The 55,084-nt window shown below is 67.0% G+C and carries 59 protein-coding genes, 1 tRNA gene, 1 pseudogene and 1 riboswitch (1 of these 62 running past the window's edge); of the genes and pseudogenes, 35 read left to right on the forward strand and 26 right to left on the reverse strand.

What is annotated here, in order from left to right:
- Positions 1-692, reverse strand: a 692-nt coding sequence (locus tag ACIA8X_RS07035; RefSeq protein WP_399457933.1) for a class E sortase, incomplete at its 3' end; no start/stop codon positions are given.
- Between the two features lie 308 nt (positions 693-1,000).
- On the opposite strand from ACIA8X_RS07035, the gene ACIA8X_RS07040 reads away from it, so the two are divergent.
- The 9 genes from ACIA8X_RS07040 to ACIA8X_RS07080 all read left to right on the forward strand — a co-directional run bounded on the left by ACIA8X_RS07040 (position 1,001) and on the right by ACIA8X_RS07080 (position 11,975).
- A complete protein-coding gene (locus tag ACIA8X_RS07040) occupies positions 1,001-2,473 on the forward strand; it encodes a glycoside hydrolase (protein ID WP_399457934.1) in 1,473 nt (490 codons plus the stop codon).
- A gap of 91 nt (positions 2,474-2,564) precedes the next feature.
- Complete coding sequence (locus ACIA8X_RS07045; RefSeq protein ID WP_393457437.1) at positions 2,565-2,957, forward strand: hypothetical protein; 393 nt, start codon at positions 2,565-2,567, stop codon at positions 2,955-2,957.
- Between the two features lie 100 nt (positions 2,958-3,057).
- Positions 3,058-4,077 (forward strand): SEC-C metal-binding domain-containing protein, encoded by a 1,020-nt coding sequence (locus ACIA8X_RS07050; protein ID WP_393457434.1) that lies wholly within the window; start codon positions 3,058-3,060, stop codon positions 4,075-4,077.
- Between the two features lie 188 nt (positions 4,078-4,265).
- Complete coding sequence (locus tag ACIA8X_RS07055) at positions 4,266-5,639, forward strand: PIN-like domain-containing protein (RefSeq protein WP_393457431.1); 1,374 nt, start codon at positions 4,266-4,268, stop codon at positions 5,637-5,639.
- Positions 5,640-5,720: 81 nt separating this feature from the next.
- Positions 5,721-8,246: an ATP-binding protein gene (locus tag ACIA8X_RS07060; protein WP_393457428.1), complete on the forward strand. Its 2,526-nt coding sequence runs from the start codon at positions 5,721-5,723 to the stop codon at positions 8,244-8,246.
- On the forward strand, positions 8,243-10,012 hold the full coding sequence (locus ACIA8X_RS07065; protein WP_393457425.1) for a DEAD/DEAH box helicase family protein: 1,770 nt from the start codon (positions 8,243-8,245) through the stop codon (positions 10,010-10,012). The genes ACIA8X_RS07060 and ACIA8X_RS07065 overlap by 4 nt, the downstream gene beginning before the upstream one ends.
- A gap of 12 nt (positions 10,013-10,024) precedes the next feature.
- A complete protein-coding gene (locus ACIA8X_RS07070; RefSeq protein ID WP_393457422.1) occupies positions 10,025-10,615 on the forward strand; it encodes a hypothetical protein in 591 nt (196 codons plus the stop codon).
- Positions 10,616-10,752: 137 nt separating this feature from the next.
- Positions 10,753-11,490: an NgoMIV family type II restriction endonuclease gene (locus tag ACIA8X_RS07075; protein ID WP_393457419.1), complete on the forward strand. Its 738-nt coding sequence runs from the start codon at positions 10,753-10,755 to the stop codon at positions 11,488-11,490.
- Positions 11,491-11,498: 8 nt separating this feature from the next.
- A complete protein-coding gene (locus ACIA8X_RS07080) occupies positions 11,499-11,975 on the forward strand; it encodes a very short patch repair endonuclease (protein ID WP_393457416.1) in 477 nt (158 codons plus the stop codon).
- Positions 11,976-11,987: 12 nt separating this feature from the next.
- Here the strand turns inward: ACIA8X_RS07080 and ACIA8X_RS07085 are convergent, their stop codons facing one another.
- A complete protein-coding gene (locus ACIA8X_RS07085; protein WP_393457413.1) occupies positions 11,988-13,043 on the reverse strand; it encodes a DNA cytosine methyltransferase in 1,056 nt (351 codons plus the stop codon).
- 244 nt (positions 13,044-13,287) lie between these two features.
- Complete coding sequence (locus tag ACIA8X_RS07090; protein WP_393457410.1) at positions 13,288-13,920, reverse strand: ATP-binding protein; 633 nt, start codon at positions 13,918-13,920, stop codon at positions 13,288-13,290.
- A 222-nt stretch (positions 13,921-14,142) separates the two neighbouring features.
- Between ACIA8X_RS07090 and ACIA8X_RS07095 the strand changes: the two genes are divergently transcribed.
- From ACIA8X_RS07095 to ACIA8X_RS07155, 13 genes and pseudogenes are all read left to right on the forward strand, one after another.
- Complete coding sequence (locus tag ACIA8X_RS07095; RefSeq protein WP_393457407.1) at positions 14,143-14,988, forward strand: helix-turn-helix domain-containing protein; 846 nt, start codon at positions 14,143-14,145, stop codon at positions 14,986-14,988.
- Complete coding sequence (locus ACIA8X_RS07100) at positions 14,989-15,192, forward strand: DUF397 domain-containing protein (RefSeq protein WP_393457404.1); 204 nt, start codon at positions 14,989-14,991, stop codon at positions 15,190-15,192.
- A gap of 303 nt (positions 15,193-15,495) precedes the next feature.
- Positions 15,496-16,236, forward strand: a pseudogene (locus ACIA8X_RS07105) (DUF6879 family protein).
- Positions 16,233-17,081, forward strand: coding sequence for a helix-turn-helix domain-containing protein (locus tag ACIA8X_RS07110; protein ID WP_393457401.1), 849 nt, complete (start codon positions 16,233-16,235; stop codon positions 17,079-17,081). Before ACIA8X_RS07105 ends, ACIA8X_RS07110 begins: the two are co-directional and overlap by 4 nt.
- Positions 17,082-17,168: 87 nt before the next feature.
- Positions 17,169-17,627 carry a hypothetical protein gene (locus ACIA8X_RS07115; RefSeq protein WP_393457398.1) on the forward strand — a complete coding sequence of 153 codons (459 nt, stop codon included), beginning with the start codon at positions 17,169-17,171 and terminating at the stop codon, positions 17,625-17,627.
- A gap of 113 nt (positions 17,628-17,740) precedes the next feature.
- Complete coding sequence (locus ACIA8X_RS07120; protein ID WP_393457395.1) at positions 17,741-18,031, forward strand: hypothetical protein; 291 nt, start codon at positions 17,741-17,743, stop codon at positions 18,029-18,031.
- A gap of 219 nt (positions 18,032-18,250) precedes the next feature.
- Positions 18,251-18,688 (forward strand): hypothetical protein, encoded by a 438-nt coding sequence (locus tag ACIA8X_RS07125; protein ID WP_399457935.1) that lies wholly within the window; start codon positions 18,251-18,253, stop codon positions 18,686-18,688.
- A 101-nt stretch (positions 18,689-18,789) separates the two neighbouring features.
- Entirely contained in the window at positions 18,790-19,161 is a 372-nt protein-coding gene (locus ACIA8X_RS07130) for a hypothetical protein (RefSeq protein WP_393457389.1), read from the forward strand.
- Positions 19,162-19,281: 120 nt separating this feature from the next.
- Complete coding sequence (locus ACIA8X_RS07135; protein WP_393457386.1) at positions 19,282-19,887, forward strand: DUF5753 domain-containing protein; 606 nt, start codon at positions 19,282-19,284, stop codon at positions 19,885-19,887.
- 197 nt (positions 19,888-20,084) lie between these two features.
- Positions 20,085-20,678, forward strand: a complete 594-nt coding sequence (locus ACIA8X_RS07140) for a DUF5753 domain-containing protein (RefSeq protein WP_399457936.1) — start codon at positions 20,085-20,087, stop codon at positions 20,676-20,678.
- 753 nt (positions 20,679-21,431) lie between these two features.
- The gene (locus ACIA8X_RS07145; RefSeq protein WP_399457937.1) at positions 21,432-21,671 is read left to right on the forward strand and encodes a hypothetical protein; all 240 of its coding nucleotides are present in this window, start codon (positions 21,432-21,434) and stop codon (positions 21,669-21,671) included.
- A gap of 319 nt (positions 21,672-21,990) precedes the next feature.
- Positions 21,991-22,650 carry a hypothetical protein gene (locus tag ACIA8X_RS07150; protein ID WP_399457938.1) on the forward strand — a complete coding sequence of 220 codons (660 nt, stop codon included), beginning with the start codon at positions 21,991-21,993 and terminating at the stop codon, positions 22,648-22,650.
- Positions 22,651-22,973: 323 nt separating this feature from the next.
- Positions 22,974-23,213 (forward strand): hypothetical protein, encoded by a 240-nt coding sequence (locus ACIA8X_RS07155; protein ID WP_399457939.1) that lies wholly within the window; start codon positions 22,974-22,976, stop codon positions 23,211-23,213.
- A gap of 250 nt (positions 23,214-23,463) precedes the next feature.
- Here the strand turns inward: ACIA8X_RS07155 and ACIA8X_RS07160 are convergent, their stop codons facing one another.
- The gene (locus tag ACIA8X_RS07160; RefSeq protein WP_399457940.1) at positions 23,464-25,404 is read right to left on the reverse strand and encodes a sigma-70 family RNA polymerase sigma factor; all 1,941 of its coding nucleotides are present in this window, start codon (positions 25,402-25,404) and stop codon (positions 23,464-23,466) included.
- A 210-nt stretch (positions 25,405-25,614) separates the two neighbouring features.
- Here ACIA8X_RS07160 and ACIA8X_RS07165 point away from each other — a divergent pair, with 210 nt between their 5' ends.
- Positions 25,615-26,043 (forward strand): SsgA family sporulation/cell division regulator, encoded by a 429-nt coding sequence (locus ACIA8X_RS07165; RefSeq protein ID WP_393457365.1) that lies wholly within the window; start codon positions 25,615-25,617, stop codon positions 26,041-26,043.
- A 3-nt stretch (positions 26,044-26,046) separates the two neighbouring features.
- Here the strand turns inward: ACIA8X_RS07165 and ACIA8X_RS07170 are convergent, their stop codons facing one another.
- Positions 26,047-26,520, reverse strand: coding sequence for an Lrp/AsnC family transcriptional regulator (locus tag ACIA8X_RS07170; RefSeq protein WP_393457362.1), 474 nt, complete (start codon positions 26,518-26,520; stop codon positions 26,047-26,049).
- Positions 26,521-26,628: 108 nt separating this feature from the next.
- Between ACIA8X_RS07170 and ACIA8X_RS07175 the strand changes: the two genes are divergently transcribed.
- The 3 genes from ACIA8X_RS07175 (at position 26,629) to ACIA8X_RS07185 (ending at position 28,936) form a co-directional block, all read left to right on the forward strand.
- The gene (locus tag ACIA8X_RS07175; RefSeq protein ID WP_399457941.1) at positions 26,629-27,501 is read left to right on the forward strand and encodes a class I SAM-dependent methyltransferase; all 873 of its coding nucleotides are present in this window, start codon (positions 26,629-26,631) and stop codon (positions 27,499-27,501) included.
- Positions 27,502-27,682: 181 nt separating this feature from the next.
- Positions 27,683-28,585, forward strand: a complete 903-nt coding sequence (locus tag ACIA8X_RS07180) for an LLM class flavin-dependent oxidoreductase (protein WP_399457942.1) — start codon at positions 27,683-27,685, stop codon at positions 28,583-28,585.
- Between the two features lie 192 nt (positions 28,586-28,777).
- Complete coding sequence (locus tag ACIA8X_RS07185) at positions 28,778-28,936, forward strand: hypothetical protein (protein WP_399457943.1); 159 nt, start codon at positions 28,778-28,780, stop codon at positions 28,934-28,936.
- Here the strand turns inward: ACIA8X_RS07185 and ACIA8X_RS07190 are convergent.
- A complete protein-coding gene (locus ACIA8X_RS07190; protein WP_393457350.1) occupies positions 28,904-29,305 on the reverse strand; it encodes a VOC family protein in 402 nt (133 codons plus the stop codon). The genes ACIA8X_RS07185 and ACIA8X_RS07190 overlap by 33 nt on opposite strands.
- A 127-nt stretch (positions 29,306-29,432) precedes the next feature.
- Between ACIA8X_RS07190 and ACIA8X_RS07195 the strand changes: the two genes are divergently transcribed.
- Complete coding sequence (locus tag ACIA8X_RS07195) at positions 29,433-30,884, forward strand: alginate lyase family protein (protein WP_399457980.1); 1,452 nt, start codon at positions 29,433-29,435, stop codon at positions 30,882-30,884.
- A gap of 229 nt (positions 30,885-31,113) precedes the next feature.
- On the opposite strand, the gene ACIA8X_RS07200 is transcribed toward ACIA8X_RS07195, so the two are convergent.
- The gene (locus ACIA8X_RS07200) at positions 31,114-32,514 is read right to left on the reverse strand and encodes a DUF445 domain-containing protein (protein ID WP_393457347.1); all 1,401 of its coding nucleotides are present in this window, start codon (positions 32,512-32,514) and stop codon (positions 31,114-31,116) included.
- A 198-nt stretch (positions 32,515-32,712) separates the two neighbouring features.
- Between ACIA8X_RS07200 and ACIA8X_RS07205 the strand changes: the two genes are divergently transcribed.
- Complete coding sequence (locus ACIA8X_RS07205; RefSeq protein WP_393457344.1) at positions 32,713-34,050, forward strand: SGNH/GDSL hydrolase family protein; 1,338 nt, start codon at positions 32,713-32,715, stop codon at positions 34,048-34,050.
- 88 nt (positions 34,051-34,138) lie between these two features.
- Here ACIA8X_RS07205 and ACIA8X_RS07210 read toward each other — a convergent pair whose 3' ends face one another.
- The 4 genes from ACIA8X_RS07210 to ACIA8X_RS07225 all read right to left on the reverse strand — a co-directional run bounded on the left by ACIA8X_RS07210 (position 34,139) and on the right by ACIA8X_RS07225 (position 37,662).
- The gene (locus ACIA8X_RS07210) at positions 34,139-34,957 is read right to left on the reverse strand and encodes a DUF1707 domain-containing protein (RefSeq protein ID WP_393457341.1); all 819 of its coding nucleotides are present in this window, start codon (positions 34,955-34,957) and stop codon (positions 34,139-34,141) included.
- A gap of 33 nt (positions 34,958-34,990) precedes the next feature.
- On the reverse strand, positions 34,991-35,977 hold the full coding sequence (locus ACIA8X_RS07215; protein ID WP_393457648.1) for an ATP-binding cassette domain-containing protein: 987 nt from the start codon (positions 35,975-35,977) through the stop codon (positions 34,991-34,993).
- Positions 35,978-36,047: 70 nt separating this feature from the next.
- Positions 36,048-36,869: an ABC transporter permease gene (locus ACIA8X_RS07220; RefSeq protein ID WP_393457338.1), complete on the reverse strand. Its 822-nt coding sequence runs from the start codon at positions 36,867-36,869 to the stop codon at positions 36,048-36,050.
- Complete coding sequence (locus tag ACIA8X_RS07225; RefSeq protein WP_393457645.1) at positions 36,862-37,662, reverse strand: ABC transporter permease; 801 nt, start codon at positions 37,660-37,662, stop codon at positions 36,862-36,864. Before ACIA8X_RS07225 ends, ACIA8X_RS07220 begins: the two co-directional genes overlap by 8 nt.
- 234 nt (positions 37,663-37,896) lie before the next feature.
- On the opposite strand from ACIA8X_RS07225, the gene ACIA8X_RS07230 reads away from it, so the two are divergent.
- On the forward strand, positions 37,897-40,275 hold the full coding sequence (locus ACIA8X_RS07230; protein WP_399457944.1) for a transglycosylase domain-containing protein: 2,379 nt from the start codon (positions 37,897-37,899) through the stop codon (positions 40,273-40,275).
- A 33-nt stretch (positions 40,276-40,308) separates the two neighbouring features.
- Here the strand turns inward: ACIA8X_RS07230 and ACIA8X_RS07235 are convergent, their stop codons facing one another.
- From ACIA8X_RS07235 to ACIA8X_RS07245, 3 genes are all read right to left on the reverse strand, one after another.
- Positions 40,309-40,629 carry a DMT family transporter gene (locus tag ACIA8X_RS07235; protein WP_399457945.1) on the reverse strand — a complete coding sequence of 107 codons (321 nt, stop codon included), beginning with the start codon at positions 40,627-40,629 and terminating at the stop codon, positions 40,309-40,311.
- A 33-nt stretch (positions 40,630-40,662) separates the two neighbouring features.
- Positions 40,663-40,734, reverse strand: a riboswitch (guanidine-III (ykkC-III) riboswitch).
- 55 nt (positions 40,735-40,789) lie between these two features.
- Positions 40,790-41,146 (reverse strand): co-chaperone GroES, encoded by a 357-nt coding sequence (locus ACIA8X_RS07240; protein ID WP_093908173.1) that lies wholly within the window; start codon positions 41,144-41,146, stop codon positions 40,790-40,792.
- A gap of 54 nt (positions 41,147-41,200) precedes the next feature.
- Entirely contained in the window at positions 41,201-41,530 is a 330-nt protein-coding gene (locus ACIA8X_RS07245) for a DUF3618 domain-containing protein (RefSeq protein ID WP_393457329.1), read from the reverse strand.
- 95 nt (positions 41,531-41,625) lie between these two features.
- On the opposite strand from ACIA8X_RS07245, the gene bcp reads away from it, so the two are divergent.
- Both bcp and ACIA8X_RS07255 read left to right on the forward strand, forming a co-directional pair.
- The gene (bcp, locus tag ACIA8X_RS07250) at positions 41,626-42,093 is read left to right on the forward strand and encodes a thioredoxin-dependent thiol peroxidase (protein WP_393457326.1); all 468 of its coding nucleotides are present in this window, start codon (positions 41,626-41,628) and stop codon (positions 42,091-42,093) included.
- Positions 42,094-42,132: 39 nt separating this feature from the next.
- Positions 42,133-42,216 (forward strand) — tRNA-Leu (locus ACIA8X_RS07255).
- A gap of 25 nt (positions 42,217-42,241) precedes the next feature.
- Here the strand turns inward: ACIA8X_RS07255 and rdgB are convergent.
- From rdgB to ACIA8X_RS07275, 4 genes are all read right to left on the reverse strand, one after another.
- Entirely contained in the window at positions 42,242-42,847 is a 606-nt protein-coding gene (rdgB, locus tag ACIA8X_RS07260; protein WP_393457323.1) for an RdgB/HAM1 family non-canonical purine NTP pyrophosphatase, read from the reverse strand.
- 180 nt (positions 42,848-43,027) lie between these two features.
- The gene (locus tag ACIA8X_RS07265; protein WP_399457946.1) at positions 43,028-43,432 is read right to left on the reverse strand and encodes a hypothetical protein; all 405 of its coding nucleotides are present in this window, start codon (positions 43,430-43,432) and stop codon (positions 43,028-43,030) included.
- A gap of 148 nt (positions 43,433-43,580) precedes the next feature.
- Complete coding sequence (gene rph / locus ACIA8X_RS07270) at positions 43,581-44,318, reverse strand: ribonuclease PH (RefSeq protein ID WP_393457642.1); 738 nt, start codon at positions 44,316-44,318, stop codon at positions 43,581-43,583.
- Positions 44,319-44,447: 129 nt separating this feature from the next.
- Positions 44,448-44,681: a glucose PTS transporter subunit EIIB gene (locus ACIA8X_RS07275; RefSeq protein WP_048583244.1), complete on the reverse strand. Its 234-nt coding sequence runs from the start codon at positions 44,679-44,681 to the stop codon at positions 44,448-44,450.
- 127 nt (positions 44,682-44,808) lie between these two features.
- Between ACIA8X_RS07275 and ACIA8X_RS07280 the strand changes: the two genes are divergently transcribed.
- Together ACIA8X_RS07280 and ACIA8X_RS07285 are read left to right on the forward strand one after the other, a co-directional pair.
- Positions 44,809-46,098 (forward strand): PTS transporter subunit EIIC, encoded by a 1,290-nt coding sequence (locus tag ACIA8X_RS07280; protein WP_393457317.1) that lies wholly within the window; start codon positions 44,809-44,811, stop codon positions 46,096-46,098.
- Positions 46,099-46,223: 125 nt separating this feature from the next.
- Positions 46,224-47,474 carry a PTS transporter subunit EIIC gene (locus tag ACIA8X_RS07285; protein ID WP_393457314.1) on the forward strand — a complete coding sequence of 417 codons (1,251 nt, stop codon included), beginning with the start codon at positions 46,224-46,226 and terminating at the stop codon, positions 47,472-47,474.
- Positions 47,475-47,581: 107 nt separating this feature from the next.
- Here the strand turns inward: ACIA8X_RS07285 and ACIA8X_RS07290 are convergent, their stop codons facing one another.
- On the reverse strand, positions 47,582-48,334 hold the full coding sequence (locus ACIA8X_RS07290; protein ID WP_393457311.1) for an MBL fold metallo-hydrolase: 753 nt from the start codon (positions 48,332-48,334) through the stop codon (positions 47,582-47,584).
- A gap of 230 nt (positions 48,335-48,564) precedes the next feature.
- Here ACIA8X_RS07290 and ACIA8X_RS07295 point away from each other — a divergent pair, with 230 nt between their 5' ends.
- Positions 48,565-49,026 carry a type II toxin-antitoxin system PemK/MazF family toxin gene (locus ACIA8X_RS07295; RefSeq protein ID WP_399457947.1) on the forward strand — a complete coding sequence of 154 codons (462 nt, stop codon included), beginning with the start codon at positions 48,565-48,567 and terminating at the stop codon, positions 49,024-49,026.
- 51 nt (positions 49,027-49,077) lie between these two features.
- Here ACIA8X_RS07295 and ACIA8X_RS07300 read toward each other — a convergent pair whose 3' ends face one another.
- The 7 genes from ACIA8X_RS07300 to clpS all read right to left on the reverse strand — a co-directional run bounded on the left by ACIA8X_RS07300 (position 49,078) and on the right by clpS (position 54,008).
- Positions 49,078-50,028, reverse strand: coding sequence for a PLP-dependent cysteine synthase family protein (locus ACIA8X_RS07300; RefSeq protein ID WP_393457305.1), 951 nt, complete (start codon positions 50,026-50,028; stop codon positions 49,078-49,080).
- Positions 50,029-50,033: 5 nt separating this feature from the next.
- On the reverse strand, positions 50,034-50,312 hold the full coding sequence (locus ACIA8X_RS07305) for a MoaD/ThiS family protein (RefSeq protein ID WP_093908163.1): 279 nt from the start codon (positions 50,310-50,312) through the stop codon (positions 50,034-50,036).
- An 85-nt stretch (positions 50,313-50,397) separates the two neighbouring features.
- Positions 50,398-50,493, reverse strand: coding sequence for a putative leader peptide (locus ACIA8X_RS07310; RefSeq protein ID WP_311737150.1), 96 nt, complete (start codon positions 50,491-50,493; stop codon positions 50,398-50,400).
- A 79-nt stretch (positions 50,494-50,572) separates the two neighbouring features.
- On the reverse strand, positions 50,573-50,995 hold the full coding sequence (locus tag ACIA8X_RS07315) for a Mov34/MPN/PAD-1 family protein (protein WP_393457301.1): 423 nt from the start codon (positions 50,993-50,995) through the stop codon (positions 50,573-50,575).
- Positions 50,996-51,242: 247 nt separating this feature from the next.
- A complete protein-coding gene (locus tag ACIA8X_RS07320) occupies positions 51,243-52,682 on the reverse strand; it encodes an amino acid permease (protein ID WP_393457298.1) in 1,440 nt (479 codons plus the stop codon).
- A gap of 361 nt (positions 52,683-53,043) precedes the next feature.
- Positions 53,044-53,652: a DUF2017 domain-containing protein gene (locus ACIA8X_RS07325; protein ID WP_393457295.1), complete on the reverse strand. Its 609-nt coding sequence runs from the start codon at positions 53,650-53,652 to the stop codon at positions 53,044-53,046.
- A gap of 38 nt (positions 53,653-53,690) precedes the next feature.
- Positions 53,691-54,008, reverse strand: a complete 318-nt coding sequence (gene clpS / locus ACIA8X_RS07330) for an ATP-dependent Clp protease adapter ClpS (protein WP_393457292.1) — start codon at positions 54,006-54,008, stop codon at positions 53,691-53,693.
- 91 nt (positions 54,009-54,099) lie between these two features.
- On the opposite strand from clpS, the gene ACIA8X_RS07335 reads away from it, so the two are divergent.
- A protein-coding gene (locus ACIA8X_RS07335; RefSeq protein ID WP_393457289.1) for a nicotinate phosphoribosyltransferase crosses the window boundary here: on the forward strand, positions 54,100-55,084 show its 5' portion. The gene runs 374 nt beyond the window's last position; only the first 985 of its 1,359 coding nucleotides appear in the window; it begins with the start codon at positions 54,100-54,102; its stop codon lies beyond the right edge, outside the window.

Here is a 55,084-nt window from a genome sequence, read left to right on the forward strand (position 1 = left end):
AGGTAGTAGCCGGGTTCGGTGTAGCCGTGCCCCGGCCTGACCGTGGAGCGCGGGATCGGCCGGATGACGCTGCCGTCATGGGCGGCGGTCTGCGGCAGGGTCTGGTCGACGGCGTACGTGTACGTCGCGCTCCGCGTCTCGACCCGGACGGTGTCCTTGGGCGCGAGCCGGTTGATGTACCGGAAGGGCTCACCGTGGGTGTTGCGGTGCCCGGCGAGGGCGAAGTTGCCCGCCTGGCCCGGCTGCCCGGTGCCGGGGTAGTGGCCGACGTAGCCCTTGTTGAGGACGCCGCTCTTGCTCACGCCCTCGGCGACGGGGACGCGGAGGTGGAGGCGGGGGATGGTGAGGATGGCGTAGGCCTGGGACCAGTCGGGCGCGGGGGCGGGCGGGGGATCGGACGCGGAGTCGGACGCCGGGTCGGACGCCGAGTCCGGTGCGGCCGTCGTCGCCGGTCCGGCCGTACGGGAGTCGCCGCCTCCCCCGTCCCAGGCCCTCTCCAGCGCCCGGACCTCCCGGCCGGCGCCCTCCCTGGCCTCTCGATTCGTCCACCACACCTGGTGAACGACGAGCAGCAGAAGCACCACCCCGACGGTGACGAGGACCTCCCCGCCGCCCCACAGCACCCGCCGCCGCAGGGCACGCCGCCGAAGCCCGCTGTGCTGCACGACGCGAACCCGCCGAACCCGCACCATCCGTGAGCCTCCTCCACCGGGGCCGCCCGCACGATAAGGGCCGGGGCGCGAGGTCTGAAGACCCGTGCGCGCGCCCGGTCCGCAACGGGTTTGCGTCAGGCGGGCGTCCGACCCCTCGAACCGCCCCCTCCTTAGCCCCTCCCTACCCTCTCCCCCTTCCTCCACAGGTTTGAGAAAGGGCTGTCGGAACCCTCGACAACCTCATACGCCACACCCGATGCTTCCTGTCGGCATTCAACGGGACAGGCCACGGAGCCGGTTCGACGACGACACCGCCGACACCGGCCGTTGAACGAAGCGGAGAAGTCATGATGCGACGCAGAACTCTGCTGGCGGCGACAGGCGGTGCCCTACTCGGCAGCGCCCTGGCGACGGGCACCGCACACGCGGACGCGACGATCGCCGTCAACCCCGGCACGTCGTACGGCACCTGGGAGGGCTGGGGCACCTCCCTGGCCTGGTGGGCCAACGTCTTCGGCAATCGGAACGACTTCGCCGATCTCTTCTTCACCACCAACTCGGTGACCTACAACGGCACGAGCCTCCCCGGCCTCGGCCTCAACATCGCCCGCTACAACCTCGGCGCGTGCAGCTGGAACAGCGTGAGCGGCGAGTCGATGGTCGAGTCGGCAAACATCCCCGCGTTCAAGCAGATCGAGGGGTTCTGGCAGGACTGGAACAACGAGGACCCCGCCTCCTCGGCCTGGGACTGGACGGCGGACGCGAACCAGCGGGCGATGCTGCAGAAGGCGGTGTCGCGCGGCGCGACGACGGAACTCTTCGCCAACTCGCCGATGTGGTGGATGTGTTCCAACCACAACCCGTCCGGCGCGGCCGGCGGCGGCAACAACCTCCAGACCTGGAACTACCGCCAGCACGCGTCGCATTTGGCGGCAACGGCGTTGTACGCGAAGTCGAACTGGGGCGTGAACTTCGCGACGGTCGACCCCTTCAACGAGCCGGCGTCGACCTGGTGGACGGCGACCGGCACCCAGGAGGGCTGCCACATGGACCCGGCGGTCCAGGCCGCCGTACTCCCGTACATGCGCAGCGAATTGGACGCGAGGGGCCTGAGCTCCATACGGATCTCGGCGTCGGACGAGACGAACTACGACACGGCACGCTCGACGTGGTCCTCCTTCAACTCCTCCACGAAGGCCCTGGTCAGCCAGGTGAACGTGCACGGCTACCAGGGCTCGGGCGGCCGCCGCGACCTCCTCTACACGGACGTGGTCACGACGTCCGGCAAGAAGCTGTGGAACTCGGAAACGGGCGACAGCGACGGCACCGGCCTCACCCTGGCCTCCAACCTCTGCTACGACTTCCGCTGGCTGCACCCGACGGCCTGGTGCTACTGGCAGGTCATGGACCCGTCGACGGGCTGGGCGATGATCGCGTACGACGCGAATACCCTCCAGCCGACGACGGTCCAGACCAAGTACTACGTGATGGCGCAGTTCAGCCGCCACATCCGCCCGGGCATGCGCATCCTCGACACGGGCGTGAGCTACGCGGCGGCGGCGTACGACGCGTCGGCGCGCCGCTTGGTGATCGTGGCGGTGAACACGTCGACGTCGGCCCAGACGTTGACCTTCGACCTGTCCCGCTTCACGACGGTGAGCGGCGGCTCGGGCGGCGTGGTCCCGCGCTGGAACACGGTGACGACGGGCGGCGATCAATACCGGTCGTATGCGAACACGTTCCTGAGCGGGAAGTCGGTGGCGGTGCCGTTCGCGGCGCAGTCGGTGCAGACGTTGCAGGTGGACGGGGTGGTGATCTGAGGGCAGCGGTAACGCAACCGGCCGGCGCTCCCGGAACGTCATGCGCGGCATGGCGGAAGCAGTCGTAGAACCGATAGAACCGATAGAACCGGTGAAACCGAATGAGGACGAACGCGGGCGCCGCCCCGAGCGGCGTCGCGGCCTGCTGACGCCGGCCCTGGCGAACCTGGCCCTGGGCGTGCCCGCGATCATCCCGCTCTACGCGACGTACTGGCTCCTGACCGACTACCTGCCGATGGACTGCCGGGACATCACGGACATGGCCAGGCCGGACGTGCGGAACTGCAACTTCCACACGCTCGACCACGCGGGCCCGATGATGTTCCTGCTGGCGCTGACCGGAGCATTGCTGCTGATGCTGGTGGTGGCGGTGGACATCCTGCGCCCACGCACCCGCGACGGCGACGGCCCGGGCAGATGGCTGGCAACGGCGGTGCTGATCCCGGTCCCGTTCCTCGTGCTGCTGTGCCTGGCGAGGGCGTGACCCTCCTCCGCTGGGGTGACCGCCTCCACCAGGCAATATCTGCACCCTCTTCTCCCCTCCGTTCTCTCCTACGTCAGCCGCGGGCAGTACGGTGTCCCCCATGCGCCCCGACACGCCTGCCGAAAACGTCGACCACACCGCCGAAGCGGCACGCCTGGAGCGAACCGCCGGCCTCTACCCCGAGGACGCCGAGGCCCTGCTCCTCCAGGCCGCGGCCCACCTGGAACTGGCCGGCGACCGCCCCGCCGCGACCGCGCTCTACGACCGCCTGCTGTCGTCCTCCGTCGGCTTGGAGAACCCCCACCTGGTACGAGCCCTTAAGGCGTCGAACCTGTGGGAGTACGGCCACGAGGCGGAGGCGAGGGCGATCATCGAAGGCGTCCGAGCAGCCTCCCCTCGGGACCCGGCACCGTGGGTGATCGTCGCGGAGTCCCTGGAGTCCCACGACGAGCTGGAGGCGGCGCAGGAAACCTTCACGGAGGGAGCCCGCCTGCTCCTGACGGACGTGCCGGAACCCCCGTACTCCACGCATCCCCTGCTGTTCGGCCGCCACCGCGTACGCCGCATGCTGGGCGTGCCCCACGACGAATGGGACACCCTGGCGGACACCCTCCACTCGATGCCGATCTCCCTCGACGAACTCCACGACCCCAAGCGCGTTTGGTCCCTGGGCTCGGACAACCCGGCGGAACTGGAGGCGGAGATCTCGCGGCTGCGGGCGGAACTGGGCGCGCATCGGGAGGCGCTGTCGCGTCCGTTCCCGGTGGCGGTGCTGCACTGGACGGTGGGGGAACTGGAGGAACTGGTCGCGGCGTACCCAACCCTGGCCGAGGAGTACCCCTCCCATGAGGAGCACCTGGCGACGATAGAGGCGTCCCTGCGGGAACTGGCGGCGTCGGGCACGCCGAACCTGGGGATCGTGACGGGGACGGTGCCGTCGTACGAGGCGTTCGCGGCGTCGGAGGGGGCGTCGCCGGGGGATGCGACGTTGCTGCCGCAGTATGCGACGACGTTGGCGGCTCGGGGGCGGGCTGTGGGGTGGCCGCCTCAGCGGGGGGCGGATTGCTGGTGTGTGTCGGGGCGAACGTATGGGGAGTGCCACGGAGCAATCGCAACTTGACGATGCATCAGCCAACGACGGGTGTACTCCAAAAACCTCAACGGGCTGGATCGCTGTTCCGCCTTGACCTGCACTGCACCCCGTCTTGAAAATGAACTGACGCACAGGAGCAACATGGGGGCGCTGTGAACCGCGGGTCACTTCCTTTAGTGGAGCAGTACCGAGCCTGGCTCATGCCCAATGGCGGGATGGACGACGCCAACAGGGAGACGTTCTTCACCCAGGGTCTCGTGGTACTCGACACCAACGTCCTACTCAGTCTGTACGAGTACACCCCAACTGCCCGTGAGCAAGTCTTCGGGGCCCTCGAGCAGATCGCTCCACGGCTCTGGCTCCCACACCAAGTGGGCCTTGAGTTCGCGCGTGGGCGACACCGCGTGATCGCCAATCGCGTCAAAGCACTGGGGGAAGCACCCGACGCGCTCAACAAGAAGCTGCAAAAAGCACGGCAGGCCGTCATCGAGGCTAGCACCTTCGTAAAAGATCTCCTCGAAAAGTATGCTCAAGATGAAGCCGCAAGCGCCGCTCTCGACAAACAAATCAACAACCAAGCGATAGACGATCGACTTGAAGAATGGCGCACACTTCTTAAGCAGCATGTCCAGCAACTCAAAGACGAACAAGACGTTCGACTGGGCTCCATCGAAACTAACGATCCGGTACTCCCCCGGATTGCAGCCCTCTATGATGATCGAATCGCACCACCAACCCCACCGGAGATCGTCAAGAAAAGGGTCGACGAAGCGTCAAACCACAGATTCCCGAACCGGATTCCTCCAGGGTTCTCGGACTGGGGAAAGGGTACGCCGCTAGAAGCTGCGGGAGACTACCTCCTCTGGGCAGAGATACTCGAAATAGCAGAAACGCTGCCGGAGCCAAGGCGAGTACTGCTTATCTCATCTGACGGAATGTCGGAGAACAAGGAAGATTGGTATCAAAAGGCGGAACAAGGTCGCGCGAGACGTCCTTGGCCAACGCTCTTCGATGAAATGAAGCTTCACGCCAGCGCGGAACTTCGCTTGGAGGAGCCGCGAAGCTTCTTCGAAGGAATCGATCAGTTCCTAAATCCCGATGTGCAACTCACAGAAACCACATACGAGGAGATCGATCGGGCTGCGGAGACCATGGCATATGGAGTCGGCCAGAAGCAGGAACCCGTTACCGAAGAGACGGCCGCCTTCACGGACCCCCCAGAGGGACTGGCACTAGCCGCCTATCGAGCAGCCGGGTTGACGACAGGTGTAATTCGCCGTCTTGTGGAATCGGCAGGACACAGATCATTCCAGTGGTGGCTGATCGGCGTGACAGCAGAACTCGAACAACGTCGCACCGAGGAAGACGAACCCGCTGTGGAGCTCGTTGCTGCGGTCAGGTCTGCTAGGCGCCCAAGACCAGAATGGCTACCGGGTGAGGTTCTCAAGCAAGGCGAATGGCCTTATCGACTGAACTCTTGGATTTCACCTTGGTTCGTTCAAGCTGTGCAATCTGCGAGTGAAGCTGATCGCCTGCTCCTCCAGCGGCATGCGGCCCGACAGGCTGACGTAACCGCAGAAAGCAGCTGAGCCACTAAACGCAGCTAAAACACCATCCTCGCCCATTCCCCAGAATGGCCCAAAAGAACCGAGAATAAGGTAGATCTAAAGATGGCACACAAGCTGGTGGATATCGCTCCTACAACGCAGGTATTGATAGCGTTGACCCGAACACCCATCAGCCCACTTGATGCTCTGAGCGAACTCATCGATAATGCCATCGACTCATTCCGTTCGGCCGCCACTTCTGGTAAACCATCACCGATTCGTCAAGTATTGATCGAGATCCCAAGCATCGCCGAGGTCAGCCGCAATGAAGGGATCATAAGGGTTCGCGATACAGGCCCTGGATTGTCAGAAAGCCAGATCGCTGACTCCATGCGAGCGGGGTACTCATCGAAAAATCACTTCGACACTCTCGGCCTCTTCGGCATGGGTTTCAACATTGCCACAGGGAAAATGGGGCGTATCACTCGCGTCATCTCGGCTCGAAGCGAGGATCAATACGCAATCCAAGTCACCCTGGACCTCCCTAAGCTGATCCAGGAACAGAAGTTCACGGCGCAGTCCGAACAGATCCCAAAACCGCATGGATTGGAGCATGGAACGGTCGTCGAGATTCGCGACTGGTGGCCAGATGGGGACCCCAATGGAGGGTTCATTCGAAATCTGGCCAAGATGTCGAAGAAGACACTACGCGATCGCCTCGGTCGACGATACGCTTCCCTCCTGCGCCGTGATAGCGCAACCCCTGTCGTTATTAGCGTGAACAACGACCGATGCCAACCCTTCGAGCATTGCGTATGGTCGGATCAGCGCTTTGTTGAGCGTCAAGGGCACGGGAAAATACCCGCGGTAATCAGGTTCGATGACGAAATCGACCGAGCGCGGCGCTGCCTACAAGATGGAACGGATTTTGGTGCGTCCAATACCTGTCCACGGTGCCAGGGCACAGAGAGTCGAGAGGTCATCCACCGAGTTCGGGGCTGGGTAGGAATCCAGCGCTTCGACGACCAGAATGACTTCGGTGTCGACCTCATTCGTAACGGCCGCGCAATCCGAGTGGCCGAGAAGACCGCCTTCTTTGAGTTCACGGACGAAGCCACCGGCCGCTCAGAACGCGAATATCCGATTGATCAACAGTACGGGAGAATCGTAGGCGAGGTACATCTTGACCAGGTCCCGGTAGATTTTCAGAAACAGAACTTCCAGCAAGCCACGGACGAGTGGCAGGCAGCTGTGCAGTATCTGCGCGGTGGCTCGCTGCTTCCGACGAAGTGGCGCGATGGCGAGCGCAACGATTCCCACGTTTCCCGACTCTTTCAGGGATACAGAAAGGTTCGCAACTTCGGTCGCGGCGACATGTACATGGGTCAGTACAACGTCGCAAAAGGGAAAGCCGACCGTATCTCACGTGAGACAGAGCGCTCTTACCACAAGAAATTCCTCGATCACGAACCCGGCTACTACACCGACGAGAAATGGTGGGAACTCGTTGAAACGGCCGGGGAGCCTCCGATTCAAGATCTGCCTGAGTGTGAAGAATGCGGATTTCAGAACACGACGGCCGCCGAGGAATGCGGTGGATGTGGCCAAGTACTGAACGGAAAAGTTTGCCTCAATGCCGAGTGCCGAAGGCAGATTCCCCGATCGGCAGCCTCTTGTGTGCAGTGCGGCACATCGCAGATACCGAAGGTTCAAACACCCTGGAAGTGCACTTTCTGCGCAGAGAATAATAAGGCTGATGCCGAGTACTGTGAGAAATGCGACAGCATCAAGGGGGCGCCGCACCCAGCCAGTCCCGGGTCTCTCGCGCCAAACTCCATCGACGATCCGACCCTCAGTGCGCTTCAGCTATCCGTTCACCTCGCCGACGGCTCGAAGAGCAGCCCCCTCGATATCAAAGTGCGAACGGTTCACCGACCGATCATTCCGGCATACGGGCGCGGCCCGGTTCCGCTGGTAACAGAAGCAGCCATGGGCAAGATTACGATGTACATGGATCCAACCCATCCAGCCTTCATCGCCATGGGGCTTCTTCCCGAGTATCTGGTCGCTACAGAGGCAGCCCAGTTCATTCATTCGCTTCACCGGAACCTACAGGCGCAGCCTGCACATTCAATCGGCACGCTGACCGCAGAGGTCCTCAAGCAGGGATGGGGGGACTCAGTCACTGATAACGCTGACACGGTTCGCGATGACATTAAGAATCTATTCAGTCAAATTACGGAGAAGATTCTCCTCGCGCCACACGCAGATGACTTCTACAGTGAGCTCGACGAAACGCAGCAGTTGTCTCTCGCAGAATCGATGGTGAAAGCCGGCGTCGACCTGGCCGAGCTTGGTCGTCTGAAGAGCACTGGCGGATATCTGCGTTACTGCGACCGTGACACCGTGACAGCCTTCTTTGCTCACCACGCCGAGGGATGGTTCAACGGGCTTGTGTGGCAGGACCCTTGGCCCAGCGAAGCAGAGGTCGGGCAGGTCATTGCGGGGCGGCTACGCGAGGATCTACGACTCAAGTACCTGCGCTGCCTGGAGGACTGTGCTTCCTACCTGAGATACGAGACGCCAGAACGGCTGATCGTCGTTCGCGCTCGCGCAGCTGTCGAGTTTCTGGCTGACAAACTGTCATGAACCAACGCATTGTTACGGACCTCCACCTTGCGGGCACAGGATGGCAGTCCTTTGAACGGACAGTGCAGCGCCTCCTCATCGCGCGCGGCTACACGAGTGTGCAGCTCGCTGGTGCGTCCGGCGACGGCGGGGCTGACGTCGTTGGCACGCTCAATGGCCGACGGTGGCTGTTTCAAGTCAAACGCTGGCGAACTCCGGTGGGGCCAGAGGTCATTGCCCAAACCATCTCTGCATGTGGGCGCTACGATGCCGACATTCCCGTTGTTGTAAGCCTCAACGGTTTTGAGGCGTCCGTACGTGCTCAGCGTGAGCACCTTGCTTCGAGCGGTATCCCTCTGCAGCTTTGGGATAGACGCACCTTGATGAGGCAAGCCGAGCGTATCCCCCCCACGTCACTGTCCCAACGACTCCCTGAGCATTATCAGTTGCGTTCGTACCAGGAACGCGCTGTCGAGCAGACTATGGGAGAGGTGGTCAACGGGGCTCGCAGTGCCCTGGTCGTGCTCGCCACTGGTCTGGGAAAGACCTTCGTCGCTTCCGAGTTCTACCGACGCTTCCATTTGGCACGTCCAGCTGCGAAAGCCCTTGTTCTGGCGCACCGCAACGAGCTGGTGTATCAGCTGGAGCGCTCTTTCTGGCCTATGCTGCCGCCTTCCATCTCCACGGGAATCTGGAATGGTTATGAGCGACCCGATGCCGATGCTTTGGAAGATCTGGATATCGTGTTCGCCTGCGTAGATAGTGTTGCTTCCGCAACAAGCTCAGGACGGGCATTGCCAGATTATGGCCTCGTGATCGTAGACGAGTGTCACCATCTCGGCACTCAGGCCTATGACACAGTACTGGATGAGGTGTCAGCAGGTGATGGTGGCGCCTTTCTCCTGGGGATGACAGCTACACCATGGAGGCCAGACGGAAAGAGCCTGAGCCGCTGGTTCGACTACCCCGTCGTCGACGTCGACATGGTCCGTGGGTTGCGAGAAGGGTATCTGGCCAACGTCGACTACAGAATGTTCACTGACAATATCGATTGGGATTCCCTGGCTTCCGGACTCGTGGAGGCTTCCCCCGCCCTAACTCCACGAGGGATCAACCGCACACTATTCATTGATGAATGGGACGATGCGGTGGCCGATCGGCTGGCCGAGGTGTGGCGAGAGCAACCGAACCCACGTGCCATCGTCTTCTGTGGGACTATCGACCACGCCGAGCGTATGGCCGGCCGGATCAATGCCCTGGGTTTCACAAATGCTGAAGTCATAGCCTCCCGCACTTCGGCTGGAAAGGCAGTCGATGCTGCTACGCGCAATCGGATTCTCTGGGATTTCTCCGATGCGCGCATCGGAGCACTTTGTGCTGTTGACGTCCTCAACGAAGGTGTAGATGTCCCCGATGTCAACATCGTTGTTTTCCAGCGCGTCACCCATAGTCGACGGATCTTTGTCCAACAGCTCGGCCGTGGGCTTCGCCTAGCGCCAGGAAAGGACAAGGTCGTCGTCCTAGACTTCGTGTCTGACATCCGCCGATTCGCTGCAGGCCTGGGACTTCACGACTCCCTCAACGCATCCGGTGCAGCGAGTCACGATTCACGTGTGAAGATCGGCAGCCAAGTATCCTTCTTCCGCGCCAATAGCCTCGACGTAGAAAGTGCGCAATTCCTCCGCGAGTGGCTGGGGGACCTTGAGGCAGTCGAAAATGCCGGAGAAGACGCCCATGTTCTCCGGTACCCCCCTGGCAGTGCTCTCGCCGAAATCACTAAAAGATAGGAGCCGCATCCAATGCCTGAGCCTGAGTCCACTCCCCTGGCCGACTGGAATCGTCTCAAGCCGTCCACTGAGCATGCGGTCGGTGAACTCCTAAAGCAGTTTCAGCAAGAGACTTCTGCACAAGATCTCCTTGATGCCTATCTTTACGCCAAACGGCTCTTGGCAGAGTCAATGCAGGCGCTCATCCGGACCAGTCTTCCTGCCGAGAGTCTGACCTTCCAGGATCTCCGGAAGCAACTTGGCGATGCCATAGAATCTGAGTACGGGGGCAAGATTCCTGAGCAGTACCTGACTGTCCCGTACGGAAGTCGCACCCATGAGGAGCTGTTCACAATCTTGCTTCAGCACCTAGGGAATCCAGTAAGTGCGTCCCTGCTGCGAGTCGCTACTAAAGATTCCGTTCATGCAGAGCGTCGGACCCGCGAATTGCGGGAGCTGGGACTTGATATCGAAACACGCAAGGCCAACGGTGTCGACGTTTACATACTCAAGTCACTCAGCCTTGATACGAGCATGGTCCCGTCCATCATCAAGAACAATCTCCGCGGTAAGAAGGCTCCCACCGAGGTTCAAGATGCAGCGCTGGCTGTCCTCGGCAGGTGATGCATCTGCTGGTGGCATCAGCACATGCAACTGATCACATGTCACCAACATGATGAAACCGCTAAGCCGGCGCTGCAAGGACTGCTGGGCCATTGGCTGCCCTCTCGATGAGGGTGGCCTTGCACTAGTCTTGCCGTATGGCAACTCCCTTCGCTTCTCTCTTGCTTGGCTGGCGTACCCCCGAGGTTCCGAATGTCGCCGATTCGGACAGCGAGCAGTCAAAGGCCCTGGCCAAGGCGATGCTTCACCACCTGGGCGTCCCTGCAGGACGAGCACCCGGCGAAGGAGAGGCGGGCAAACTGCTTGAGGTGGCAGTGCACGACAATCTGCAGGCACAACTGCATCAAGTCGAGCCCAGTCAGCATTGGATCGTTCAACGAGGAGTCAAGGCAAGGCAGTTCGCGCAGTATCGTCACCTGAGCGCCCTAGATGACTTGGTCAAATCCAGCCCTGAACTGCGTATCACCATTGGCACGGACTACCTTGTGAAGCCGGACGTCACCGTGGGCATCCCAAATGACTCCCCGTTGACCGAAGGGTTCCCCGTCCTGCATGCTGCAATTTCATGCAAATGGACAATTAGGTCAGATCGGGTCCAGAATACGCGCCATGAATTCAACGGGCTCATTCGTCACCGCAGAGGTAGGCAACCTCACTTGGTCGTGGTAACTGCCGAACCTCTGCCGTCGCGGATCGTGGCCATCGCCCGAGGCACCGGGGAAATCGACGCTGTCTACCACATCGCGTATGAGGCTCTCGATCAGGCCGTTCGGGACGTCGGTAACGTCGGCCAGCAAGGAGATTGGGAAGAGTGCACCAAGCAGCATCGTGTACTCCCGTATGAGCAATTGGCCGATACCTTGGCTCGATGGTGAGGGCGGCTATGCCCCAATCAGATGGGACAGACCAGCCAAAGCCGGACTGGCAGGCGCCACCTGGCTCATGGGCGTCTTCCGCAGCGCGGCGGAGGAACATGCAGGCGATCCGTAGCCGCGACACCAAGCCGGAGAAACTGGTACGGAGTCTCCTGCACGCCCAAGGCCTGCGGTACCGAGTGGCGGCCAAGCCACTGCCTGGTATTAGGCGGACGGCAGATATCGTCTTCCGTCCAGCGAAGCTAGCTGTATTCATCGATGGCTGCTATTGGCACGGCTGCCCCCAGCACTACGTGCCACCGAAGACCAATCCTGGCTATTGGTCGGACAAGGTGGCCCGCAACATGGCCCGCGATCGCGACACAGACGAGCAACTTAGAGCTGCTGGCTGGACCGTGCTCCGGTTCTGGGAACACGATCCAGCCGAGGACTGCGCAATCAAGATCGCAGCTACAGTCAACCGACTCCGGAAAGACAAGCTCTAGAATGCGCTGCCGTCAGCTCTTCCGGCTCTTCTCTTCTGCGTCGAAGGCGGCATAGATCTGCTCGCCGACCGCCTGGGCGACCGGGGGTGGGAACGCGTTACCGACCTGCCGGTAGGCAGCTGTCTTCCGGCCAGAGAACCGCCAGTCATCCGGGAATCCCTGGATGATCGCGGCCTGAGTCACGGTGAGCTTAGGTCCTGAGGGAGCGAACAAGTCTCGTTCCGCATCGTTCATCTCATCAGGCTCGTTCGCGACCCCCAGCCCGCAGACCCCAAGGTCTGCCCAAGCTCGCTTTGCACGTGTCGGACCGAGGTCAGCACCGCCATGCTTCTTGGACCCGCCGACGACCGTGGGCGCGACTCCCTCCAACGCCTTCCCGTACCAGTTCTTGAATGCCTTCTCTGCCCTAGGGTCACTGGCGACCGCGTCGTAGCGCGCCCGCATCGAGTCATGCAGCGCCTGCCCCACAGTGACAAGCTCAGTCTCTGCCGGCTTGTGGTGTTCGAAGTACCGGGCGTACTGGGGCTTCATCGCGACGAGAATGGCACGCGGGCGCAGCTGAGGGACGCCATAGTCCTTAGCCTCCAAGAGATCCCAGTAGCACTCTTCGTACCCCATCGACTCCAGACGCTTGATGATCTCCTGTCGGTACTCAGCAAACTTGGGGTCGAGCAAACCGCGGACGTTTTCGATCATCACAGCCTTGGGTTCAAGATGATCAACGAGGTTCAGCATGACAGGGAACAGGTCACGTTCATCATCGCGACCAAGCTGCTTGCCCGCTGCCGAGAACGGGGGGCACGGCACTCCACCTGCTAGAAGATCAAGATCGCCTGGTTCAAACCCCAGGACATCCGGCTCGAAAGCATTAAGGTCAGCCTCAATGACCTTGCAGCCTTTCCAGTCAGGATGTACGTCAATATTGGTCCTGAGGGTCTGGCACGCGTCTCTGTCGATCTCGATCAACGCGGCGTGCTTGAAGCCCGCGTTATGCAGGCCGACTGCCTGACCACCAGCCCCAGCACAGATCTCCACAGAGGTGTACCTGAGCTTGTTCGTGCGGGTCATGTCCCCTCCTTACAGCCATACAGCGGCAGACGCACCTTGCAATCCACCGTCACTGAGGGTGACAGACCCCACTGACAACGAGACCTCAAGTGTGCCAGCACGACCGGCGGGTTGTTTGATCGCCCCACCATCACGCCTGCGCCAACTGCAACCGCATGTGCCACAGAAGCCGTCCCGGAGAATCCTGGCGTACGCCGACCGTTCTGCGGGAGCAGACACTTCAGTCCGCTCAGAGGGCCGTCCACTAGGCCGCGTCCACTTCGGCTTCGTAGTGCATCTGAGCGCGATCGAGGAAGTCGTCCGGATCGTGACCGCGGGCAGCACTCCAGTGGAGCAAATCCGCGATCAGCTCCACCGCCGACTCCTCAAGGCCCGCGTCTCGCTCCCGGCCTCCGAGCGAAACGCCCCCGGTGGCTCCCTGATAGTTCTCAAGCGCTTCGGCAGCTCGCTCGATACGACGGCATCCGCGCCCCGCAGTGGTCGGGATCTCGCACCAGACCGCCTTGCCTGCCGCAGTCAGCACCGTGCCCCAGTCCACTGCCAACGCCGCGAGCAGATGCAGACCACGCCCGCACTCCGCGCCACAGTCAGTAGCGCTCGGTGATGGCACCGCTCGGCTCTTGTCATGCATTTCCAGCCGGAGCCGCTCACCCCGCCATTCGAGGATCAGAGTCGCTGAGGCGCCTTCGCCGACGTGCTTGACGACGTTGGTTGCCAGTTCCGTGACGAGCAGTTCCGCTTCGTCCGCAGCGACAGGCATGCCCCAGTGGCTCAGCTGCGCTACGGCAGCTCTCCGAAGCAGGCGTACTTCTGTCGGCGCCGCCTCGAAAGGCAGGATGCATCGGAGCCGGGACTCGGTGACTTCGTAGCCAGCCATGTAGGCCACTCCTCCCTCCCACGCCACGCCCAGGCCGCACATGCCGTATTCGCACGACTGCGTTGCGTAGCGATCTACGAGCCAGCATGGCACAGAGAACTCTCACTATGTAACTTCTCACGAGAACCCATCGGGTGAATCTGATGGTGGCGCCGCGTCCACGCTGCCTAGCCTGAGGGGCAACCTCCGGGCCAGCCGCCCGGCACATGGCGAAGGAGTCGCATGGCCGAACGAACCACAACCCGACGCCGCCAACTGGGCGCCATGATGCGCAAGTTGCGCGCCCGCAAGGGGCTCACGCTTGAGGAGGCCGGGCAGCTCGTCGGCGTATCCAAAGCGACAGTGAGCCGATACGAGACCCAGGCCGGCCCGGTCAAATGGATCGTTGTTGATGCGTTGTGCCGTGGGTACGGAGCAACCGAGGCTGAGCACCGAGCCGTTGTCGGCCTCGCCAAGGACGCCAAGCAGCAGGGCTGGTGGAGTTCCTTCGCCGACTCCATCCCCGAGAGCATGAACTTGCTGCTCACGCTTGAGGACGAAGCCATGCGCGAGAGTCACTTCTCGTGCGTCTATGTCCCTGGCCTCCTGCAGACTCGTGCCTACAGCACTGCACTGCAGAAGGCCAACGAAGTGCCCCTGGAATCAACAGAGCTCGAGCGGTTGGTCGACATTCGCATGAAGCGGCAGGAGATCCTCGCCCGCCCGAAGCCTCTGACCCTGTGGGCAATCCTTGATGAGTCCGTGATCCGCCGCATCGTCGGATCACCACAAACAATGAAGGAGCAACTCGACCGGCTGCTCGAAGCGAACGAGTCCCCTCATGTCACGCTTCAGGTGCTGCCCTTTTCCAAAGGTGCCCACGCTGCCGCGCTCGGAAGCTTTGTCATCATCGGTGGCACCGAAGCGGCCCTGGACGTGGTGTATGTCGACTTCCACACAGGCTCGCTCTTCCTCGAGAAGGACGAGGAATTGGAGCGATACAGACTTGCGTTCGAGTACCTTCGCGCACAAGCGTTGGACATGGAAGCTTCCTCCACCTTGATCCATCGAGCCTGCAAGGAGCTGTGAATGTCTGTCGGCCTTCAGCCCATCTCCGAGCCTGCCTGGTTCAAGTCGTCACACAGCGGCGGCAATGCGACTGAGTGTGTGGAGGCCGCCTTCATACCGTCCGGCGTGCTCGTGCGGGACTCTAAGAGACCCGACTTCGCACGCCTCGCAGTCTCTGCAGAGGCATGGGCCACCTTCTTGGCAGGAGCGCATCGCGCCTGTTGAGGGACGACAACTTGCTCGCCTGGTGCGAACGACAACTCGGCCCTCTCCAGACTTTCGATCAGCAGCTCAGCATCAAGTCGACTCAGTGTCACCCTCTTCATCCCGATACATCCCTGCCTGATGACGCTGTTCCTCTCCCCTGATCCGGCCCTCGCCACACACACGGGAAGCGCATCCGGCGCCATGCCTGCTCGCGCGCAATCCACTCCTGCAGCACAGGATGCGCAATCTGCTGCAATCCTTCAGTGCGCCCAGGCCCGCAGTCGCATCCTGTATCTCCAACCAAGACAGCTGGAGGGCGACATGACGCTCAGGTTCCTCGGCACAACCAGCGACGACGGCGACTGCCCCACCCTCTACGACATCGAGGGCACAGACGAGATCCTCGTCCAGGGCGAGCGGGAGACAGACCCGGAGCATCTCGTCCAGTTGCGGGACGTCAAGGAGTCCGAGACCTTCGTCCGTGTTCCGCGCAGTCTGCTGACCCGCTACGCGCCGAGGAGTGACGCCCCTGAGCTCCAGTCGTTCGCCTCGATCTCGCATCTCTTCAGCGACTGCAAGCACACGGCTTGGCGCCTGGAGACGCGCCGCGGCTACGCCTCGGACCGCAACAGCCCGAAGTGGCCGCGCTTCCTCGCAGGAGAAGACATCGCCCGTGACCCCGACAACGCCTGGCGGGAGAACGTCCGCGCGCAGACGGCGAAGGGCAAGCGGTTCGGACGTGTTCGGCTGGTTGATGAACCGCCCACCCAGGGACAGGAGTTTCTCCTGGCCAGTGCACCCAGCAATATCGCGGCAGGCGAAGACATCCGCTACCTGACGCGCGCCCAGGCGCGGGAATTGCGGCTGCCGGACTACGACTTCTGACTCTTCGACTCCAAGATCCTCGCCCGCTTCGCGTTCGACGACGAAGACACCACCCTGGGTGTGTACATCACCCAGGACCCGACCGAGGTCCTCGCCGCCTGCCAAGTCCGGGATGCCGCCTGGCATCACGCTGTACGTGCTGAGGAGTTGGCCGGCCGGGTACGTTCCACCATGTGACCACGGACTACCAGACCGCCAGAGAGGCACTCGGCGCGCGGCTTCGTGAGCTGCGCGCCGAGGCCGGTCTCGAAGGTAAGGACCTGGCTGCCAAGGTCGACTGGCAGCCCTCGAAGGTCTCCCGGCTCCAGAATGGCAAGCAGACCCCGTCCGCAGCAGACGTGACAGCTTGGGCGCAGGCCTGTGGCCGACCTGACGTCGAGCGTGAGCTCCAAGGGCTCCGGGCCGGACTGGAGCTGAAGCAGCGGCACCGCTCCTGGCGGCGCCAGTTGGCCGGCGGGCACCGCGGCCGCCAAGAGATCGCCGTGCGCCAGACCCAGGCTACGAAGGCGATACGCGGGCTTGAAATCTCCCGCGTTCCGGGGCTGTTCCAGACGCCGGAGTACGCCCGCGTCATCTTCGAGGCAAACGCCGAGTTCCGGGGTATCCCGCCTACCACTGAGGCCGCGGTCGAAGCACGGATGCGTCGCCAGGAGGCGCTGTACGACCCCGAGAAGACCTTCCGGTTCCTCCTGTGCGAGGCAGCGCTTTACCACCGGCCGTGCCCCGCAGACGTGATGGCCGAGCAACTGGACCGGCTGTACAACCTGGTGGGTCAGCGCCGTATTGAGCTCGGCATCCTGCCGTTCCGCGCTCAGCTGCGCCGTACGGCTCCGCATGCCTTCTGGATTTACGACCGCAGGCTGGTCATCGTCGAGACGATCAGCGAAGAGCTGTGGCTCACCGGCGAGGACGACATCCAGCTGTACGAGCGGGCGTGGGACTGGCTCTCGGAATCCGCGGAGTACGGGGCGTCGGCGCGCCGCCTGGTGGGCCGCGCGCGGGCGTCTTTGGACCTTGCATAGGCAATCGACCGCAAGCACGACGATCGTGTGCGCAATCAGGCGCAATCGCTGAGCAGGTGCGCAATCGGACTGCCTAACGTCCTGGTCATGGCCACGAACCCCATCCGGTTAACCCTGCAAGCGGGCCAGGACTGGCTTCTGTCCTGCGCTCGGAATCCCAGTGCGGTCTGTCGCGCGTGGGCCGCGGACGAGCTCGCGCGGATCCCGAGCGGCGAGTACTGGCTCGTAGTCGAGGGGCCATTGCTCCAGTCCATCCAGGCCATGAAACGCGTTGGCAGCCAAAAGCTCGGCCCCGTCCTGGTGGATGGCCCGACGAGCCGGGCCTGGTGGCTGCTGCCGCCAGGCCTCGGTAACGATGTGGGGCACGTACCGCAGTTGACCGTCCACCCGTCTGGCTGGCAACTCGCCTGCCCGCCAGTCCTGTACGCGATCAACGAGCGCACGTGGCTGGAGCGCCCGGACGGCTCGGGCCGCCTTACCGACCCGACTGCGCTGGGCGTCGCGTTCGGCCGCACCGGGCGACCTCATGCGGAGGCACTCGGATGACGACCAGCCCAACTACTTCCGGTGTGACTTCCGACGAGCCCGATGCCCCATCGCTCGGAGAGCTTCTTGTACGGTCTGCAGCCGGTCTCCGGGAGCGCACCGCGGTACAGGCCTTGGCCGAAGAGGAGGAGCTCCTAGCCCTGAGCAATGTCCGCGCGGCGCTGGTGACGAAGGAAGACGGCGTCATGACGTGCCGGTGGGAGAGCCTGGCCGGACGCGTGTACACGCTCGGACTCAATGACGGCGAGCGTGCGTTCCTCGGGCTGGTGCTGTCGATCGTCGGCGTGCAGCGCAGCCACCTGGCCGTCGTCCGAAACCTGGACGAGCGCCGCTTGAAGATCGTGCTCCAGGCGATGGTTCGGCTGGCCGACAACGACCGGATCGCGATCGGCACGCGCGTCTGAGCCGTTGCGGTCAACACCGTATGCAAGCCGGAAGGCCACCGGAAGCGCCCGCCATCCGGCGTCATCACATCTCATTCCCGCTCTCCGCGAGACAGAGCTCCCCGAAGGTCCTCCAATCTTGAGGTGAATCGTGCTCCACACGCCCCTGTCCCGAACCGGGCAGCGTCCGGTCCTGGCCGCATCCGTCAACGACTCAATCGTGAAGCGGGTGACCCGACGATGACCATCGCCGTCGCCGCTCAACCGCGTACCGGCCGCGCCCTCGTCACAGACACCGAGTTCGACACGCTCGCCGCCTTCTGCGCCGACGAATACGGGCTGGAGCGCTGTGTCGCCGACCGCGTTATCGACCAAGCCCTGGCCTTCGTCTACGTCATGGGAACAACCGGCGAGGGGGCCACCATGGCCCCGTCCCAGCTGGTCGACCCCGGCTGGCACACGCTCATCCTGCACACCGGCTGGTATGCCGACTGGTGCCGCGAGCAGTTCGGCTACTTCCTGCATCACCAGCCGAACTCCAAGGTCCGCAGACGCGGGCTGATGACGTCGGTCGTGGACAGGCTCCGGGCAGCCGGCTTCGAGGTCGACGAGCAGTTGTGGGGCACCGCCGCCGAGTGCAACTCGCCCGCCTGCTGCGGCGACGGCCCCTGCTGCTGACGCGATCTCCCTGAGCCCGGCCCCGGCAGGGCGGGTTGGACTTCGCCAGTCCGCCCCGCCCGCCCCTGGTGCGCCAGAACGGACCCGGACGGACCCTGCCAGTGCCCCTCACCGAGCTGACCGCGACCAGCCGTGTGACCGTATTCCCGCTCGAAAACCTCACCGTCGCCTACACCACGCAGTCCGCTGACCATCGCGGGCTGGGCGACATCGGGCTCGTCACCATCGTCGGCGAACACCGCGACGGGGACGAGCTGTGGCACCTGGCCCGCGAACTCGGCGGCCGTACCGCCGACCAAGACCAGGCCCGCTGGATCCTCACTCAGGCGAGCCGCGCCCGGGTGGTCAACACGTATACAGACCTGCCCGACGCGACCTGGAAGGCGTACGTCCACCGCCGCTTCGAACTAGATGGGCTCTTCGCCAATCACGACATCCTCATGACCGGCCGGATCGACCTGCCGGTTCCGTGAGCGTGTGCGTTGCGCGCTTTGGCAGTCAGCAGCGGTTGGGGCCAAGCCATTCCGTCGTGGGTATCCACACCGTTGGTCTCCTCGATTGCTCTACTCGACAACCGATCTCAGGAGGATGCGGTGGCCAGTTCGGTCCCGTGGAAGCAGCAGCTGTCCACTGGTACGGAAGCCGTCCAGGACGAAGTCGTCCGCTGGTACCAGGAGTCGCGTCGCGGCAAGGGATACGTCCCCGACATGGTCTGGGGAACGCTCCAGACCGAGGCGTACGCCACCGTGATCCTCCGCAAGGTCGTCAACTTCCTCGGCGTCCCGGACGATGTGCCGGCGGGGGTGGCCAAACGGATGGAGCGTCAGCAGGTCCTGTACGACGGCGAGCATCACTACGACGTGATCCTCGGCGAGCAGGCCTTGTACACGAACGTCGGGGGACCAAAGGTCATGCGCGAGCAGATGGAACGCCTCCTGCGTGATTTCGACCTACCGTCGCTCTCCTTGGGTATCGTCCCCGCAACCGCCGAGGTGAGCGTATTCCCCGTGCCCGGATTCGACATGAACGACGGTGGCCAGGCCAGCTACGAACTCGTCTCCACCGGCGTGGACATCACTGATCCGGATGAGATTGCCCTTCATGACAAGGCGTTCAACGCCCTGAGTGAGGCCGCCTGTTACGGAGCCGCCGCTAGGGGCCTGACTAGGAAGGCTCTTGCCTTTTGGAGGAGCGAGTAGCCGCTACGAAGCCCGGGTCTGCTGGAAATTTCCTCGATCAGGCAGGCTGGCTTCCCCGGGGCGACTCACCCACCTCCAAGTCCGGCAACAAACGCGGTGCCATCGAGGACCTTTGGCATTCGAGCTTGGGTAACGAATGCTGGACATCAATAGTCAGATAGACACAGCGAGTTGTGCGAGCGAAACCAGGAGTTCAGATGAGGCTGGAACCGGCAACCAGCGGCGACGATGTGCAACGTGAACTCGCCCTCCTGGAAAGGAATGCCACGCACCTGCGGTATTTTCTCCCAGCGATCCCCACCGGACTGATCCAGACTCCCGCCTACTTGCGGCACGTGATGACACAGACATCGGCCTTTACCGGCAGAGATGTTGAGCAGGTCGTCGCACAGAAGTTGGAACGCCAGGCCGTACTCGAGGACCTCGACAAGCGCTTCGAGTTCCTGCTCACCGAGTCGGCAATCCGGTGCCAGCTGTGCGAGACAGCCCCCATGGTCGGCCAGATCGAGCACCTCGTATCCATCTCGTGTCTCCCGAATGTGGACCTCAAGGTGCTTCCACTGTCGGTCCGGGTCTGCGAGATTCCGTTCAACACCTTCACCTTGTATGACACCAGCCTGGCCACGTTGGAAGTGTTCACCGGGAGGGTCATGCTGCGTGAGGAAACGGACATTGCCTACTACGAGAGGGTCTTCGACCACTTCGCCGAGCGCGCGTACGGAGGCGACTCAGCAAGGCAGCTGCTTGCCGAATGGGCCGAGTCCTTCCAGGCCGTTCTCACGCCCTGGTGATTCGCCAGGTCATCATTCCCGTCGAGCCCGGCTTTCCCCTGACATCTAGACGGACGGACTCTTCTTCCGGCTTCAGCTTCTTGGGCACCTTCAGTCGTTCGAAGACTGCTGAACCATCGCAGGGCACCGGTTTCCTGGGTCCCACCCCAGCCGGCGTGAACTCGATTTCCGCCGTGCCGCTTCCCGCGCACACCACTGTCAGTTTGTAAGTGGTGCCCGGAGTCAAGGTGGGTTGGGAGTGTATGCCGTCTGATACGCGTTCCGTGCCTGACTCGACCATGGGACTGCCCTTGTCGGTGAAGGCGTTGAGGGCTGATTCGACTTGGGCTGTGAGTTTCTCTTCGGTTTGCGCGTCGGCCGCTTGAGAGGAGGCCGGACGTGAAGTGGCGGCGGAGGGAGTCGAGTTGGTGTTGGCGTTGTCCGGTGTGCACGCGGTCAGGAGGAGGAGTGGGGCGGCCAGGGCGTGGGGCAGGAGGGATGCGGCTCTGGCGTAACAGTGTTGACGGGGGGTCCGGTTTTGCATTCGTTCCTCCTGTGCCGGTGGTCAGCCGGTTGTGACGCAGGTGCAGATGCAGGGGTGGGGCTGCGCATTCCGGTGCGTGCCCACCGCGGGAGACGTCACCGTAACCGGTTCGGCCCATCTCCCCGGATGGCGGCTCCGATGAGCGGTGCGGGAGATATCGGATTAGCCTCCGAAATGAGCGCGAAGTGGATCTTTGGTGGTGCGCGCTCTACTCAAACTAAGGAGGAGACATGCGTAAGTTTCAGAAGGCCGCTGTTGCGGCCGCCATGCTCGGTGGTCTGACCCTCATAGCCAGCGGCACCGCCATCGCCCAGCCCTCGGGTGGCCACGGAGGCGGTCACTGCAAGTCTCACGACATGAACATCGACATCCTCGGCCAGGTCGGCATCCTCAACGGCCTTCTGGGCAATGCGGTCAACGGCGAGGGCAATGCCGGTGGGCAAGTCACCGATTTCGGCGGCACCTGCTGAGACTGATCAACAGGAATTGTACGACGTAGCTCGCCGATATGGGTCTCGGCGCCCGGGTCTTCGACTCGGGCGCCGAGCCCTGTCTTCGTTTGTGGGCGGACAACCAAAGTTGCAGGTGTCGTAGACCATCGGCCGATGGCAGGGGTGGGGGCTTGTCTGCAGAATTGGCGCCTGGTCGCGTCCGGCGGCCGGGATTGACGTCTTCGGAAGTCCGGAGACGAAGACCGGAAGCGTAGGCATGGGGGATATGAGGGGTACGGGGGATCTTTCGAGGAAGGGCCGTCCGTCGGCCGGTGCGTCGGAACGTGACGCGGACGTCGTGATCGCGGAGTCGGCCTGGTTTCTTGTGCTCTTCTGCGTGGGGTGCGGGGTCGTCGTCGGCTGGTTGGCGCCGCTGGTCGCGGACTGGCTTGTGACGCTGCGTTGGGCGCCGTTGAAGGGGCCGGCCGAGCTGCTGAGTTCCGTTCCCGAGCCGTGGCGCACCCTCGGTGCCGTGGGTGTGGGGGCGCTGGTGGGGCTGGTCGTCGGGTTCATCGGGGTGCATGAGTCGCTGGCCGTGAGCGTGTCCCGTAGCCGGGTGGTCCTCACCGTCCGGGACGCGTCGCAGGAGTTCGGGGGCGATGAGGTCGGGCTGGTGGTGCGGGACGGGAAGCAGCTCGTGCTGCTCGGTCCGGACGGCATGGAGATCGCGCGGGAGGACTGTCATCTGCCCTGGCGGCGGCTTGCCGACGCCTTCGCCGAGCGGGGGTACCGGTGGGCGGACGAGGATCCGCACCGGGAGGAGTTCAGGCGCTGGGTTCCCGGTGTGCCTGGTCTGCCCGACGGGGCGGACGCGCTGCTCAGGGCCCGTGCGGCGGCTCGGGAGAAGGACGAGGGCGCCGAGGACGCCCGCGAGCTGCGCCGGGAGCTGCTGAGGCTCGGCGTCGTCGTACGGGATGAGAAGAAGCGGCAGTACTGGCGGATGCCTCAGCGTCCCTGACGGCGGCCAGGTGTCGGCCAGGCCATGTATGCCTCGCCGTCACTGACGGCCAGAAAGCTGACGTTCCGGAACCTGATGCTCCAGCAGCTGACGTGCTGACATCTGACGCCACGACACCCTTACGGCCGCATCTCGGGACTCCCCCAGCGCCTCATCTCGGGACTCCCCCGGCGGGCGATCGCGAACCCCCGTTCACCGGTTCGGTGGAGGTGGAGTGAGCAGATCGGGCAGGACTCCTCCTTCCTCCCGCTCCTGTTCGAAGGGCTGTTCCCTCAGCTGCGAGGATTGCTCGGACCACAGGGGAAGAAGGCGGAAGGAGGGGGATGAGTGTGATCGTGCTCGTCTTGGTCGGCGTTCTCGTGCTTGTCGTCGCAGGGTGCGTCTGTGTCGTGTGGGCGTCGCGTGGTGGACCGCGCTGGGTGCGGGGTGCGGCCGCCGTGACCCTGGCGGTCGGGCAGTTGGTGCGGAAGTCGGGGCGTTCGGGAGGGAAGTCGAACTCGGGCTTCGACTCGGGCTCCAGCTTGGGCTCCGACTCGGGCTCCGGATCCGGCTCCGGCGACTGACGTCCAGCGGTTGGCCGCATGGGCCTAAGGCAAGAAAGCGCGGGCCGCGTCGAGTACCGATCCTCGGCGCGGCCCGCGGTCAGGCGGTCGTCTGAGGGGTCTTCCTAGGCTGCGTCGGCTTCGCCGTCACCGCTCCCCCGCCCTCCGCCAGAAGCCACTCATGGTGCAGCGCCCCCAGCCCGCCGGGGGCACTCGGGGGCACGCAGTGTGAGTAGGGCCGGGCGGGTGAAATTCCCGCCCGGCCTCCGGGTCAGTTACTGCCGCAGTCGTTCCCCGGGTTTCCCGGGTTCTCTGGGCTTTCCGGGTTCCCCGGTGTTGGCTGCGGGGCGGGTGCGGGGTCAGTCGTCTCCGGCGGGGTGGGGGTGTCCGGGGTCTCCGGCGCCTGCGGGGTGTCGGGCGCCTCGGGCGTCTCCGGCGCCTGCGGAGATTCCGGTGCCTGCGGAGATTCCGGTGCCTGCGGAGATTCCGGTGCCTGCGGAGTTTCCGGCGTCTCCGGCGTCTGCTCAACCGGCCCCGGGTCTACGGGAGTTGACGGGACCTCGGCCCCCGGAACCTCCGGCTTCGGGTCCTCCGGCTCCGCCCCCGGATCGTTCGGGTACGGATTCTCGTGCCCAGGCTCCTCGTGACCCGGCTCTCCCTGCCCAGGCTCCTCGTAGCCCGGCCCCTCATGCCCCGGCCCCTCCGGCGCAGGATCCGGCTGCTCGCCCACCGGATCACCAGGCGCAGGCGCAGGCGGCGCAGGCACGGACGGTGACGGGGCGTCACCTCCTGGCGCCGGCTTCTCCTCCACGGGCGGGTAGGCCGCCGGAGGCTCGGGCTCGGGCGCCGGCTCGGCGTACGGCGGTGCGGGCACCTCGGCCACCGGTACGTCGGCCACCGGCACCTCGGCCACCGGCACGTCGCCCCCAGGCGTACCAGCCCCAGGCGCATCAGCCCCAGGCCCATCGCCCCCCGGCCCCTCCGCCACAGGCCCAACCGCAACCACCGCCCCCGTCACCGCCGTACCCGAACCCCCACCCCCGGCAGCCAGAGCCTCACCCCCACCCTGATCCGCGCGTTCCCCACCTCGCTCCTGGGACGCAGCCGCACCCCCCGGCCTCCCCGGCGCCTCCGCCGCCCCGACCGGCCCTTCCGACGGCCGCGCGGCCACCGGCGTCTCCGCGAGCGGCGTCCGGGGTGAAAGCGGCGCCTGGGGCGGGTCGTTCACGCCCAGCGCGATCATCATGGCGAGGGCCGCGCCCGCGACCGTCGCGCCCGCCGCGATCGCCGTCGGCACCTTCGCGCCGCCGCTGCCGGTCACCGCCTGGCGGACCGTGTGCAGCGCGCCGCCGATCTGGCCGCTGAGTGCGACCGTGGCGCCGGCGGACCCGGCGGCGAAGGGCAACAGGAACTTGCCCGCGCCGCCCACGGCGAAGACCAGCAGGGCGGGGCCGACCAGTGCGGGCAGGCGGTCGTTGGCGCGCATGAGTACCGCGAGCCGGCCGCGGCAGTCGTCGCAGGCGTCCACGTGGGCGAGCAGGCGTTCCGACTGGCGCGAGGTCGCGTTGCCGCGGACGTACGCCGGCATGCGCACCCAGTGGACCTCGCAGGCGGGGTCGTCGGGGGCGCCGGTCTGGGAGCGCAGGAAGGCCTGGCGCATGCCCTCGCGGGCCCGGTGCAGGAGTACGGCCGTCGCGCCCTGCTTGGCGCCGATGCGCTGCCCGACCGTCTCCAGCGGCTGGCCCTCGGCCTCCGCCAGCCACAGGGCCTGGACCCAGCGTTCGGGGAGTTGGCCCAGCACCCGCACCAACAGGTCGACGGAGGAGACCTGTTCGGCCGGGTCGGCCCCGTCCTCCGCGTGGACGGCGATCTCCGTCCGCTCGGCGGTGGTCCGGGGGTCGTGCGGGGTCTCGCGGGCATCGCCACCGGCGGTCGCGGCCAGGTGCCGCACCGTCGTCATCAGGTACGCCGGCACGTTCTCGATCTCGTGCCCCTCCGACAGCCGCCGCCAGACGCGGAAGTGCGCCTCGGCGACCAGGTCCTCCGCGGCCCAGGGATTGTTACGGGTGAGCGAGCGCGCGAAGGCGACCAGGCGCGGCTGCTGTTCCTCGTAGATGCGGGCGTACGAGGCGGTGGCAATCGCGGTGGCGGACGGGGCCGCGGACGCGGAAGGTGACGCCTGGGCGGGCACCTTGGGGAAACCGTCGGTCATGGCAGGAACGCTCCAGTTGCCTGCTGAGCTGCTGAGCTGCTGATGGGCGGCGGGCGAGTTTGTCAGCGTAGATGACTAAAATCTCAACTAAACGGTTCGCGTGATTTAGATCACAGGGTGCGGGTTCCGGTTCGGCGTAATCAAAGGGCCCGCCGCCGAGTCGAGAAGGCGCGATGTCACCTACGCCACCTACACCGGAGCAGACCGACCATGCGCCACACCCTCCAGACCTTCCAACAGCCCGCCCGCGCGCGCCTCATCACCCCCGGCTACCGGCAACTGCCGATACGCCCCACCCTGCGTTACTCCGCCGCCGACCCCTTCGCCGTGAGCATCGACTTCCCCGCCCACGTCTCGGACGACGAGCGGGGGGCCACGTGGACGTTCGCCCGCTCGCTGCTGGAGGAGGGGCTCGGCGGGAGCGGTACGGCCGGGATCGGGGACGTCCGCATCGTGCCGTGCGGGCGGTCCCGCACGGTCGTGGAGTTCCACGCGCCGCACGGCATGGCCGCGATCCGGTTCGGTACGGCCTCGCTCCGACGGTTCCTGCAACGGTCGTACGCCGTCGTCGGGCCGGGGAGAGAGGACCTGGGGCCGGAGCTGGACCACGGACTCATGTCGCTGCTCGACGGGGTCTGAGGCTCAGCCCGCGTCCCGACCGTTCTCCATGGGCGTCAGCACGCGTGTCTCCGTCCGCCGGTAGATAACCGAGCTGCGGAAGCTCACCACCTCGCGCCGGGCGCTGAAGCGGTCCATGAGGAAGGCGTGCAGGTGCTCGATGTCCGGGACGGCCACATGGACGAGGAAGTCGTCGTCGCCGGAGACCACGAAGACCGAGACGACCTCGGGGAGTCGGGTCAGATAGCCCTCGAAGTCGTGGATCACCTCACGGCTGAGCGGGCGCAGGCGGGCGAAGACCAGCGCCTGGAGCGAGCGGCCCAGCAGGCGTGGCTGTACGGCAGCGTGGTAGCCGGTGATCACACCGCGGGCGCGCAGGGCGCGGACCCGTTCCAGGCAGGTGGAGGGTGCGATGCCGATCCTGCGGGCGAGTTCGCGGTTGGTGAGCCGTGCATCGCGCTGGAGATGGGTGAGGATCGCCGAATCAGTGTCGTCCATGGCCGCCATTCTTCCCGGGACACCGAATTTCGTTCGGGCGAGCCGCCCAACTCCCGTACCACGCCCTACATTTCCCTCGTCCGCCGGACCGAAGGGAGCCGTCCCCTGATGACGACCGCGACGACCGCAACGACAACCGCAACGACGACCGCTGAGGCGCTGGACCAAGCCGTCCACCACTACGACCGTTTCCTCGCCGAGCACTACACCTGGATGCTCGGCGGCGATCTCGACGCGCTCGCCGCGGTGCAGCGCGCCTCCCTCTCGGCGTGGGGTGTGACCCCGGAGTCCGCGGCCGGTCCGGCGGGCGGGGCGCTCGCCGTGGATCTGGGGTGCGGGCCGGGGCACGCGAGCCTCGCGCTGGCCGGGCTGGGCTTCGACTCCGTCCTCGCGGTCGATCTGAGCCGGCCGTTGCTGGACGAACTCGCCGCCCACGCGGCCGACTTGAGCGCGGTACGGCCGGTGCGGGCGGATGTGCGCTCGGCGCTGCGGGAGCTGGTGCGGCCCGGGTCGGCGGCAGCCGTCGTCTGTCTGGGGGACACGCTGACGCATCTGCCGACCCGCGGTGACGTGGCCGCCCTCTTCGCCGATGCCGCCGCCGCGCTCGCGCCCGGCGGGACGGCCGTGTTCGGCTACCGCGACCTGACGGTCCCGCTCACCGGCACCGACCGTTTCCTCCCGGTCCGGGCCACCGAGAACCGGATCATGACCTGCTTCCTGGAGTACCCGGACGACTACAACGACTACACGGTCGTCGTGCACGACCTGATCCACACCCGGGACGGCGCGGACGCCGACTGGACCCTCACCGCCCACAGTTACCGCAAACTGCGGCTCTCCCACGCCTGGGTGCTGGAGCAACTCCGCACCGCCGGGCTGCGCGTGCGGCACGAGGAGAGCGGGCCGGGGGGCATGCGGACGGTCGTACTCGAACGGGCCTCCGCATGCCCTTCGATGTCCCGCCCTCCTATGTCCCGGTGACATCAAATCGTTTGTCCCGCGAAGTCGGCTCGGCCTACTGTGAGCCGACTTCGAAGAGACGTTCCCCCGGAAACACGCCGCAGAACGGGAGCGTCCCACCTCACTGAGGCCCATCGGGATCACTGAGGTGCAGGAGGGGCGGCAGCTGTCTTTGTCGACCCCTCATTCCGGAGGCTCCTCCATGACCAACGTCGGTACGAACGTGGGCATCGGCCTGCCCATCGGCGACCCGGCCGCCCTGCTCACCTGGGCCCGGCGCGCCGAAGCCGGCCCCTTCAGCACGCTCGGTCTGCTCGACCGGCTCGTGTACGACAACCCCGAGCCGCTGGTCGCCCTGTCGGTCCTGGCGGGCGCCACCTCACGCATCTGCGTCCAGACCGAGGTCCTGCTCGCCCCGCTGCGTGACACCGCCCTGCTGGCCAAGCAGGCCGCCACCCTGGACCGGATGACCGGCGGCAACCGCCTCGTCCTCGGCCTGGGCGTCGGCGGCCGGGACGACGACCATCGCGCCGCGGGCACCGACCTGCGCACCCGGGGCCGGCGCCTGGACCAGCAGATGGCGTTGATGTGCCGCCTGTGGTGGGGCGAACCGTACGTCGGCGTCGGCGACGGCGACGGTCTCAGCTACGACGGCCGTGTCGGTGTCGGCCCGATCGGTCCGGCGCCCGCCCGGCCCGGCGGCCCTCAGGTGCTGTTCGGCGGCTTCAAGCCCGCCGCCCTCGAACGCGTCGCCCGCTGGGGCGACGGCTTCCTCTCCGCCGCACCGGCTTCCTGGGCGGGCGGCCTGTTCGACACCGTCCGAGGCTTCTGGAAGGAGTACGGCCGCGACGGCGAACCCCGCCTCGTGGCCCAGGTGAACGTCGCGCTCGGCCCACCGGACGTGCTCGACGACGCGCGTGCCCGCATGCACGCCTACTACGCCTTCACCGGCATGGCCAACCGCATGGTGGCCGGCCTGCTGACCTCCCCCGCCGAGATCCGTACCGCGCTCACCGCGTTCGCCGACCTGGGCGCCGACGAGGTCATGCTCTACTGCTACGGCCTCGACCCGGACCAGGTGGACCGCCTGGCCGAACTGGTGTGACGCCCGTCCGGTAGCACCCGCTGAGCGCCCACCCCGTAACACCCCTGGAGGCCACGTGTTACTGCTGCTCCTGCTGTTCGTCGTCGTCGCGGTGATCGCCGCGGTGGCTCTGTGCGGATACGGCGGCAGCACACTGGCCGACCAGGGCATCCGGCGCGCGAGCGCCCCCGTCCGGCTGCGCGGCCCCTCCAGGTGGGCGGCATCTCCGAGGTCGTCGACCGCCACGACGTCGTGCTCGTCCACGTCGACAAGCGGGGCGTTCTCGCCGCGCGGGACCGCGAGACGCGGGCGTTGCGCCGGGCGTTCGCCGGCCCTCGGTCACGGCTGGTCGCGCACGTCATCCCGGACTGAACTCCGCGCGGCGGGCAGGTGCGTCAGCACGTTCACGACCCGCCCGTTCGGGTCCCGTACGAAGAACCGCCGTACCCCCCACTCCTCGTCCCGGATCTCCCGGACCACCTCCGCGCCCGACGCCAGCACGCGCGCGTACACCGCGTCGACGTCCTCGACCTCCACGCTCAGGTCGGAGACGACGGGGGCGGTGCGTTCCTCGGTGAAGAAGCTGATCTGGGCGGTGGGGTTGGCGGGGGACGCCATGGTGGTCACCCAGCCCAGGTCCATGGCCTCCTCGAAGCCGAGGAGGCCGTAGAAATCGCGGCTGGTCGCCATCTGTTCCTCCGCCTCGACCTGGATGTTGGGGACGATCCTGCGGATGGTCATTGCTGCGGCTCCTGATCGGCATCCGGAGTTTCTGTTATCCCCCGCAGTCTCCCCCCGTCTCCTCACCGTCCCCAGCCGCAGGCACGCGAGGAATGACGACGTGACACGACAGATCAGCCGCCGGAGCATGCTCAAGGCCGCGGGCGCGGCAGCCGGAGCCGTCGGTATCGGTACGGCCGTACTGCCCACCCCCGCCGTCGCGGCCGGCGCCTACGCGCACCCCGGCCTTCTGCACACCCGCGCCGACCTGGACCGTATGGCCGCCAAGGTGAAGGCGGGCGCGGAACCCTACAAGGCCGGTTTCGAGAGGCTGGCCACCAACCCGCACGCGCAGAGCACATGGCGGCCGCGCCCCGCCGCCACGGTCTACCGGGGCGCGGGCACCCCGCAGAACTACGCGGCGCTCTACAAGGACATCCATTCCGCCTACCAGAACGCCCTGCGCTGGCACATCAGCGGCGACAGTGCCCACGCGGACACCGCCGTCGAGATCCTCAACGCCTGGTCGGCCACGCTGACCAGCGTGCAGGGCAGCGCGGACCGGTTCCTCGCGGCGGGTCTGTACGGCTACCAGTTCGCCAACGCCGCCGAACTCGTGCGCGACCACGGCGACTTCGAGCTCGGCAGGTTCCAGGAGATGCTGACCAAGGTCTTCGCGCCGCTCAGCGACGACTTCCTGGTCAGGCACAACGGCGCCGTCGTCAGCAACTACTGGACCAACTGGGACCTGGCGAACATGGCCTGCGTCCTGGCGACCGGCATCTTCTGCGACGACAAGGCCCAGGTCGCCCGCGCCGTCGAGTACTTCAAGCACGGCGAGGGCCTCGGCTCGATCAGGAACGCGATCCCCGTCGTGCACGACGACGGACTCGCCGAGTGGCTGGAGGCCGGCCGCGACCAGGGGCACGCCCTGCTCGGCGTCGGCCTGATGGGCACCTTCTGCGAGATGGCGTGGAACCAGGGCATCGACCTCTACGGCTACGACGACAGCCGCTTCCTCAAGGGCGCCCAGTACGTCGCCAAGTGGGCCATGGGCGGGGACGTTCCGTTCACCGACAACACCCGCAGGAAGGGCGCGATCAACGGCTGGTCGGGCTCGGAGACCGTGACCGAGGCCGCGCCCGTGAACCCGGCGATGACCCGCCCCATCTGGGCGATGATCGCCAACCACTACACCAAGCGCCGGGGCCTGTCGGCGACGTACCTCACGCAGATCGTCGCGAAGTCCGGGCCGGAGGGCGGCGGCGGGAACTACGGCCCCGACAGCGGCGGCTACGACCAGCTCGGCTTCGGCACGCTGGCGTTCACGCGGGACAAGGCGCAGGGGGGCGGGGGCACGGGGAGTGCGTCGAGCCCGTCCCCGTCGGCATCGGCAGCCGCGTCGGCCGGCGCCGGGTCGGACCCGCGACCGCAGACGGGGACCACGGCCGCCCCCTCCGCATCCGCCGCCTCCGGCGACCTCGCCGCCACCGGCTCCAACGAGACCGTCGCCTGGACCGCCGCCACCGGCATCACCGCCCTCGCAGGCGGCCTCCTCCTACTGCGCCGCCGCGACCGCGCCCGCCGCGAGGCGCAGTAAGGGCCACGCAGGCGCGGTCTCCGGTCCCGGCTCTCACCACGAGGAGAGCCGGGACCGGCCCCACAGGGACTCCGGCCGGCTAAGCGTCCCTGGCGAATTCGGCTGCGGTCCGGCCACGCCCTCAGGGGCGCGGGGCTGTGTCGATTTGCGGCTCCGCCGCGTGGGCGCGACCAGCCACAACGCAGCCGCAGACGAACCACAACCCACCACGGCCCAACCAGCGGAGCGCCTACGCCCCCAACGCCCGCGACACCGTATAGATCACCAACCCGGCCAACGACCCCACCACCGTGCCGTTGATCCGAATGAACTGCAGGTCACGCCCAATATGCGCCTCGATCTTCTTCGTCGTGTGCTCGGCGTCCCAGCTCGCCACGGTGTCGGTGATCAGGGAGGTGATCTCCTTGCGGTACGTCGTCACGACGTGCACCGCGGCGTCCTCGACCCAGCGGTCCACCTTGTTCTGCATGGACGGCTCGGCGGCCATGCGGGCGCCCAGGGACAGCAGGGAGGCCCGCACGCGCAGGCGCAACTCGCTGCGCTCGTCCTCGGCCGCCGACACGATCATGGCGCGAACGGCCGTCCAGGCGGACGCGATCAGGTCCTGCACCTCGCCCCGGGCCAGCACCTCGCCCTTCAGCCGCTCCACGCGCGCGCGGGTGTCGGTGTCGGACTGCAGGTCGGAGGCGAAGTCGATGAGGAACCGGTCGAGGGCGCCGCGGGCCGGGTGGGAGGGCATGTCGCGCATCTCGACGCAGAAGCGGACCAGCTCCTTGTAGACACGCTCGCCGACCCTGCGGTCGACGAACCTCGGCGTCCAGCCGGGCGCGCCGCCCTGCACGGCGTCCATCACGTCGTCGCCGTGCAGCACCAGCCAGTCGTACGCCCTCGTCACGATCAGGTCGACGGCCCGCTTGTGGCCGCCGTCGGCGACGATCCCCTCCAGCAGCTTTCCTATGCCGGGCGCGATCTCCCGGGCGTCGGCCCGCCGGGTGATCGCCTCGCCGACCACCGCCTGGACGTCGGAGTCGCGCAGCACCGTCAGGGCACCTCTGAGTGCCGTCGCCAGCTCGGCCGTCACCCGGTCGGCGTGCGCCGGTTCCGCCAACCAGGCGCCCAGCCGGCTGCCGATGCCGACGGCGCGCAGCCGCTGCCGTACGACGTCCTCGGAGAGGAAGTTCTCCCCGACGAACTCGCCCAGCGAGACCCCCAGCTGGTCCTTCTTGTTGGGGATGATCGCGGTGTGCGGGATGGGGATGCCCAGCGGATGGCGGAACAGGGCCGTGACCGCGAACCAGTCGGCGAGCGCGCCGACCATGCCGGCCTCGGCGGCCGCGGCGACATAGCCCGCCCAGGCGCCGGCGCCCTCGTTCGACGCCCATTTGGCGAGGACGTAGATCAGCGCCACGAGCAGCAGCATCCCGGTCGCGGTGATCTTCATCTGCCGTACGCCGCGCTGCTTCTCCTCGTCGGCTGCGGTGAACGTCGTCATCGCGCGTACGGCCGATGCGGGGACACGCCGGTTATCGGCGGCATCCGTCCGGGCATGCTGCTCTACGTCAGGCGTTCCCGTTTCATCCGGATTCGTACGTTCCATCCGCTCCACCCGTCCAGGATCCCCCGCACACATTGTCCCTACCTGACCGACTCCTGGAACGAATCAAGAGTTCCCGGCGTCTGTCCGGTGGGGGGAGGTCGATGGCGAACTCCGGATGAACTCCGGCGGCCCAATGGGGGGTCCGTGCAACTCCCCTCTGCCTTATGACGCATCATGAGGTGATCACATCGGAGCCTCGGGCTCCCATCCGCCCGAGGAGACACGCACCGCATGACCAGGCGAAACGGTTATGCCCTGCTTTCGGGGGTTATCGCACTGATTGTGGCGGTCTCGGTCGCCATATATGTCTCAGTCGCCTCCTACGACGGAACCACGACCGCCAGGAGCGCCCCCACCAGGGAAGGCAGCCAGCGAGGCCCCGCCGCCCCCGCCTCCACCGGCATCTGGGTCGGCGCCTGGTCCGCGTCCCCGGTCGGCGCCGAGCCCGGCACCGAGGTCGAGGGCCTGGTGGGCCGTTCGGTACGCAACGTCGTGCACACGAGTGTCGGCGGTACGAGTGCCCGGATCACGCTGTCCAACCTGTACGGCCAGTCGGCGCTGACGATCACGCACGCGTCGATCGCCGTGGCCGCCGGTACCGGGACCGCGGCCGCCGTCGCGGAGACCATGCGGCGGCTGACCTTCGGCGGCAACACAACGGTCGTCGTCCCGCCGGGGCAGCAGGTGCTGAGCGACGCCGTGCGCCTGGCGATCCAGGCGGACGCCGACGTCCTGGTCACCACCTACTCCCCCACGCCGTCCGGCCCGGTGACCTTCCACCCCCACGCGCGCCAGACCAGTTACGTCGCGGAGGGCGACCTCACCGAGGACGCGACCGGCGTGGGCTACACGGGGCAGGTCGAGTCCTGGCGGTACCTGACCGCGCTGGACGTGCTCAGCAACGAGTCCGACGGCACCGTCGTGGTCTTCGGCGACTCCCTGACCGACGGCATCACGTCCACCTCGAACGCCAACCGCCGCTGGACGGACGTCCTGTCGCGCCGGCTGCGCGAGGCCGTCGCCACCGGGGCTGACGTGCCGCGCTACAGCGTCGTCAACCAGGGCATCAGCGGCAACCAGATCCTGGCCAGCGGCTCCGGGCGCCCCGCGGACAACCAGGCCGGCGTCGGCCGCTTCCACCGCGACGTGCTCTCCCGTACGAACGTCAAGGTCGTCGTCATCGACCTCGGCGTCAACGACATCCTGCGCAACCCGAACCTCGCCGACCCCGACCGCATCCTCGACGGCCTGCGCACCATGGTCCGCCAGGCCCACGCCCGCGGCCTGAAGGTCGTCGGCGCGACCCTGATGCCCTTCCAGGGCCACCGCGGCTACACCGACGCCCGCGAGAACGTCCGCCAGCAGATCAACGCCGAGATCCGCGCGGGCCGGGTCTTCGACGCGGTCGCCGACTTCGACAAGGCCGTGCGCGACCCGTACAACCCCCGCAAGTTCCGCCCCGACTACGACTCGGGCGACCACCTCCACCCGAGCGACAAGGGCTACGAGCAGATGGCGGAAACCTTCAACCTCCAGGACCTGAAGGGAGCGGCACCGGCGGAGCTGTAGGGGGGCGATGGCAGGGCTGTAGGGGTCGATCGGGCCGGGGTGGCTCCGACCCGGCCGTTCAACCTCGTCCCGCACCCGCCCCGGCCGTTCAGTCCTCGTCCCGCTCCCGGGCCCGCCGCCGCCGATGACCCCGCTCATCATGCCCATGGCGCCACAGGTCCCGATGCTCGTCGAGCATCCGTCGATGCGCCTCGTACTGCTCGTCCCGCACCGAACCCCGCAGCTCCCGCCGCTCGGCCTTGCGCTCCAGCTTCTCCCGCCGCCGCTCCTCCCGGAGCTCCTGCCGCTGGGCCCGCGTCAGCTTCCGCTCGACCGAGACACCGCCCCAGAAGGCGAACCCGGTGACGATCACCCGAGGCGCCCCGGGCTCCGCCGACTCGCTCTCCTCAAGGTGATCGAAGCCCCCCATGACCCCGATCCCCCGCATCACCACCTCGACGCCCGGCGGCACGATCACCTCCACGCCGCCCATGATCGCGACGCAGTTGATCACGACCTCCCGGTCGGCGAAGTCGGCATCCCGCAGATCGAGCTCCCCGCCCCCCATGAAGGCGACGGCGGTGAACCGCCTCGGCACCGTCCAGCGCCCCTTGCGCTGGAACCCCGACATCACGGCGACGCCCCACGTCGAGGAACCTTCACCGCCGACGATCCGCCCGGCCCAACTGCCGTCCACAGCACCGGACTTCTTGACCATGTCGACCTTGGGAACGGCCACCTCACCGACCGGCAGATCCCGGGTGATCGGCGCCAGATCCCCGTACGTACGCGCCTTGTACGTCGCCTCCAGCCGTTCCTCGAACTCCTCCATGTCGAGCCGCCCCTCCGCGAGGGCGTCCCGCAGGACCTCGGCGACTCGTTCACGATCGGCGTCGGACGCACGCAGCTCCGGGGCATCGTCGCTCATGTAGAGCAGCCTACGAGCAACCCCGCCCCGCGGCTACGAGACCGCCCGCCCTGCCCCCTCCGCCTGCTCCGCGTACATCTTCGCGATCACCGCCTCGATGTCCGGCTCCCGCACCGACAGATCCACCAGCGGATACTCCGCCGCGATACGCGCCACCAGCACCGCCGCCGACTCGGCCGCCGGAAACGCCAGCCACTGCCGCGGGCCCTCCACCTTCACCACGCGCGCGGGCGCCGCCTCGATCGGCGGCAGCTCACGCTCCAGGTCGACCACGAGGGTGCGCTCGCTCTCCCCCACCTCGTGCAGCCCGGCGAGCGGGCCGTCGTACATCATCCGCCCGTGGTCGATGACCATCACCCGCGAGCAGAGCTGCTCGATGTCCTGGAGGTCGTGCGTGGTCAGCAGCACCGTCGTGCCGCGCTCGGTGTTCACCTCCCGCAGGAACTCCCGGACCTTCGCCTTCGAGATCACGTCGAGCCCGATCGTCGGCTCGTCGAGGTACAGCACCTCGGGATCGTGCAGCAGGGCCGCCGCGATGTCGCCGCGCATCCGCTGGCCGAGCGAGAGCTGGCGCACGGGGACGTCCAACAGGGCGGCCAGGTCCAGGAGTTCGACCAGCCGGTCGAGGTTCTCGCGGTAACGGCCGTCCGGGATGCGGTACATGCGGTGCATCAGCTTGTACGAGTCGATCAGCGGCAGGTCCCACCACAGCGTCGTACGCTGCCCGAACACCACCCCGATGCGATGCGCGAGCCGCCTGCGCTCGCGGGACGGGTCGATGCCGGCGACGCGCAGCCGGCCGCCGCTCGGGGTCAGGATCCCCGTCAGCATCTTGATCGTCGTCGACTTGCCGGCGCCGTTCGGGCCGATGTAGCCCACCATCTCGCCGCGCGCCACGGTGAAGGAGATCGAGTCGACGGCCCGCACCTGCCGCCGCTCCCGCTTCAGGAAGCCGGTCTTCTTGCGTACGTCGAAGACCTTCTCGACGCCGTCGAGTTCGATGAACGCGCCGTCCTGCATGACTGTCCCCAACTCACCCGACTCGTCCAACTCACCCGTCTCGCCCAACTCGCCCAATTCCCCCAACTCCCTAACTCCCCGTACTCCGATACGAGCGCAGCCCGGCCCGCCACGCCAGACCGGCGAGCGCACAGCACGCCGCCGCCACCAGCGGTGAGGCGAAGGCCGTCCACTCGGGCAGGCCGATCGGGTACGGCCGCCCCAACACGTAGGCGGCGGGCACCCAGTTGACGAAGGCGAGCGGCAGCATGAAGGTCACCCCGCGCACCAGGTCCTTGCCGAACACGGTCGGCGGATACTGCAGCAGCGTCGTCCCGCCGTAGGTGAACGCGTTCTGCACCTCGGCCGCGTCCTGCACGAGAATCTGGAAGGCGGCGCCCGCCACGAACACCGCCGAGAAGATCGCCGCACCGCTGACCACCATCACCGGTACCAGCAGCACCTTCGCCGCGCTCCAGTCGACGTCGATCGCGACCACCGCGTACCCGAGGACGACCGCGCCCTGCGTGATCCGGCCCAGGCGGCGCAGCGCGAAGTGGTCCGCGCCGACCTGGGCGAGCACCGGCGCGGGCCGCACCAGCAGCGTGTCGAAGGAGCCGTCGCGGATCCGCCCGCCCAGGACGTCCATCGAGCCGAGCACCAGGTCGGCGATCCCGAACGACGTCACCGACAGCCCGTACAGGAAGGCGACTTCGGGCAGCGTCCAGCCGCCCAGCGAGTCGACCTGCGAGAACATCAGCAGGATCGCCACGAAGTCCAGGGCGGTCACGATCAGGTTGCCGAACACCGTGACCACGAAGGAGGTGCGGTAGGTCATGCTGGACCGCACCCACATCCCGGCGATCAGCCCGTAGGCACGCAGCCCCTCGGCGAGGCCGTAGCGCTCACCCACCCTGCACCACCACCCGCCGCGTCGCCGCCGACTGCAGCAGCCGCCCCGCCGTCAGCAGCACCACCGCCCAGGCCGCCTGGAAGGCGAACGCCCGGAGCGGATCGGTCTCCCCCATCAGCACGTCCGCCGGCATCTGGATCTGCGCCGCCCAGGGCAGCACCAGCACGATGTCGCCGAACACACCGGGGAAGGCGTTCAGGGGCAGCACCATGCCCGAGAAGAAGATCCCCGTGATCATCAGGAACTGGTTGACGCCCATGCCGTCCAGCAGCCAGAACACGCTCAGCGCCGCCAGATAGCGGATCGCGAAGCTGACCACCATCGCGAGCAGCAGCGCGACCAGACAGGCCGCCCAGGGGCCGGGCTCCGTCGGCAGCGCCATCGGGAAGAACAGGGCGCCGAACGCGAACGGGATCACGCCCCGTCCCAGCATCTGGAACAGCGCCCGCCCCATGTCGCCCGCCAGCCACCACAGTTGGAGATCGGCCGGCCGGTACAGGTCGACGGCGATCTCCCCGGTGCGGATTCGCTCCATCAGGTCCTTCTCGGCGCCGCCGCCCTGGATGGCCAGCGTCGCGTAGAGGCACTGCCCGAGCCACACATAAGTGACGGCCTGCGCCTGGTCGTAGCCCCCGAGGTGCGGTTTCTCGTCCCACAGCGCCAGATACGTGTAGACGAGGATCACGCCGAAGACGGTGTTGGTGAACACCCCGGCCGCCGTCGCGGCCCGATATGTCGCGTATCGTCTGAACCCGCCCACCGCGACGGCTAAGTACAACCGCCCCGAGCCCACATCCACAGCCCTCCTCGCCCGCGCCAGGCACCGAAGCGCAGGAGCCTAGTGCGCGGGTGACGAGGGCTGCCAGCCGTTTTCCCGGGGCGCCGACGCGAGAGCCCGCTCACTTTCCGCGGACACGCGCCGGTTTCCGGGAACGGAACGCCTGGTGCGAGAGTCTTCAATGGGGGCGCAGTCAGGCGTACGAGGCGTACCGGAACGTACGACGCGAAACAGGAGTCCGTGCACGACATGAGCGACGAGCAGCAGCCGCCACAGCAGCCGACCCCGAGCGCCGGTCGGCCGAAACGGACGGGCTGGCGGCGGATCATCCCGACCTGGCGGACGGTGCTCGGCACCTTCGTCATCGGCGCGTTGCTGCTGTTCGGGTTGTTCTTCCTCGGCTACTCCATGGTCAAGATCCCGCCGGCCAACGCGCTCGCCACCAAGCAGGCCAACGTCTATCTCTACGCGGACGGCTCCGTGATCGCCCGCGACGGCCAGGTCAACCGGGAGAACGTCACCCTCGCGCAGATCTCCAAGGACGGCCGGCACGCGATCCTGGCCGCCGAGGACCGCGACTTCTACACCGAGTCCGCGATCGACCCCAAGGCGATGCTCCGCGCCGCCTGGAAGACGGCCACCGGCGAGGGCAAGCAGTCCGGCTCCACGATCACCCAGCAGTACGTGAAGAACTACTACCTGGCCCAGGACCAGACCGTCACCCGAAAGGTGAAGGAGTTCTTCATCTCGATCAAGCTGGACCGCGAGAAGACCAAGGACGAGATCCTCGAGGGCTACCTCAACACCAGCTTCTTCGGCCGCAACGCCTACGGCATCCAGGCCGCCGCCCAGGCCTACTACGGCGTCGACGCGGCGGACCTCGACCCGGCCCGCGCCGCCTATCTGGCCGCTCTGGTCAACGCGCCCAGCGAGTACGACGTCGTCGCCCACCCGGAGAACAAGGCCGCGGCGGTGGCCCGTTGGAACTACGTCCTGGACGGCATGGTCACCAAGGGCTGGCTCAGCGAGAGCAAGCGGGCGGGCATGAAGTTCCCGATGCCGAAGGAGGCCACGGTCTCCACCAGCCTCTCGGGGCAGCGCGGTTACCTCGTGCGGATCGTGAAGGACTATCTGATCCAGAACAAGATCGCCACCGAGGACGCCCTGGAGGCCGGCGGCTACCGCATCACCACCACGATCCAGAAGGACAAGCAGGACGCCTTCGTCGACGCCGTCAACGACCAGCTGATCTCCAAGCTGGACAAGAAGAACAACAAGGTCGACACCTACGTCCGCGCGGGCGGCGCCTCCGTCGACCCGAAGACCGGCAAGGTCGTCGCGATGTACAACGGCATCGACTACGTGAAGCAGTACACCCCCAACGCCACCCGCCGGGACTTCCAGGTCGGCTCCACCTTCAAGCCGTTCGTGTTCACCTCGGCCGTGGAGAACGACTCCACCACGCAGGACGGCCGCCGGATCACCCCGAACACGATCTACGACGGCACCAACAAGCGTCCCGTGCAGGGCTGGACCGGGGAGTCCTACGCCCCCGAGAACGAGGACCAGTACTCCTACGGCGACATCAGCGTCCGTACGGCCACCGACAAGTCCGTCAACTCGGTGTACGCGCAGATGGCCGTGGACGTGGGCGCCGCGAAGGTGAAGGACACCGCGATCGAACTGGGCCTGCCCAGCGCCACCCCGGAGCTCTACGCCTCCCCGTCGATCGCGCTGGGTGTGGCGCACGCCAGCGTCCTCGACATGGCGGAGGCCTACGCGACGCTCGCCAACCACGGCAAGCACGGCACGTACACCATGATCGAGCGGGTCACCAAGGACGGCGCCGACGTCATCGAGCTGCCGAAGCGCAAGACCTCCCAGGCCATCAGCCGCGAGGCCGCCGACACCACCACCTCGGTCCTGCAGAGCGTGGTCGAGAACGGCACCGGCACCCCGGCCCAGGCCGCGGGCCGTCCGGCGGCGGGCAAGACGGGCACCGCGGAGGAGGACACCGCCGCCTGGTTCGCCGGCTACACCCCGGAACTCGCCACCGTCGTCGCGGTCATGGGCCAGGACCCGGTGACGGCCCACCACAAGTCCCTGTACGGCGCGCTGGGCGTGGACCGGATGAACGGCAGCGGCCCGCCCACCGCGATCTGGGCCCAGTTCACCAAGGAGGCCCTGAAGGGCAAGCCGGTCACCGAGTTCGACCTGGAGCTCCAGGAAGGCGCTGAGCTGCCCCAGTACCCGACGACCGACCCGACGAAGGGCGACCCCGGCACGGGCGGCCAGGACAACGGCGGCACCACCGGGGACACCACGGGCGGCGAGGACAGCGAGGGTACGACCGGCGGTGAGACGCCGGGCGAGACGGACGGCGGCACGACGGGCGACACGACGACGGGCGGCACGACCGACGGGGGCACGACCGACGGCGGCACCACGGGCGACACGACGACCGGCGGCACGACCACCGACGGCGGCACCACGGGCGACACGACGACCGGCGGCACAGACACCGGAGGCAGTACCGGCGGCGACACCTCCACCGGCGGGACGGACACCGGAGGCGGAGGGACGACGGGGACCACGGGCGGGCCGGGGAACTCGATCCTCAACGAGTGAGCGCCGGTCCCGCTCGGTGACCGCCGGGCCGACTCAGTGACCGCTGGTCGCCTTGAGCCCCACCACGGCGACCAGCAGCAGTGAGACGAAGAAGATCCGCGCGGCGGTGACCGGCTCCCCCAGCACCACCATGCCGAACACGGCCGCACCGGCCGCCCCGATCCCCACCCAGACGCCGTAGGCGGTACCGATGGGCAGGGACTTCGCGGCGTACGACAGCAGCAGCATGCTGGCGGCGATTCCGGCGCCGGTGAACAGGCTGGGGACGAGGCGGGTGAAGCCGTCGGTGTACTTCATACCGATCGACCAGCCGACCTCGAGCAGACCGGCGACGACGAGCAGGACCCAGGCCATGACGAGCACCCTTCGCAGAGACGGAAACCTGGCGGTGCGTCGTCTTTGCCTTCACCCGGTACGGCGCGTCTCGTCGGGGTCCTTTCAAAAGTAGCAAAAGAATGACGAAAGGGCTGGTGACCATGGTCACCAGCCGTTTTCGGACGGTCGATTCAGAGGTTCAGAGGTAGAGCCCCGTCGAGTCCTCCGAGCCCTCGAACCGGTCGGCGGCGACGGCGTGCAGATCACGCTCACGCATGAGCACATACGCGACCCCGCGCACCTCGACCTCGGCACGGTCCTCCGGGTCGTACAGCACCCGGTCGCCCACCTCGACGGTCCGTACGTTCTGCCCCACCGCGACGACCTCGGCCCAGGCCAGCCGACGGCCCACGGCCGCCGTGGCGGGGATCAGGATGCCGCCGCCCGAACGACGCTCGCCCTCACCGGTGTCCTGCCGCACGAGTACTCGGTCGTGCAGCATCCGGATGGGCAGCTTGTCGTGGTGGGTGCTGTGCTCGTTTCTGTTGGCGCTCACGCCCTGAACCTACCTGCCTTTGCCGCGTCCGTACGCCGCCGGGTCCGCCGTCACTCAGCCCTTGCGGCGCCGGGTGCCGAGCGCGAGCAGCCCCACGAGGCCGACGGCGACGAGCGCGACGGGCACGATCCGCTCGAGGCGGGGCGCCCCGTCGTCGTGGGTGAACTTGGCCTTGACATCGGTCACGGCCCGGTTGACCCCGACGTAGGCCCGTCCGAGCGTGTGGTCGATGTTCGACACGACCTTGGCCTTGGCGTCGCCGACGATCGTCTTCGGGTGCACCCGCACCCCGATCTCGTCGAGCGTCTCGGCCAGCGCTGCGCGGCGGGCGCTGATGTCCGCCTCGATCTGCGCCGGGGTTCTGGTGTCCGACGTGTCCGCCACCGTACGGCCTCCGAAGTGAAGCTGATGCTGTATCCGGACAGTCTGTCAGCTCCTCGCCGAACCGCACCGTCAGGCTCCCCGGTTAGGCTGGTCCGATGAGCGAGCGACTCCAGCCGGGGGACGTGGCCCCCGCCTTCACCCTGCCCGACGCCGACGGCAACGAGGTGTCCCTGTCGGACCACAAGGGCCGCAAGGTCATCGTCTACTTCTACCCGGCCGCCCTGACGCCCGGCTGCACCAAGCAGGCCTGCGACTTCACGGACAACCTGGAGCTGCTGGCCGGCGCCGGGTACGACGTCATCGGGATCTCCCCCGACAAGCCGGCGAAGCTCGCCAAGTTCCGGGACCAGGAGTCCCTGAAGATCACGCTGGTCGCGGACGAGGACAAGGCGGTCCTGGAGGCGTACGGCGCCTGGGGCGAGAAGAAGAACTACGGCAAGACGTATCTCGGCGTCATCCGCTCCACGGTGGTCGTGGACGAGGAGGGCAAGGTCGAGCGGGCGCTGTACAACGTGCGGGCGACCGGCCACGTGGCGAAGATCATCAAGGATCTGGGCATCTGACCACCCGGCCCGGCCAGTAGCATGGCCGGGCAAGGTCACGCGGCCGTGGTGGAATTGGCAGTCACGCTGGGTTTAGGTCCCAGTGGGGTAACACCCGTGAGGGTTCGAGTCCCTCCGGCCGCACCGTCTTCTTCCCGAGCTGCTCCCGCTACGGCGCGAGCAGCTCTCGTACGACCGGCACGAGCGCCCGGAACGCCTTGCCCCGGTGGCTGATCGCGTTCTTCTCCGCGGGGTCCAGCTCGGCGCACGTCCGCGTCTCACCCTCCGGCTGAAGGATCGGGTCGTACCCGAAGCCGTTCGTGCCGACCGGCGCGTGGCGCAGCGTCCCCCTCAACTGACCCTCGACGACCCGCTCCGTGCCGTCCGGCAGGGCAAGTGCAGCAGCGCAGGCGAAGTGGGCGCCGCGGTGGACGTCGTCGATGTCGCCCAGCTGGGCCAGCAGCAGGTCCAGGTTGGCCTTGTCGTCACCGTGCCGGCCGGCCCAGCGGGCCGAGAAGATGCCGGGCGCGCCGTTCAGGACGTCGACGCACAGTCCCGAGTCGTCGGCGACGGCGGGCAGACCGGTGGCCTGGGCCAGGGCATGCGCCTTCAGCAGTGCGTTCTCAGCGAAGGTGACGCCGGTTTCCTTGACGTCGGGGATATCCGGGTAGGCGTCCGCACCGACGAGGTCATGAGACAGACCTGCGTCGGCGAGGATCGCCCTGAGCTCGGTGATCTTCCCGGCGTTACGGGTGGCGAGGATGAGACGGGTCATGGGGACCAGTATCCCGTGGACCCCTTACCTCTTGACGCCCCCTCGGGCGCGCCCCGAAAGGGGCGCGGGGCTGTGTCGATATGCGGCTCCGCCGCGTGGGCGCGACCAGCCACGACGAACCCGCAGCCGACCACCCACAGAACCCGGCAGACGAGTAGAACCCGCCCAGCCAGCCCAGCGTTACGGCGTACAGACCTTCGTCAGCTCGCCCGCCGCCTCCGTCACCGGGCTGATGTCCGGCGTCTCGTCACCGTTCTTGACGGCGTCGCGGACGTTGGTGACGGCCGTCTGGAGGTCGTCCACGGCCTTGTTGACGTCGGCGTTGTCCGTCTTGTCACCGATCTTGTCGAGGTTCTTGTCGATGGAGGTCAGCGACTCCTCCAGCTGCGTAGGGTCGTTCGCGGCGCTCTCCACGGCCTGCTGGAGTTCCGTGACGCTGTCGGCTATGGCGTCGGCGGTCTGGACGCAGTCCATCGCCTTGCTGACGGCGTCACAGCCGGTGGTCAGCCCGGCCGTCAGCCCGACTGCCGCGATGGCTGCGGCGGCTTTGGCGGTACGGCTCCGGCGGCGTCGGCTCGTGGCCATGGTTGACGTTCCCTCCCTGCCTCAGGCCTCGCAGGCCCCCGTGTGCGTTGGCCGGGCGTACAGCGGTGTGCCGTACGCCCGTACCCCTAGTGACGCCGGGGAAGGCGGCGCGGTTGCCCGAAGCTGCGACTGGTTCTTGGCGTGCCCTTTACTTTTCGAAGACCGTATCAAGCGCCTTGCGCTGGAGTTCGGCCAGCTCCCCACAACCGGAAACGGCAAGGTCCAGAAGGGAGTTGAGCTCCTCGCGGGCGAAGGGCTCGGCCTCGGCGGTGCCCTGGACCTCGACGAAGCGGCCGTCGCCGGTGCAGACGACGTTCATGTCGGTGTCGGCCTTCACGTCCTCCTCGTAGCGCAGGTCGAGGAGCGGGACGCCGCCGACGATGCCGACCGAGACGGCGCTGACCGTGCCGGTGAGCGGCTTGCGGCCGGGCTTGATCAGCTTGCGGCCCTGGGCCCAGGAGACGGCGTCGGCGAGGGCGACGTAGGCGCCGGTGATGGCCGCCGTGCGCGTGCCGCCGTCGGCCTGGAGGACGTCGCAGTCGAGGACGATCATGTTCTCGCCGAGCGCCTTGTAGTCGATGACCGCGCGCAGGGAACGGCCGATGAGGCGGCTGATCTCGTGCGTACGGCCGCCGATCTTGCCCCGGACGGACTCGCGGTCGCCGCGGGTGTTGGTGGCGCGGGGCAGCATGGCGTACTCCGCGGTGACCCAGCCTTCGCCACTGCCCTTGCGCCAGCGCGGGACGCCCTCGGTGAAGGAGGCGGTGCACAGGACCTTCGTGTCGCCGAAGGAGACGAGGACGGAGCCCTCCGCGTGCTTGCTCCAGGCGCGTTCGATGGTGACCGGGCGGAGCTGGTCGGGGGTACGGCCGTCGATTCGAGGCAATGAGGACATGGCGTGAGCCTAGCCGCACATATGGAGGGGCCCCTCCCGCGGTGGGAAGGGGCCCTCAAGGGTCAAGCCGGTGGAGACGGAAGTCTCTCAGGGGGTGAAGCCCGGGATGATCCCGCGGCTTCACATCATGTCTTCGATCTCCGCCGCGATCGGGTCGGCGTCGGTGCCGATGACGACCTGGATGGCCGTGCCCATCTTCACGACGCCGTGGGCGCCGGCGGCCTTCAGGGCGGTCTCGTTGACCAGCGCGGGGTCGCTGACCTCGGTGCGGAGCCGGGTGATGCAGCCCTCGATCTCCTCGATGTTGTCGATGCCGCCGAGCCCGGCGACGATCTTCTCAGCCTTGGTGGCCATTTCGTTCTCCTCACGCACTGTTGGCCCAACTTTACGAGCGGTTGCGTGGTGAGTGCCGAAGGATGACGTCACAGCAACCCAATCGCCGGTAACTGGTCTACACCACCTGACAGGCGGTCGCCAACCCATGAATGCCGAGACCGAGACCTCCCCCGCACGCAGGCGGTGGCAGACGGCGTTCCAGGGCCTGCAGAAGATGGGCCGCAGCCTGCAGCTCCCCATCGCCGTACTACCGGCCGCCGGCATCCTCAACCGGCTGGGGCAGCCCGACATGTTCGGCGCGGACGGCCTGGGCTGGGACAACGTCTCCAGGGTGATGGACGGCGCGGGCGGCGCGCTGCTCGACAGCTCACTCGGGCTGCCCCTGCTGTTCTGCGTCGGTGTGGCCATCGGCATGGCGAAGAAGGCGGACGGTTCGACGGCGTTGGCGGCGGTGACGGGGTTCCTCGTCTACTACAGCGTGCTGCGCGAGTTCCCGGAGGACTGTCCGGGGGGCTCGACGGCGGTCCCGAACGTCGGCTGTCAGGTGCAGGACGGGTCGGTGACCGTCTTCGAGTACCAGAACCCGGGCGTCTTCGGCGGCATCGTCATCGGCCTGCTGGCGGCCTGGTTCTGGCAGCGCTACCACCGGACGAAGCTGGTGGACTGGCTCGGCTTCTTCAACGGGCGCCGCCTCGTCCCGATCCTCATGGCGTTCGTGGCGATCGCGTTCGCGGTGCTGTGCCTGTGGGTCTGGCCGCCGATCGGTGACGCACTGGAGAGCTTCAGCGACTGGATGAGCGACCTGGGCGCCTGGGGTGCGGGTGTGTTCGGTGTCGCGAACCGCGCGCTGCTGGTCATCGGGCTCCATCAGTTCCTGAACGTGCCCATCTGGTTCCAGTTCGGCAGCTACACCAAGCCGGACGGCGAGGTGGTGCACGGCGACATCAACATGTTCCTCGAAGGGGACCCGACCGCCGGCCAGTTCACCTCCGGCTTCTTCCCGATCATGATGTTCGCCCTGCCTGCGGCGGCCCTCGCGATGACCCACTGCGCCAAGCCGCACCGCCGCAAAGAGGTCGGCGGTCTGATGCTGTCGGTGGCGCTGACGTCGTTCGTCACCGGCATCACCGAGCCGATCGAGTACTCGTTCCTCTTCATCGCCCCGCTCCTGTACGCGGTGCACGCGCTGCTCACGGGCGTGTCCATGGCGGTGACATGGGGGCTCGGGGTCCACGACGGCTTCAGCTTCTCCGCCGGACTGATCGACTACATCATCAACTGGAACCTGGCGACGAAACCCTGGGCGATCATTCCGATCGGCCTCTGCTTTGCCTTCGTGTATTACGCGATCTTCCGTTTCGCGATCACGAAGTTCGATCTGAAGACCCCGGGCAGGGAGCCGGAGGACGAGGTCGAGGACGTCACAAAGGGCTGAGGAGTTACGGCCCGAGTTGACCCGGAAATCCCGCGGGAATCGCGGGTTCCTTATCTCACCTTCATCGTGCTACAACAGGTCTACACCACTGAGTGGTGTAGACCACCACCCGATGGAGGAAGTCTATGAGCACCGCCACCGCATCGGCGGCCCCCACGAAGAAGTGGGGATCCGGTCTTGTCCAGGGCCTGCAGAAGGTCGGCCGCAGCCTGCAGCTGCCGATCGCCGTGCTGCCGGCGGCGGGCATCCTGCTGCGCCTCGGCCAGGCCGATGTGTTCGGCAAGGACGGTCTCGGCTGGAACAAGGTCGCGGCCGTCTTCATGACGGCCGGTGACGCCGTGTTCGCCAATCTGCCGCTGCTGTTCTGCGTCGGCATCGCCATCGGCTTCGCCAAGAAGGCCGACGGCTCCACCGCGCTGGCGGCGCTGGTCGGCTTCCTGGTCTACAAGAACGTGCTGACCGCGTTCCCGATCACCGAGGCGAAGATAACCAAGGGTGCGGACGTCGCCGCCACCTACAACGACCCCAAGGTCCTCGGCGGCATCGTCATGGGCCTGATCGCCGCGGTCACCTGGCAGCGCTTCCACCGCACCAAGCTCCCCGACTGGCTGGGCTTCTTCAACGGGCGCCGCCTGGTCCCGATCCTGATGGCCTTCATCGGCACCGCTGTCGGTGTCTTCTTCGGCCTGGTCTGGGAGCCCATCGGTGACGTGATCACCAGCTTCGGCGAGTGGATGACCGGTCTCGGCGCTGTCGGCGCGGCCATCTTCGGTGCCATCAACCGCGCGCTGCTGCCGGTCGGCATGCACCAGTTCGTCAACACGGTGGCCTGGCAGGAGATCGGCTCCTTCAAGGACTCCGCCGGTGCCGTCTGGCACGGTGACCTGCCGCGCTTCTTCCACGGCGACCCGACCGCCGGCCAGTTCATGACCGGCTTCTTCCCGATCATGATGTTCGCCCTCCCGGCCGCCGCCCTCGCCATCACGCACACCGCCCGCCCCGAGCGCCGCAAGGCCGTCGGCGGCATGATGCTCTCGCTCGCGCTGACCTCGTTCGTCACCGGCATCACCGAGCCGATCGAGTTCGCGTTCATGTTCATCGCGCCCGTGCTGTACGTCATCCACGCCCTGCTGACCGCCCTCTCGATGGCCGTCACCTGGGCCCTGGGCGTCCATCACGGCTTCAGCTTCTCGGCGGGCGCGATCGACTACTTCCTCAACTGGGGACTTGCCACCAAGCCTTGGATGATCATCCCCGTCGGCCTGGTCTTCGCCGCGATCTACTACTCCGTCTTCCGCTTCGCCATCACCAAGTGGAACCTCCCCACCCCGGGTCGCGAGCCCGAGGAGGAGATCGAGGACCTCACCAAGGCGTGAGCCCCCACCGCTCCACGACATGACGAAGGCCCCGGAACCGAAAAGGTCCCGGGGCCTTCGTGCACATACGGGCCTGAACCCCGTACGGGCTGTTTCTCGGCCGGCCGCTAGATCTCGTACGACAACCTCGGCACCGCCAGCTCCACCGGACCGTCGTACTCCGCGCGCGCGTCGGCCAGGTTGACCTGGGGGTCGGTCCACGGGGGGATGTGGGTGAGGACCAGGCGGCGGGCGTTCGCGCGGGCCGCTGTCTGGCCCGCCTCGCGGCCGTTGAGGTGCAGGTCGGGGATGTTCTCCTTGCCGTGCGTGAAGGCGGCCTCGCACAGGAACAGGTCGGCGTCGCGGGCGAGTTCGTCCAGGGACGTGCTGATGCCCGAGTCGCCGGAGTAGGTCAGGGTCTTTCCACCGTGCTCGATGCGGATGCCGTACGCCTCCACCGGATGGGCCACGCGCTCCGTGTGCACCAGGAACGGGCCGATCTCGAAGGTGGACGGCTTGACGGTGTGGAAGTCGAAGACCTCGCTCATGGACGAGGCGGTGGGGGTGTCGGCGTAGGCGGTGGTCAGACGCTGTTCCGTGCCCTCGGGTCCGTAGACCGGGATCGGGTCGCAGCGGCCGCCGTCGTGCCGGTAATAGCGCGCGACGAAGTACGCGCACATGTCGATGCAGTGGTCGGCGTGCAGGTGGCTGAGGAAAATCGCGTCGAGGTCGTAGAGACCGCAGTGGCGCTGCAGCTCGCCAAGGGCACCGTTGCCCATGTCGAGAAGCAACCGGAAGCCGTCGGCCTCGACGAGGTAGCTCGAGCAGGCCGATTCCGCGGACGGGAACGACCCCGAGCAGCCGACGACGGTGAGCTTCATGAAACAGAAACCTCCGCTGGCTGGAAACCAGAGAATCCAGAAGATCGGGAATGGGGCGTCGGGGGTCGTGCGGTTCGTCGAGCGTAAGGCGCAAAACCTCCGGTCGCTCCTCCGCCAAGGTCGGTTGTGGGCGAACTCACCTGTGGTGTCACGCGTTCGGCTGGACGCGGGGAGTATGAGGCAGGAGAGAAGGCGCGCAGGGGTGGGCGCGCGCCGGTACCTTCGTGCGTATGGACACGTCCTGGTGGCTCGCGCTCGCGGCCGTGATACTGCTCGCACTGGTCGCCACGCTCGTCGACGGGTGGGGGCGCGGACGGCGGCCGCAGGGGCGGCGCACCCGGCCGCCGGGGCGATCCGAGGGGCGTACTCGGGGGCGCACGTCGACGCGTCCCGAGCCCGCGGAGATCTGGTGGGCGAACGTGCCGTACGAGGACGGGCCCGGCGCGAAGGACCGGCCGTGTCTGGTGCTCGCGGTGCGGGGGCAGCGCGTAACCGTCGCCAAGATCACCAGCAAGTACCGGGACGAGCGGTACGGCGTGATCCCGCTGCCGCCGGGTGCGGTCGGGGACACGCGGGGGCGGGCGAGTTTTCTGGAGACGGGTGAGCTGCGGGACGTACCGGTGTCGGACTTCCGGCGGCGGGTGGGGGTGATGGACCCGGTCGTATGGGACCAGGTCCGTCACCTCGCGTAGGGCGCCGTCACTCGCCCGAGGGCCTCGCGGACCCGGAGCCGGCGGACCGGCTCATGCCCAGAGCTGCCCCTGGACCGTCTCGATGGCCTCTTCGGTCGTCGCCGCCGTGTAGACGCCGGTCGAGAGGTACTTCCAGCCGCCGTCGGCCACGACGAACACGATGTCGGCGGACTCGCCCGCGTTCAGCGCCTTCTTGCCGACGCCGATCGCGGCGTGCAGTGCGGCGCCCGTGGAGATGCCCGCGAAGATGCCCTCCTGCTGGAGGAGTTCACGGGTGCGGGTGACCGCGTCGGCCGAGCCGACGGAGAAGCGGGTGGTCAGGACGGAGGCGTCGTACAGCTCGGGGACGAAGCCCTCGTCGAGGTTGCGCAGGCCGTAGACCAGGTCGTCGTAGCGCGGTTCGGCCGCGACGATCTTCACGTCCGGCTTCTGCTCGCGCAGGTAGCGGCCGACGCCCATCAGGGTGCCGGTGGTGCCGAGTCCGGCGACGAAGTGGGTGACCGAGGGGAGGTCGGCGAGGATCTCCGGGCCGGTCGTGGCGTAGTGGGCGCCCGCGTTGTCCGGGTTGCCGTACTGGTAGAGCATCACCCAGTCGGGGTGCTCGGCCGACAGCTCCTTGGCGACCCGTACGGCGGTGTTGGAGCCGCCCGCGGCCGGGCTGGAGATGATCTCCGCACCCCACATGGCGAGCAGGTCCCGGCGCTCCTGCGAGGTGTTCTCGGGCATCACGCACACGATGCGGTAGCCCTTGAGCTTCGCCGCCATCGCCAGGGAGATACCGGTGTTGCCGCTGGTCGGCTCCAGGATCGTGCAGCCCGGGGTGAGGCGGCCGTCCTTCTCCGCCTGCTCGATCATGTGCAGGGCGGGGCGGTCCTTGACCGAGCCGGTGGGGTTGCGGTCCTCCAGCTTGGCCCAGATGCGGACGTCCTCGGACGGCGACAACCGCGGCAGGCGCACCAGAGGGGTGTTGCCCACCGCGGCGAGCGGGGAGTCGTAGCGCATGTGGATCAGGCCATACCGCCGGCCACGGCCGGCAGGATCGTGACGTTGTCGCCGTCGGCGAGCTTGGTGTTGATGCCTTCGAGGAAGCGGACGTCCTCGTCGTTCAGGTAGACGTTGACGAAGCGGCGCAGTTCGCCGCCGTCCACGATGCGGGCCTGGATGCCCGCGTGCCGGGTCTCGAGGTCGGTGAACAGCTCGGCGAGGGTGTCACCGCTGCCCTCCACCGCCTTCTGACCGTCGGTGTAGGTGCGGAGGATGGTGGGGATGCGGACCTCGATGGCCATGGTTGCGGGCTCCTGTCGGGAGTTAAGGGGTCAGTGGGCGCACGACGGCACGCCGCGGCTCACAGCCGTACGGCGGCAGGGAACGTCAACAGATGGCGCTGTTCAGCCTGCACAGGTCGACGTGCAGCCGCGCCACGAGCAGTACGCTCGGCGCCTTGTCGCTCACGTCGTTCAGAACCATGGGGTCATCGTATCGATTCCCGGTCAGCGCCCAGGAGTGTGATCTCGCATACTGGATGAATTCTGACTGAATGGCGAGATCAGTACGCCTCCACCACCGTGACCTCCTCCTCCGTGACCTCGCCTTCCACGATCCGGAACGAGCGGAACTGGAAGTCGCCGAGGCCGTCGGTGTCGGCGGTGGAGACGAGGACGTAGTGCGCGCCGGGCTCGTTGGCGTAGGAGATGTCGGTGCGCGAGGGGTAGGCCTCGGTCGCGGTGTGGGAGTGGTAGATGACCACCGGCTCCTCGTCGCGGTCGTCCATCTCGCGGTAGAGCTTGAGCAGATCGCCGGAGTCGAACTCGTAGAACGTGGGCGACATCGCCGCGTTCAGCATGGGGATGAAGCGCTCGGGGCGGTCCGAGCCGGCCGGCCCCGCGACGACGCCGCACGCCTCGTCGGGGTGGTCCTTGCGCGCATGGGCGACGATCTGATCGACGAGGGCCTGGGTGATGGTCAGCATGACGGTCAGGATAAGCAGAGGGGCCGCTCCGTACCGAGGGTTGGTACGAAGCGGCCCATATGCCGGACGCCCTGAGCGGCAGCCACCGGGAGCGCCACGAGTGCTCCCGAGTGGCGGGACGTCCTAGGAAAGGCTGCTCGGCAGCGCCGCAAGGGGCGCGGGGAACTGCGCGACCAGCCACGACGGAGCCGCAGACGAGCGACGGCCATCCGCGGCAATCACCTCACGGGCTCCTTCAGCGAAGCGACTAGCCGACCTTTTCGAGCTCGGGCTCATCGCCACCGCGCGCAGCGATCTGCGGATTGCGCCTCTTGAGGATCGCCCACCCGATGCCCAGGGCCACAGCCCAGCCGGCCGCGACGTACAGGCAGATCCGCGCGTCCTTGTCGTACGCGATCATGAAGGTCACGCCGATGAGGAAGAGGAGCGCGACCCAGCTGAACAGCGCTCCGCCGGGAGCGGGGAAGGACGAGGCGCGCAGCCGTCCCGCGTCGACCGCGGCGCGGTAGCGGATGTGGCTGACGAGGATCATCATCCAGGTCCAGATGCCTGCCGCGGTGGCGACGGAGGTGACGTACTGGAACGCCTTCTCCGGGACGACGTAGTTCAGGACGACGCCGATGCCCATGAGCGCCACGGAGACCGCGATGCCGATGGCGGGCGTCTTGCGGGCGGTGAGCCTGCCGAAGGCCTGCGGGGCCTCGCTGTTGGAGGCGAGGTCGCGCAGCATCCGGCCGGTCGAGTACATGCCCGAGTTGCAGGACGACAGGGCTGCGGTGAGCACCACGAAGTTGACGATGCCCGCGGCGAGCGGGATGCCAATCTTGCCGAAGGCGTGCACGAACGGGCTCTCACCGGCGGAGAACTCGGTCCACTTGACGACGGAGAGGATCACCAGCAGCGCACCGACGTAGAAGACGATGATGCGCCAGGGCAGGGTGTTGATGGCCTTGGGCAGGGTCTTCTCGGGGTCCTCGGACTCGCCCGCGGTGACGCCGACGAGCTCGACGGCGAGGTAGGCGAACATGACGCCCTGGAGGGTCATCAGGCTGGAGCCGATGCCGTTCGGGAAGAAGCCGCCGTGCGACCAGAGGTTGGAGACGGTGGCGGTGTCACCGGCATCGGAGAAACCGAGGGTGAGCACGCCGAGGCCGATGACGATCATGCCGATGATGGCCGTGACCTTGATCATCGAGAACCAGAACTCGACCTCGCCGAAGATCTTGACGGAGATCAGGTTGACGCCGAAGAGCACCACCAGGAACACGAGGGCGCTGACCCACTGCGGGATCTCGGGGAACCAGAAGTGGATGTAGATCGCGGCGGCCGTGAGCTCGGCCATGCCGGTGACCACCCACATGAGCCAGTACGTCCAGCCCGTGACGAACCCGAAGAACGGGCCGAGGAACTCGCGGGCGTACTCGGCGAAGGAGCCGGAGACGGGCCGGTAGAGGAGCAGTTCGCCCAGGGCCCGCATGATGAAGAAGATGACGACGCCCGCGAGGGCGTACATGAGGATGATGCTGGGGCCGGCCTTGGCGATGTTCGCTCCGGCGCCCATGAACAGCCCGACGCCGATGGCGCCGCCGATCGCGATCATCTGGACCTGACGGCTGCCCAGGCCTCGCTCGTACCCCTCTTCCGGGGCACCCGTGACCTTCTCGTCAGTGACCTTCGCAGAGGTCATGTGTAGTGCGCCTTTCTCCATGCCGACCCGGGCCTTCGTCGGCCTCGGATCGGGTCTCGATCCCCCCGGATTGCTGGAGCTCTGCCCGGCCGACGATCCGTCGGCCACGTGGCGCACCCGGCCGAACATTTGGGTGGTGCTCGTCGGGCGTCGTGAAGATTTATCACGGCCGCAACAGTGATCGGGCCCAGGACATGTGGCGCATCGCACAGGAAGAACCGGACAAACAACACCGCCACCCGCAGAGCGGGCGGCGGCGGTGACGCGATCGTTATCCGGATTTGAGCGTCCGCTGAGCGAACACAAAACCATCACAGATGGTCAGGAAAAGGGGCACGAGTTCGCAGGAGAGGGGCACGACTTACGGCATCAGCGTCGCGACCAGCGTCTCCTGGAGCCCGCCCAGCCACAGATACGCCATCACCATCGGCTTGCGCGGATCCTCGTCCGGGAGCCGGTAGAGCAGCTCGGTGTCGTCCTCGTCGGCGATGTCCAGCCGGGAGCCGATGGCCAGACGCAGGTCGTTGAGAGCGCCGAGCCATTGCTGCGACTCCTCGACGGAGAGCTTGAGCACCGCCCCGCCCTCTCCGGCGGAGGCGGTGCTGAGCGCGTCCAGGGAGCGGACCACCGCGAGCGCGCCCGCACGCTTGCCGGCCCGCAGGTCGTTCTCGGTGTAGCGGCGGAACTCGGCGGAGTACGCCCGCTGCTCCTCGGCCTCCTTGGCCTGCGGGGTGCCCTCGGGGTCGCTGTAGGCGTCCGGGAACAGGCGCTTGAGGACCGGGTCGGCGGGCGGTTCGCTCGGGCCCTCGGCGAAGAGCTCGGCGAGCGGGTCGTCGGAGGCGTCCTCGCCGGGGCCGGGGCCGATGAGCTCCAGGAGCTGCACGGCAAGCGAGCGGATGATGGAGATCTCGACGTCGTCGAGGGCGACGGCCGCGCCGCCGCCGGGGAGCGGTTCGAAGGTTCCTGGCATGGAGACGATTCGCTACTTCCGGTCCTGCGGGCGGGAGGTCATTTGCGGTCATGCTGAAGGGTGGCCCACAGGCCGTAGCCGTGCATGGCCTGCACGTCGCGTTCCATCTCCTCGCGGGTACCGCTGGAGACGACCGCCCGGCCCTTGTGGTGGACGTCGAGCATGAGCTTGGTGGCCTTGTCCTTGGGATAGCCGAAGTACGACTGGAAGACGTACGTCACATAGCTCATGAGGTTGACCGGGTCGTTGTGGACGATCGTGACCCAGGGGACGTCGGGCTCAGGTACGGCGAACACTTCCTCCGCCGACTCGGTGCGTTCGATCTCTACGGGAGCGGGTGACGTCACACAGCCCATGCTGCCACCGGAGGGGGGTGGTCGCACAAATCCTCGGCGAACCCCAGGACCAAATCGTCAAACTGACGAGATGGGGGTACGATCCCTTGCCATGAACACAGCGGACCTTGGGCTGCCGGTGGACGTTCCCTCGACGGCGCTCTTCACGGACCAGTACGAGCTGACGATGCTGCAGGCCGCCCTGAAGGCGGGCACCGCCGAGCGACGGTCGGTCTTCGAGGTCTTCACCCGCCGACTGCCCAACGGGCGGCGCTACGGCGTCGTAGCGGGCACCGGCCGCGTGCTGGACGCCGTCGAGAACTTCCGCTTCGACGCGGACGTCCTCGGCTTCCTGCGCGAACGGAAGATCGTCGACGAGGAGACCCTGAAGTGGCTCGCCGGCTACCACTTCTCCGGCGACATCTGGGGCTACCCCGAGGGCGAGGTCTACTTCCCGGGCTCGCCGATCATGCGGGTCGAGGGGACCTTCGCCGAGTGCGTGCTGCTGGAGACGGTGATCCTCTCCATCCTCAACCACGACTCCGCGATCGCCGCGGCCGCCTCCCGCATGGCGTCGGCCGCCGGTGACCGCCCGCTCATCGAGATGGGCGCCCGGCGCACCCACGAGCTGGCCGCCGTCGCCGCCTCGCGCGCCGCCTACGTCGGCGGCTTCGCCTCGACCTCGGACCTGGCCGCCGGTTTCCGCTACGGCATCCCCACCGTCGGCACCAGCGCCCACGCCTTCACCCTCCTGCACGACCGCGAGCGGGACGCCTTCCAGGCCCAGGTGGACTCCATGGGCCGCGGCACCACGCTGCTGGTGGACACCTACGACGTCGCCGAGGCGGTCCGTACGGCCGTGGAGGTCGCCGGGCCCGAGCTGGGCGCCGTCCGGATCGACTCGGGCGACCTGCTGCTGGTCGCGCACCGGGTGCGGCAGCAGCTGGACGAGCTGGGCGCGACGGACACGAGGATCATCGTGACCTCCGACCTGGACGAGTACGCCATCGCCTCGCTGGCGGCGGCGCCGGTGGACGCGTACGGCGTCGGCACCCAGCTGGTGACCGGGTCCGGGCATCCGACCTGCTCGATGGTCT

Origin of the sequence: Streptomyces sp. NPDC051738, from assembly GCF_044453205.1 — a bacterium.
Classification (GTDB): Bacteria; Actinomycetota; Actinomycetes; order Streptomycetales; family Streptomycetaceae; genus Streptomyces.

Bases quoted from the DNA above. Each gene is read 5' to 3' on its own strand.
- ACIA8X_RS07280 (WP_393457317.1), top strand. From the start codon at position 44,809: ATGAATGCCGAGACCGAGACCTCCCCCGCACGCAGGCGGTGGCAGACG.
- ACIA8X_RS07125 (WP_399457935.1), top strand. From the start codon at position 18,251: ATGACCATCGCCGTCGCCGCTCAACCGCGTACCGGCCGCGCCCTCGTC.
- ACIA8X_RS07235 (WP_399457945.1), bottom strand. From the start codon at position 40,629: ATGGCCTGGGTCCTGCTCGTCGTCGCCGGTCTGCTCGAGGTCGGCTGG.
- ACIA8X_RS07160 (WP_399457940.1), bottom strand. From the start codon at position 25,404: ATGACCGACGGTTTCCCCAAGGTGCCCGCCCAGGCGTCACCTTCCGCG.
- ACIA8X_RS07115 (WP_393457398.1), top strand. From the start codon at position 17,169: ATGGCCACGAACCCCATCCGGTTAACCCTGCAAGCGGGCCAGGACTGG.
- ACIA8X_RS07145 (WP_399457937.1), top strand. From the start codon at position 21,432: ATGCGTAAGTTTCAGAAGGCCGCTGTTGCGGCCGCCATGCTCGGTGGT.
- ACIA8X_RS07100 (WP_393457404.1), top strand. From the start codon at position 14,989: ATGTCTGTCGGCCTTCAGCCCATCTCCGAGCCTGCCTGGTTCAAGTCG.
- ACIA8X_RS07320 (WP_393457298.1), bottom strand. From the start codon at position 52,682: ATGACCTCTGCGAAGGTCACTGACGAGAAGGTCACGGGTGCCCCGGAA.
- ACIA8X_RS07210 (WP_393457341.1), bottom strand. From the start codon at position 34,957: ATGAGCGACGATGCCCCGGAGCTGCGTGCGTCCGACGCCGATCGTGAA.
- ACIA8X_RS07140 (WP_399457936.1), top strand. From the start codon at position 20,085: ATGAGGCTGGAACCGGCAACCAGCGGCGACGATGTGCAACGTGAACTC.
- ACIA8X_RS07290 (WP_393457311.1), bottom strand. From the start codon at position 48,334: ATGAAGCTCACCGTCGTCGGCTGCTCGGGGTCGTTCCCGTCCGCGGAA.
- ACIA8X_RS07285 (WP_393457314.1), top strand. From the start codon at position 46,224: ATGAGCACCGCCACCGCATCGGCGGCCCCCACGAAGAAGTGGGGATCC.
- ACIA8X_RS07070 (WP_393457422.1), top strand. From the start codon at position 10,025: ATGCCTGAGCCTGAGTCCACTCCCCTGGCCGACTGGAATCGTCTCAAG.
- ACIA8X_RS07275 (WP_048583244.1), bottom strand. From the start codon at position 44,681: ATGGCCACCAAGGCTGAGAAGATCGTCGCCGGGCTCGGCGGCATCGAC.
- ACIA8X_RS07155 (WP_399457939.1), top strand. From the start codon at position 22,974: ATGAGTGTGATCGTGCTCGTCTTGGTCGGCGTTCTCGTGCTTGTCGTC.
- ACIA8X_RS07200 (WP_393457347.1), bottom strand. From the start codon at position 32,514: ATGTGTGCGGGGGATCCTGGACGGGTGGAGCGGATGGAACGTACGAAT.
- ACIA8X_RS07190 (WP_393457350.1), bottom strand. From the start codon at position 29,305: ATGACCATCCGCAGGATCGTCCCCAACATCCAGGTCGAGGCGGAGGAA.
- ACIA8X_RS07205 (WP_393457344.1), top strand. From the start codon at position 32,713: ATGACCAGGCGAAACGGTTATGCCCTGCTTTCGGGGGTTATCGCACTG.
- ACIA8X_RS07215 (WP_393457648.1), bottom strand. From the start codon at position 35,977: ATGCAGGACGGCGCGTTCATCGAACTCGACGGCGTCGAGAAGGTCTTC.
- ACIA8X_RS07310 (WP_311737150.1), bottom strand. From the start codon at position 50,493: ATGGTTCTGAACGACGTGAGCGACAAGGCGCCGAGCGTACTGCTCGTG.
- ACIA8X_RS07195 (WP_399457980.1), top strand. From the start codon at position 29,433: ATGCTCAAGGCCGCGGGCGCGGCAGCCGGAGCCGTCGGTATCGGTACG.
- ACIA8X_RS07075 (WP_393457419.1), top strand. From the start codon at position 10,753: ATGGCAACTCCCTTCGCTTCTCTCTTGCTTGGCTGGCGTACCCCCGAG.
- ACIA8X_RS07090 (WP_393457410.1), bottom strand. From the start codon at position 13,920: ATGGCTGGCTACGAAGTCACCGAGTCCCGGCTCCGATGCATCCTGCCT.
- ACIA8X_RS07315 (WP_393457301.1), bottom strand. From the start codon at position 50,995: ATGCTGACCATCACCCAGGCCCTCGTCGATCAGATCGTCGCCCATGCG.
- ACIA8X_RS07230 (WP_399457944.1), top strand. From the start codon at position 37,897: ATGAGCGACGAGCAGCAGCCGCCACAGCAGCCGACCCCGAGCGCCGGT.
- ACIA8X_RS07050 (WP_393457434.1), top strand. From the start codon at position 3,058: ATGCGCCCCGACACGCCTGCCGAAAACGTCGACCACACCGCCGAAGCG.
- ACIA8X_RS07325 (WP_393457295.1), bottom strand. From the start codon at position 53,652: ATGCCAGGAACCTTCGAACCGCTCCCCGGCGGCGGCGCGGCCGTCGCC.
- ACIA8X_RS07040 (WP_399457934.1), top strand. From the start codon at position 1,001: ATGATGCGACGCAGAACTCTGCTGGCGGCGACAGGCGGTGCCCTACTC.
- ACIA8X_RS07295 (WP_399457947.1), top strand. From the start codon at position 48,565: ATGGACACGTCCTGGTGGCTCGCGCTCGCGGCCGTGATACTGCTCGCA.
- ACIA8X_RS07175 (WP_399457941.1), top strand. From the start codon at position 26,629: ATGACGACCGCGACGACCGCAACGACAACCGCAACGACGACCGCTGAG.
- ACIA8X_RS07085 (WP_393457413.1), bottom strand. From the start codon at position 13,043: ATGACCCGCACGAACAAGCTCAGGTACACCTCTGTGGAGATCTGTGCT.
- ACIA8X_RS07180 (WP_399457942.1), top strand. From the start codon at position 27,683: ATGACCAACGTCGGTACGAACGTGGGCATCGGCCTGCCCATCGGCGAC.
- ACIA8X_RS07055 (WP_393457431.1), top strand. From the start codon at position 4,266: ATGGACGACGCCAACAGGGAGACGTTCTTCACCCAGGGTCTCGTGGTA.
- ACIA8X_RS07080 (WP_393457416.1), top strand. From the start codon at position 11,499: ATGCCCCAATCAGATGGGACAGACCAGCCAAAGCCGGACTGGCAGGCG.
- ACIA8X_RS07095 (WP_393457407.1), top strand. From the start codon at position 14,143: ATGGCCGAACGAACCACAACCCGACGCCGCCAACTGGGCGCCATGATG.
- ACIA8X_RS07305 (WP_093908163.1), bottom strand. From the start codon at position 50,312: ATGGCCATCGAGGTCCGCATCCCCACCATCCTCCGCACCTACACCGAC.
- bcp (WP_393457326.1), top strand. From the start codon at position 41,626: ATGAGCGAGCGACTCCAGCCGGGGGACGTGGCCCCCGCCTTCACCCTG.
- ACIA8X_RS07170 (WP_393457362.1), bottom strand. From the start codon at position 26,520: ATGGACGACACTGATTCGGCGATCCTCACCCATCTCCAGCGCGATGCA.
- rdgB (WP_393457323.1), bottom strand. From the start codon at position 42,847: ATGACCCGTCTCATCCTCGCCACCCGTAACGCCGGGAAGATCACCGAG.
- ACIA8X_RS07065 (WP_393457425.1), top strand. From the start codon at position 8,243: ATGAACCAACGCATTGTTACGGACCTCCACCTTGCGGGCACAGGATGG.
- ACIA8X_RS07060 (WP_393457428.1), top strand. From the start codon at position 5,721: ATGGCACACAAGCTGGTGGATATCGCTCCTACAACGCAGGTATTGATA.
- clpS (WP_393457292.1), bottom strand. From the start codon at position 54,008: ATGGGCTGTGTGACGTCACCCGCTCCCGTAGAGATCGAACGCACCGAG.
- ACIA8X_RS07300 (WP_393457305.1), bottom strand. From the start codon at position 50,028: ATGCGCTACGACTCCCCGCTCGCCGCGGTGGGCAACACCCCTCTGGTG.
- ACIA8X_RS07165 (WP_393457365.1), top strand. From the start codon at position 25,615: ATGCGCCACACCCTCCAGACCTTCCAACAGCCCGCCCGCGCGCGCCTC.
- ACIA8X_RS07265 (WP_399457946.1), bottom strand. From the start codon at position 43,432: ATGGCCACGAGCCGACGCCGCCGGAGCCGTACCGCCAAAGCCGCCGCA.